The sequence below is a fragment of the Streptomyces sp. NPDC018026 genome, from assembly GCF_044327745.1.
Taxonomy (GTDB): domain Bacteria; phylum Actinomycetota; class Actinomycetes; order Streptomycetales; family Streptomycetaceae; genus Streptomyces; species Streptomyces rubrogriseus.
In genome coordinates this window covers 173015-229819 of record NZ_JBIRFY010000014.1, presented here as the reverse complement: position 1 = coordinate 229819, position 56805 = coordinate 173015, and the positions used below count along the sequence as shown (strand labels likewise).

At 67.5% G+C, this 56805-nt stretch carries 55 protein-coding genes and 2 pseudogenes (2 of these 57 only partly in view); 26 read left to right on the top strand and 31 right to left on the bottom strand.

Translation table 11 applies throughout. The features are described 5' to 3' along the window. A protein-coding gene (locus ACH4D3_RS33425; RefSeq protein ID WP_398330036.1) for an aspartate/glutamate racemase family protein crosses the window boundary here: on the top strand, window positions 1-382 show its 3' portion. Its footprint begins 314 nt before the window's first position; the window shows 382 of its 696 coding nt (coding positions 315-696); its start codon lies off the left edge, out of view; the stop codon is at window positions 380-382. Window positions 383-667: 285 nt separating this feature from the next. Continuing rightward, complete coding sequence (locus ACH4D3_RS33420) at window positions 668-850, top strand: hypothetical protein (RefSeq protein WP_398330033.1); 183 nt, start codon at window positions 668-670, stop codon at window positions 848-850. 659 nt (window positions 851-1509) lie between these two features. On the opposite strand, the gene ACH4D3_RS33415 is transcribed toward ACH4D3_RS33420, so the two are convergent. The 5 genes from ACH4D3_RS33415 to ACH4D3_RS33395 form a co-directional block, all read right to left on the bottom strand. Then, complete coding sequence (locus tag ACH4D3_RS33415) at window positions 1510-2493, bottom strand: MsnO8 family LLM class oxidoreductase (RefSeq protein WP_398330030.1); 984 nt, start codon at window positions 2491-2493, stop codon at window positions 1510-1512. Between the two features lie 579 nt (window positions 2494-3072). Continuing rightward, on the bottom strand, window positions 3073-3459 hold the full coding sequence (locus tag ACH4D3_RS33410; protein ID WP_398330028.1) for a fic family toxin-antitoxin system, toxin component: 387 nt from the start codon (window positions 3457-3459) through the stop codon (window positions 3073-3075). Then, a complete protein-coding gene (locus ACH4D3_RS33405; RefSeq protein WP_398330025.1) occupies window positions 3456-3752 on the bottom strand; it encodes a DUF1778 domain-containing protein in 297 nt (98 codons plus the stop codon). The genes ACH4D3_RS33410 and ACH4D3_RS33405 overlap by 4 nt, the downstream gene beginning before the upstream one ends. Window positions 3753-4270: 518 nt before the next feature. Beyond that, window positions 4271-4915 carry a TetR/AcrR family transcriptional regulator gene (locus tag ACH4D3_RS33400; RefSeq protein ID WP_398330022.1) on the bottom strand — a complete coding sequence of 215 codons (645 nt, stop codon included), beginning with the start codon at window positions 4913-4915 and terminating at the stop codon, window positions 4271-4273. Further along, window positions 4915-5319, bottom strand: coding sequence for a PaaI family thioesterase (locus tag ACH4D3_RS33395; protein ID WP_398330020.1), 405 nt, complete (start codon window positions 5317-5319; stop codon window positions 4915-4917). Before ACH4D3_RS33395 ends, ACH4D3_RS33400 begins: the two co-directional genes overlap by 1 nt. Before the next feature lie 476 nt (window positions 5320-5795). Between ACH4D3_RS33395 and ACH4D3_RS33390 the strand changes: the two genes are divergently transcribed. After that, window positions 5796-6158, top strand: coding sequence for a hypothetical protein (locus tag ACH4D3_RS33390; RefSeq protein ID WP_398330017.1), 363 nt, complete (start codon window positions 5796-5798; stop codon window positions 6156-6158). 7 nt (window positions 6159-6165) lie between these two features. Here ACH4D3_RS33390 and ACH4D3_RS33385 read toward each other — a convergent pair whose 3' ends face one another. The 6 genes from ACH4D3_RS33385 to ACH4D3_RS33360 all read right to left on the bottom strand — a co-directional run bounded on the left by ACH4D3_RS33385 (window position 6166) and on the right by ACH4D3_RS33360 (window position 13377). Beyond that, window positions 6166-6492 carry a hypothetical protein gene (locus tag ACH4D3_RS33385; protein ID WP_398330014.1) on the bottom strand — a complete coding sequence of 109 codons (327 nt, stop codon included), beginning with the start codon at window positions 6490-6492 and terminating at the stop codon, window positions 6166-6168. Between the two features lie 1148 nt (window positions 6493-7640). Then, window positions 7641-7931, bottom strand: a complete 291-nt coding sequence (locus tag ACH4D3_RS33380) for a hypothetical protein (protein ID WP_398330012.1) — start codon at window positions 7929-7931, stop codon at window positions 7641-7643. 1107 nt (window positions 7932-9038) lie between these two features. Beyond that, on the bottom strand, window positions 9039-9386 hold the full coding sequence (locus ACH4D3_RS33375) for a DUF427 domain-containing protein (RefSeq protein ID WP_398330009.1): 348 nt from the start codon (window positions 9384-9386) through the stop codon (window positions 9039-9041). 92 nt (window positions 9387-9478) lie between these two features. Then, window positions 9479-10672, bottom strand: a complete 1194-nt coding sequence (locus ACH4D3_RS33370; RefSeq protein WP_398330006.1) for an acyl-CoA dehydrogenase family protein — start codon at window positions 10670-10672, stop codon at window positions 9479-9481. A gap of 262 nt (window positions 10673-10934) precedes the next feature. Further along, a complete protein-coding gene (locus ACH4D3_RS33365) occupies window positions 10935-11306 on the bottom strand; it encodes a beta/gamma crystallin domain-containing protein (protein ID WP_398330003.1) in 372 nt (123 codons plus the stop codon). 442 nt (window positions 11307-11748) lie between these two features. Beyond that, window positions 11749-13377 carry a GMC family oxidoreductase gene (locus ACH4D3_RS33360; RefSeq protein ID WP_398330090.1) on the bottom strand — a complete coding sequence of 543 codons (1629 nt, stop codon included), beginning with the start codon at window positions 13375-13377 and terminating at the stop codon, window positions 11749-11751. A gap of 238 nt (window positions 13378-13615) precedes the next feature. On the opposite strand from ACH4D3_RS33360, the gene ACH4D3_RS33355 reads away from it, so the two are divergent. Further along, window positions 13616-14023 carry a nuclear transport factor 2 family protein gene (locus ACH4D3_RS33355; protein WP_398330001.1) on the top strand — a complete coding sequence of 136 codons (408 nt, stop codon included), beginning with the start codon at window positions 13616-13618 and terminating at the stop codon, window positions 14021-14023. Window positions 14024-14106: 83 nt separating this feature from the next. After that, window positions 14107-14775 (top strand): NAD(P)H-dependent oxidoreductase, encoded by a 669-nt coding sequence (locus ACH4D3_RS33350; RefSeq protein WP_398329998.1) that lies wholly within the window; start codon window positions 14107-14109, stop codon window positions 14773-14775. 25 nt (window positions 14776-14800) lie between these two features. Here ACH4D3_RS33350 and ACH4D3_RS33345 read toward each other — a convergent pair whose 3' ends face one another. Beyond that, window positions 14801-15709: a LysR family transcriptional regulator gene (locus ACH4D3_RS33345; RefSeq protein WP_398329995.1), complete on the bottom strand. Its 909-nt coding sequence runs from the start codon at window positions 15707-15709 to the stop codon at window positions 14801-14803. A 120-nt stretch (window positions 15710-15829) separates the two neighbouring features. On the opposite strand from ACH4D3_RS33345, the gene ACH4D3_RS33340 reads away from it, so the two are divergent. The 3 genes from ACH4D3_RS33340 (at window position 15830) to ACH4D3_RS33330 (ending at window position 19324) form a co-directional block, all read left to right on the top strand. Then, window positions 15830-16708: an NAD-dependent epimerase/dehydratase family protein gene (locus ACH4D3_RS33340; protein WP_398330087.1), complete on the top strand. Its 879-nt coding sequence runs from the start codon at window positions 15830-15832 to the stop codon at window positions 16706-16708. 184 nt (window positions 16709-16892) lie between these two features. After that, window positions 16893-17846 (top strand): DMT family transporter, encoded by a 954-nt coding sequence (locus tag ACH4D3_RS33335; protein WP_398329992.1) that lies wholly within the window; start codon window positions 16893-16895, stop codon window positions 17844-17846. Between the two features lie 107 nt (window positions 17847-17953). Continuing rightward, complete coding sequence (locus ACH4D3_RS33330; protein ID WP_398329989.1) at window positions 17954-19324, top strand: amidohydrolase family protein; 1371 nt, start codon at window positions 17954-17956, stop codon at window positions 19322-19324. Window positions 19325-19494: 170 nt separating this feature from the next. Here ACH4D3_RS33330 and ACH4D3_RS33325 read toward each other — a convergent pair whose 3' ends face one another. From ACH4D3_RS33325 to ACH4D3_RS33280, 10 genes and pseudogenes are all read right to left on the bottom strand, one after another. Then, a complete protein-coding gene (locus ACH4D3_RS33325; protein WP_398329987.1) occupies window positions 19495-20475 on the bottom strand; it encodes a Gfo/Idh/MocA family oxidoreductase in 981 nt (326 codons plus the stop codon). Beyond that, window positions 20472-21722, bottom strand: coding sequence for an ABC transporter substrate-binding protein (locus tag ACH4D3_RS33320; protein WP_398329985.1), 1251 nt, complete (start codon window positions 21720-21722; stop codon window positions 20472-20474). Before ACH4D3_RS33320 ends, ACH4D3_RS33325 begins: the two co-directional genes overlap by 4 nt. 90 nt (window positions 21723-21812) lie before the next feature. Beyond that, window positions 21813-23447, bottom strand: a complete 1635-nt coding sequence (locus ACH4D3_RS33315; RefSeq protein WP_398329982.1) for an ABC transporter permease — start codon at window positions 23445-23447, stop codon at window positions 21813-21815. A gap of 1 nt (window position 23448) precedes the next feature. After that, window positions 23449-24216 (bottom strand): ABC transporter ATP-binding protein, encoded by a 768-nt coding sequence (locus ACH4D3_RS33310; protein WP_398329979.1) that lies wholly within the window; start codon window positions 24214-24216, stop codon window positions 23449-23451. Between the two features lie 90 nt (window positions 24217-24306). Then, entirely contained in the window at window positions 24307-24924 is a 618-nt protein-coding gene (locus ACH4D3_RS33305; RefSeq protein ID WP_381609055.1) for a helix-turn-helix domain-containing protein, read from the bottom strand. After that, window positions 24921-25988, bottom strand: a complete 1068-nt coding sequence (locus ACH4D3_RS33300) for an ABC transporter substrate-binding protein (RefSeq protein ID WP_398329976.1) — start codon at window positions 25986-25988, stop codon at window positions 24921-24923. Before ACH4D3_RS33300 ends, ACH4D3_RS33305 begins: the two co-directional genes overlap by 4 nt. A 12-nt stretch (window positions 25989-26000) precedes the next feature. Beyond that, window positions 26001-27074: an adenosine deaminase gene (gene add, locus ACH4D3_RS33295; protein ID WP_398329973.1), complete on the bottom strand. Its 1074-nt coding sequence runs from the start codon at window positions 27072-27074 to the stop codon at window positions 26001-26003. 718 nt (window positions 27075-27792) lie between these two features. Then, window positions 27793-28310 (bottom strand): annotated as a pseudogene (locus ACH4D3_RS33290) (helix-turn-helix domain-containing protein); the annotation flags it as partial. Between the two features lie 177 nt (window positions 28311-28487). Then, complete coding sequence (locus ACH4D3_RS33285; RefSeq protein WP_398329970.1) at window positions 28488-29648, bottom strand: epoxide hydrolase family protein; 1161 nt, start codon at window positions 29646-29648, stop codon at window positions 28488-28490. 92 nt (window positions 29649-29740) lie between these two features. Further along, window positions 29741-30466 carry an SDR family NAD(P)-dependent oxidoreductase gene (locus ACH4D3_RS33280; RefSeq protein ID WP_398329967.1) on the bottom strand — a complete coding sequence of 242 codons (726 nt, stop codon included), beginning with the start codon at window positions 30464-30466 and terminating at the stop codon, window positions 29741-29743. 174 nt (window positions 30467-30640) lie between these two features. Between ACH4D3_RS33280 and ACH4D3_RS33275 the strand changes: the two genes are divergently transcribed. Both ACH4D3_RS33275 and ACH4D3_RS33270 read left to right on the top strand, forming a co-directional pair. Further along, window positions 30641-31546, top strand: a complete 906-nt coding sequence (locus ACH4D3_RS33275; RefSeq protein WP_398329964.1) for an SAM-dependent methyltransferase — start codon at window positions 30641-30643, stop codon at window positions 31544-31546. A gap of 106 nt (window positions 31547-31652) precedes the next feature. After that, complete coding sequence (locus tag ACH4D3_RS33270; RefSeq protein WP_398329961.1) at window positions 31653-32216, top strand: TIGR03086 family metal-binding protein; 564 nt, start codon at window positions 31653-31655, stop codon at window positions 32214-32216. A 93-nt stretch (window positions 32217-32309) separates the two neighbouring features. On the opposite strand, the gene ACH4D3_RS33265 is transcribed toward ACH4D3_RS33270, so the two are convergent. Then, entirely contained in the window at window positions 32310-33044 is a 735-nt protein-coding gene (locus ACH4D3_RS33265) for an alpha/beta hydrolase (RefSeq protein WP_398329958.1), read from the bottom strand. Window positions 33045-33358: 314 nt separating this feature from the next. Between ACH4D3_RS33265 and ACH4D3_RS33260 the strand changes: the two genes are divergently transcribed. From ACH4D3_RS33260 to ACH4D3_RS33235, 6 genes are all read left to right on the top strand, one after another. Next, window positions 33359-34807, top strand: coding sequence for an amidase (locus ACH4D3_RS33260; RefSeq protein WP_398329955.1), 1449 nt, complete (start codon window positions 33359-33361; stop codon window positions 34805-34807). 186 nt (window positions 34808-34993) lie between these two features. Then, complete coding sequence (locus tag ACH4D3_RS33255) at window positions 34994-35914, top strand: alpha/beta hydrolase (RefSeq protein ID WP_398329952.1); 921 nt, start codon at window positions 34994-34996, stop codon at window positions 35912-35914. 188 nt (window positions 35915-36102) lie between these two features. Then, a complete protein-coding gene (locus ACH4D3_RS33250; RefSeq protein ID WP_398330084.1) occupies window positions 36103-36531 on the top strand; it encodes a cupin domain-containing protein in 429 nt (142 codons plus the stop codon). A 176-nt stretch (window positions 36532-36707) separates the two neighbouring features. Next, window positions 36708-37448: an SDR family NAD(P)-dependent oxidoreductase gene (locus ACH4D3_RS33245; RefSeq protein WP_381609095.1), complete on the top strand. Its 741-nt coding sequence runs from the start codon at window positions 36708-36710 to the stop codon at window positions 37446-37448. Continuing rightward, window positions 37400-38488: an RNA polymerase sigma factor gene (locus tag ACH4D3_RS33240; protein ID WP_398329948.1), complete on the top strand. Its 1089-nt coding sequence runs from the start codon at window positions 37400-37402 to the stop codon at window positions 38486-38488. The genes ACH4D3_RS33245 and ACH4D3_RS33240 overlap by 49 nt, the downstream gene beginning before the upstream one ends. A 119-nt stretch (window positions 38489-38607) precedes the next feature. Next, entirely contained in the window at window positions 38608-39408 is an 801-nt protein-coding gene (locus ACH4D3_RS33235) for an alpha/beta fold hydrolase (protein WP_398330081.1), read from the top strand. Window positions 39409-39579: 171 nt separating this feature from the next. Here the strand turns inward: ACH4D3_RS33235 and secY are convergent, their stop codons facing one another. The 4 genes from secY to mhpD form a co-directional block, all read right to left on the bottom strand. Further along, window positions 39580-40893, bottom strand: a complete 1314-nt coding sequence (gene secY, locus ACH4D3_RS33230) for a preprotein translocase subunit SecY (protein WP_398329945.1) — start codon at window positions 40891-40893, stop codon at window positions 39580-39582. A 219-nt stretch (window positions 40894-41112) separates the two neighbouring features. Next, entirely contained in the window at window positions 41113-42090 is a 978-nt protein-coding gene (gene dmpG, locus ACH4D3_RS33225; protein WP_398330078.1) for a 4-hydroxy-2-oxovalerate aldolase, read from the bottom strand. Window positions 42091-42131: 41 nt separating this feature from the next. Beyond that, the gene (locus ACH4D3_RS33220; RefSeq protein WP_398329942.1) at window positions 42132-43079 is read right to left on the bottom strand and encodes an acetaldehyde dehydrogenase (acetylating); all 948 of its coding nucleotides are present in this window, start codon (window positions 43077-43079) and stop codon (window positions 42132-42134) included. Further along, complete coding sequence (gene mhpD, locus ACH4D3_RS33215; protein ID WP_398329939.1) at window positions 43076-43876, bottom strand: 2-keto-4-pentenoate hydratase; 801 nt, start codon at window positions 43874-43876, stop codon at window positions 43076-43078. Before mhpD ends, ACH4D3_RS33220 begins: the two co-directional genes overlap by 4 nt. Window positions 43877-44067: 191 nt before the next feature. On the opposite strand from mhpD, the gene ACH4D3_RS33210 reads away from it, so the two are divergent. Beyond that, window positions 44068-44784 carry an IclR family transcriptional regulator gene (locus ACH4D3_RS33210; protein WP_134655997.1) on the top strand — a complete coding sequence of 239 codons (717 nt, stop codon included), beginning with the start codon at window positions 44068-44070 and terminating at the stop codon, window positions 44782-44784. Window positions 44785-45214: 430 nt separating this feature from the next. Here the strand turns inward: ACH4D3_RS33210 and ACH4D3_RS33205 are convergent, their stop codons facing one another. Continuing rightward, on the bottom strand, window positions 45215-45934 hold the full coding sequence (locus ACH4D3_RS33205) for an alpha/beta fold hydrolase (RefSeq protein ID WP_398329936.1): 720 nt from the start codon (window positions 45932-45934) through the stop codon (window positions 45215-45217). Between the two features lie 178 nt (window positions 45935-46112). Here ACH4D3_RS33205 and ACH4D3_RS33200 point away from each other — a divergent pair, with 178 nt between their 5' ends. Both ACH4D3_RS33200 and ACH4D3_RS33195 read left to right on the top strand, forming a co-directional pair. Beyond that, complete coding sequence (locus ACH4D3_RS33200; RefSeq protein ID WP_398329933.1) at window positions 46113-46730, top strand: TetR/AcrR family transcriptional regulator; 618 nt, start codon at window positions 46113-46115, stop codon at window positions 46728-46730. Between the two features lie 124 nt (window positions 46731-46854). After that, window positions 46855-47403, top strand: a complete 549-nt coding sequence (locus ACH4D3_RS33195) for a hypothetical protein (RefSeq protein ID WP_398329930.1) — start codon at window positions 46855-46857, stop codon at window positions 47401-47403. A gap of 93 nt (window positions 47404-47496) precedes the next feature. Here ACH4D3_RS33195 and ACH4D3_RS33190 read toward each other — a convergent pair whose 3' ends face one another. Continuing rightward, entirely contained in the window at window positions 47497-48405 is a 909-nt protein-coding gene (locus ACH4D3_RS33190; protein ID WP_398329927.1) for a helix-turn-helix domain-containing protein, read from the bottom strand. Window positions 48406-48497: 92 nt separating this feature from the next. Between ACH4D3_RS33190 and ACH4D3_RS33185 the strand changes: the two genes are divergently transcribed. The 5 genes from ACH4D3_RS33185 to ACH4D3_RS33165 all read left to right on the top strand — a co-directional run bounded on the left by ACH4D3_RS33185 (window position 48498) and on the right by ACH4D3_RS33165 (window position 54079). Continuing rightward, complete coding sequence (locus tag ACH4D3_RS33185) at window positions 48498-50087, top strand: aldehyde dehydrogenase family protein (protein WP_398329924.1); 1590 nt, start codon at window positions 48498-48500, stop codon at window positions 50085-50087. Window positions 50088-50260: 173 nt separating this feature from the next. Further along, complete coding sequence (locus ACH4D3_RS33180; protein ID WP_398329921.1) at window positions 50261-50641, top strand: winged helix-turn-helix transcriptional regulator; 381 nt, start codon at window positions 50261-50263, stop codon at window positions 50639-50641. A 193-nt stretch (window positions 50642-50834) separates the two neighbouring features. Beyond that, window positions 50835-51686 (top strand): oxidoreductase, encoded by an 852-nt coding sequence (locus ACH4D3_RS33175; RefSeq protein ID WP_398329920.1) that lies wholly within the window; start codon window positions 50835-50837, stop codon window positions 51684-51686. Continuing rightward, window positions 51686-52300, top strand: a complete 615-nt coding sequence (locus ACH4D3_RS33170) for a TetR/AcrR family transcriptional regulator (RefSeq protein ID WP_398329918.1) — start codon at window positions 51686-51688, stop codon at window positions 52298-52300. Before ACH4D3_RS33175 ends, ACH4D3_RS33170 begins: the two co-directional genes overlap by 1 nt. 195 nt (window positions 52301-52495) lie before the next feature. Further along, window positions 52496-54079, top strand: coding sequence for an AMP-binding protein (locus ACH4D3_RS33165; protein ID WP_398329916.1), 1584 nt, complete (start codon window positions 52496-52498; stop codon window positions 54077-54079). Here the strand turns inward: ACH4D3_RS33165 and ACH4D3_RS33160 are convergent. Together ACH4D3_RS33160 and ACH4D3_RS33155 are read right to left on the bottom strand one after the other, a co-directional pair. Then, window positions 54074-55066, bottom strand: a complete 993-nt coding sequence (locus ACH4D3_RS33160; RefSeq protein WP_398329913.1) for a hypothetical protein — start codon at window positions 55064-55066, stop codon at window positions 54074-54076. The genes ACH4D3_RS33165 and ACH4D3_RS33160 overlap by 6 nt on opposite strands. After that, on the bottom strand, window positions 55063-55692 hold the full coding sequence (locus ACH4D3_RS33155; RefSeq protein ID WP_398329910.1) for a hemerythrin domain-containing protein: 630 nt from the start codon (window positions 55690-55692) through the stop codon (window positions 55063-55065). The genes ACH4D3_RS33160 and ACH4D3_RS33155 overlap by 4 nt, the downstream gene beginning before the upstream one ends. Before the next feature lie 85 nt (window positions 55693-55777). On the opposite strand from ACH4D3_RS33155, the gene ACH4D3_RS33150 reads away from it, so the two are divergent. Then, window positions 55778-56407: a TetR/AcrR family transcriptional regulator gene (locus ACH4D3_RS33150; protein WP_398329907.1), complete on the top strand. Its 630-nt coding sequence runs from the start codon at window positions 55778-55780 to the stop codon at window positions 56405-56407. Between the two features lie 135 nt (window positions 56408-56542). Further along, window positions 56543-56805 (top strand): annotated as a pseudogene (locus ACH4D3_RS33145) (NF041680 family putative transposase) (it continues 1161 nt past the right edge of the window).

Here is a 56805-nt window from a genome sequence, read left to right as displayed (position 1 = left end):
CGACGCCACCGCCAAGGCCGTGCGCGCGTCGGGTCTGCGCCGGGTTGGTCTGCTGGGCACAGCATTTACGATGGAGCAGGACTTCTACCGGGGCCGACTCGAAGTGGCCGGTCTCGACGTCCGTGTCCCAAATGCCGAAGGACGCGGCCTTGTACACCGAGTGATCTACGAGGAGCTCTGCGTCGGGATCGTGCGGGACGACTCGCGCGTCGCGTATCAGAAGGTCATCGACGAACTGGTCGCTGAGGGCGCGGAAGGCGTCATTCTCGGCTGTACCGAGATTGAGCTCCTGATCCGCCCCGAGGACAGCCCCGTCCCGATCTTCCCCACGGCACGGTTGCACGCCGAGGCCGCCGTGGCCCAGGCCCTGCGGGGAGTTTGACCCACCTGCCGCGTGCGCGCCGATGCCGGCCGCTGATTGCCCGAGGCCGACCTCGGCCTCGCGAGGAGCGACTGGGGCTCATTGCTGAGAAGTGCCCAGCGAGCGTAATTCCGCTCTCGCGGCGGAAATCTGTCGGAGTCGCAGGAACGAGCCTTATCGAGCGGTTGGCGGCCACGGAGTTCACCGAGTCGCGATTCACCGCCGGATGCCGGTCGTACCCATCTGCATCGAGCGGTCGGCGCGATCGTCCGAACTTCGGGACACCGACGCGGAGTTCATCCGGGTGTGGCGGCGGCTCGTCATCGCGCAGTGAACGGCGTCAACAACCACCCTGCCGCACGCGTCGCGACACTCGCCGTCACCGCCATTGAGGGTGCCTTTGCCGTCAGCCGCGCCGAGCAGACCCGTGACACCCTCCTCGCCGTTCGCGACGAACCGCGGCTGCTCCTCGCTCAAGCTCTCCAGTGACACTTCGCTGTATTCGGTCGCGAGGACGGCAAGTCGTCGCTGGTGGTGGGTACGCCGACCTGCGGCCTGGTGATTTCTGCGTTAGTCATGCCAGTGCCGCGGCCTGCGGGGAGATGTGTCCGGTGGGTTCAGCCGGGTGCTGAGGAGGTGGCGTATCCAGGGAAGGGCCAGGTCGATGGGGTCGGGTGTCGGCGTGCGGGCGCGCCGGTGGCCAGGGCGGCCAGGACCACAAGGGTGAGCATGGCGAGTGTGGTGTGCCGGTGCCAGGCGGTCCAGTGCTGGACTCGGTAGTGGTCGAGTGCGACCTGGCGTTCCGCAGTCTGGAAGCACCGCCTTCCCGGTGACGTGGTTCGCCAGGGACTCGTGCGCGAGCGCCGCGTCGGCGGAGCGCAGCAGTGCGTCCCTCGGTTCGGTGAGGAACAGCGCGAACCGCAGCACCAGGTTGGACCACAGGCGGAAGACCGGCAGAGCCGGGTCGTCGGGCCGTATCGTGCAGGTCACGATGGTTGGTCCCGGGCCGGCAACGGCCAGATCCAGTGCGAGGTTGTCGGTCAGCGCGACCTCGGTGATCCGCTCGACAGACCCGGCTCTGCCGAGGATCCGCGCCGGTGGCCCGCAGGCAGTGATGCCGTCGATGCGGCGCCGATCATCCGCGCTCTTTACTCGGCGGCCCTCGTGGCCAGTTCGTAGCAACGGATCCGTGCGTCGGCGTCGTACACGGAGGCGTAGAGCATCAGCTCGTCGGCGCCGGTCTGCTCCACGATCTCAATGAATCGGCGTCGCACCGTCTCCACCGAACCGCGCGCTTGAGCCGCGCCGGTGACTTCCACCCTGTCGCGCATCTCCGTCGGGATTTCGTGCAGGGCCGCTTCGTCCGGGGAGAGCAGCGCCGAGGAGGTTGGCCTGGCTCGCGCGAGATCAGTCGGGCGGGCCAGGCGCGCGGCCTCCTCGTCCGTGTCCGCAACGATCGTTTCGACTGCGGCCATCACGTAGGGGCGGTCCGCCCACCGCGACGGCGTGAACCGCTCCCGGTAGCGCTCTGTCGTAGCGACGCTCTGGTCCGGTCGGATGTGGTGCGCCAGCGCGATCGGTAGACCCAGCCGGCCCGCCAGCTCCGCGCTGGCCAGGCTGGACGCCAGCAGCCAGGGGCGGGTGCCTCCCGCGTCCGGTTGCCAGCCGGCTATCAGCTGCACGCCGCCTTCACCGGAGAGGTACCGCACGATCGCGGCCACGTCGTCGTCGTATTCGGCGTCCGAGGTCGGTTCGCCACCCCGACGCAGCGCTCGTACGATCGACTGGTCGAACGTACCTGGTCCGCGGCCGATACCCATGTCGATGCGGTCCGGATGCAGCGTCGCCAGGGTGGCGAACTGCTCCGCGATCGCCAGTGGTGAGTGATTGGGCGCCAGGACGCCGCCGGCACCGAGCCGGATGCGGCTGGTCAGAGTCGCGAAGTGTGCCATCAGCACCGCTGGTACCACGCTCGCGGACATTTCCGTTCCGTGATGCTCGGCGAACCAGACTCGCTGGTAGCCGAGTTCGTCCAGACGAAGCACGGTGCGGCTGGTCGCGTCGAGCGCCTCGGCGGCGGTGCCGCTCGAATCCGCGAGGACAAGATCCAGCGCGGACAGGGGAATAGTCATGATCGAAGTCTAGGGCGCGCCGCGACGGAGGCGCGCAGTCAGTGGGCAGGGCCGACCGTGTACCTGGTGGTGGAGGGGCTTGGCTCTCCCAGCAGAGTGCGATGCCAAAGGGACGTCGGCTCCCTGCATTGTGGTCAGCTCGGCCGGTTCAGCGACGTGATGCTGGTGCTCCGGCCGGGGCGAGGAGGTCCCTTCGGCATCGTCGACTCGCCGAGCGCTGAGCTGGGAGCATGCCGACGGTGTTGCCACAAGTATGGAGACAGCCGCCGCACTCGAACGGTTGAGGGGTGGCACCCACCGCATGAGTGTTCTGGCCCGGGGGGCGGCCAGTGGCGCGACTGCTGTCGGCTCCTCAAGGCCCCACAATCGTGAGTTCCTTGCCGGGCTGGGACAGAGCGGTAAGCACCACGTGATCGTCGACTGCCATGGTCTCCCGCATGTCGTCTCGAGACCAGTGGTGAGGCATGACGGCACCCGGCTCATCCTGCTGGCCCGGTCACCGGTAGCCCGGACAGGGCCCGCAGGATTTCGACGGAGCTGCGCTCCTGGCGCGCAGCTCCTCCGCACTCGGCTGCCGGGTCAGCTGGCGGTCCAGTCGCGGAGTTGGCGTGCGATTCGGGCGACGCCGAGGGTTTCTGCTGCCGCGTCGCGTACCAGCGCGACGGCGGCCTTGGGCGGGTAGTCCAGACTGTGTGAGTTGAGAGCCAGGTAGGCCTCGCTCGCGTGCCAGGCGAAGGCCTCGTTCGAGTGTTCCAAGCTGGGCAGTCTCGCCAGGGTGTGCAGCAGTGCGGCGGCCTTGAGGTGCAGCGACCCGTAGATGTCCCGCTCCAGCGCCCGAGCGTTGACCCGGGCGACGGCCGCGTACAGGGGTCCGTAGTCGTCGACCTGGGGATCGGCGTCGAGCAATTCCGCGGCGTGCAGCAGGAACGTGACATCGAGAGGGTGGAGGGATTCCTGCTCGCTCACGCTGCGTGGCTCCGCTCCTGCTGCTCAAGCTCTCGCAACGTCTCCTGCTCGGTCGCCCGCTGTTCCGCGCTGATGTCGATGCTGCTGGGTTCGGCCGCAAAAGCGGCTCCGCTGCGGTCTTTGGAGGCTTTGAAGGCTTCCAGGAACCGTTGCTCCACTGCGGTGGCCCGGTCATAAGCGGCCGAGAGGATGTACTCCTGCATGCTGACGCCCTCTTGAGCGGCGGCGGTCGCGATGGCCGTCCGCTGAGCAGGGTCGGGGAAACGCAGATTCATCGCTTTGGGATCGGCCATGGTGTCAATGGTACCAGTAGTACCGCCACTCGTCGCGCGGAGTGGTGTCGGGCCGAACGAGTAGGGTCCGAGACGGCTGCACCACATGGCGCGTTTGGAAGCCGTATCTCTATCGTTCACGAGGACGGTTCTGATCGAGTACTGTCCTTGGCTGGGTGATCTCGGCCGGGTAGGGATGCATGAGTACGCCGGGCCCCTTGACAGCTCGGGTTTGCGACCTCTCGCGCCGATGTCACCGATCGCCAGCCATCGAGGCGTTCATCTACGCTCTCACAGGCATACTCAGGAGCCGCCACCTCGCCCGCCCGGCTTCCTGTCCGCTCGGACCGCACTCGCCAACTCGACGACCGGCCGATGGACCGGCATAGGCACCGGCTCCGGTGCCTCCCACACGGCCGTATCATCTGGGGGCGGCCAGGATCCTCGGCCACGGCGGGGCAACGGCGCGGCTGAGGTGTTTCAGCTCGCTGCTCCCGGTGCGGGCCTCAGTTCGGACGACCCTACGAAGCAAGGCCGGTTCACCGCTTCTTGTCCGCGCAGAGGGAGAAGACCCCCCTGGTTGCGAGTGCCGCAACGTCCTGCGCGTATCCCCCCCGGTCGCGCGGCCATGCGGAGGTCGGCTGCAACAGCAGCAGCGACACGGCGCCATGCAGGCAGGCGCAGACGGCGCGAGTCAGGGCCGTCACAGCGGCGTCCTCCGCACCGTCGCCCGCGCACCGTCGCACCGCGTGCCGCATGCTGCGGAAGCAGGCGTTCGCCACCTGCGCCGTGGCCTCCGTCGCAGGTCCGGAGGCGACAAGGCGGTAGCGGAGCGGGTGGTCAAGGCCGAATCTGATGTACGCGGCACAGCGGTTGTTCAGATCGGTGAAAGGATCCGCCGCGGCCGGGCCGGTGTCTGCCATGTACTCATCGAGCCGATCCCAGACCCTGAGGGAAACGGTGCGCAGCAGGGCCGGGCGATCGGCGAAGTGGAGATATACGGCAGGGTTGCTGACACCCACCCGTTGAGCCACGGCACGGATGGTGACAGCGTCTTCTCCCGACGCGTCGAGCAGGGCCTCCGCTGCTTCCAGGATTTCCCCGTACAGCCTCCCTCCCTCTCCGCGTCGAGCCCGGATACGGCGCCGGGGGCGAGGGGGATCGCTATCGCCCGGTCCGGTCATCAGCGCCTCTTGAGAGCGACGAGTTGAGTGACGCGAGTGCACAGATGCTCTTGATCGTCGCGGATGTCTATCTCTACCGCCACAGTCGACCTCCCGACATGCAGGGGGCGTGACGTCGCAAAGGCAGCGGCTCCCTGCAGGGGACGGAAAAAGTAGGTGCCGGACTCCATGGTCGCCGGCACTGGGGCCGGTCCCTGTCCGCCGTTGAGCGCCGCGCAGACGGCGCCGGCCACGTCGGCCAGTCCCATCAGGGCTCCTCCGTGCATTGCTCCACCACCAGTCGACAAGGCGGTAGCGCAGTCGAGGCGCGCCTCGACCAGGTCGGCTTCGAGGCGTCCGAAGCGGACGCCCAAGGTCTCGGCGTACGGAGCCAGGGTATAGATGTCGGCTGCGGTGATCGGCATGGGGCCTCCTTGACTTGACTGCGTTAAGTTAACGCTATCAAGTCATATGCTGTCACCATCTTGGGCCTTGCAAGGACTGAGATGTCGAGCACGTGGCGTGCTTCTCAGGCTCAGGCGCCCCGCTGGTCGACGGCCATACGGTCGATCGGCAGCACGGTGCCGTTCAAAGATCACGTACGCCTTGTCACGGACGGGTCGTCATGGCCTGTTCCGGCGTGGGCACGAGGCGGCCATGAGGTCGACGACCTCGCGTATGTACCGGTTGACCGCCGCGATCCCAATCAATCGACGGACGGGTGGACAAGTACGCGAAGCTTTAAAAGTTGCCTGCTTCGAGAAGGCTCACCCCGCCGAGTGCACTCCATGGCTCCACAGGTGCGGAGTGCCAGGAGGACCGCGCGCGGGGAGGGGCCGACGCGTGACGGGGCCAAGGAAGAGGGTGGCAGGTGAAGTGGCCGCGTCCGTAGAGTGGCGGGATGGGACTCTTCAAGCGGAGCAAGGCTGCGTCCGGCCTGCTGCTGGTGTCCGGCAGGGGCATCCAGCAAGTAGAGACCGCCTCGTACGGGATGGATCTCGTGCAGGAGGTCGCTCGTCTTCTCGGTTCGGAGCACATACGCTCCACCAAGCTCGGTGAGGAGCTCACCCTCTGGTACGCCGAGGACGGCCCGGGTCGGGCACGCTCCGGCCCGCCCAACCCCGTGGCCAGCCGGCTCCTGGCCGATCACGGCGCGGCGCCCGTAACCGGTCCCGCGGTCGTCGCCGGTCCGCTGCTGTACGGCAGCCCGTACCCGCTGGGTGCCGAGGAGATCACGCAGGTCTCGGGGCGCCTGCAGGGATAGCCGCGGCTCAGCCGGCCATGACCGCGACGATGCGGGGCAGGAGTACGGCGTTGGCGCTGCCGAGGGACACCCTCACCGGCTGGTGCCTGCCCCGCTCGTGGATCCACACCAGGCCGTCCGCGACCTTGACGTCCGTGAGCGAACCCCAATCGGCCTCCATGACCCCGCGCAGCGTGAGCCCGCCGCGGTGCACGCGCATCTCGCCGATGGTGAACGACCCGCCGCGCCGGATCAGGTCGAGACGCTGCGCGAGCAGCCGGGGCTCGAGGACGCGCTGCGCGAACTCGACCAGGGCCAGCCACGCTTCGGAGGCCTCGGCCAGAAGAAGCACCACGGGATGAACGGGACTGCGCGGCTGGCGCCGACGTCACAACCGCGATCACGTCAAGATCTGCAGCCTCGTCGAACGTGCCATGGCCACCCTCACCTGCTGGCGCCTCCTGCGGAAGCTCGTTGCAGCACCACCCGGATTACGGCCGTCGTCCGAGCAGTCATCGCCCTCGAACTCGCAACCTGACAAGATGGAAACGGCTCAGTGGCTGGACGGCGCGCAGTGAGAGTGATTCAGGCCGCGGCGAGCCTGGGTGGCAGGGGCCGGATCCCGCATTGAACTACACACCTTGTTCATACGTTTGTGGGTGTAAGGAAGACTCTTCGACTGCGAATCAAGGAGTACCTAGATGCCTTCACCCACCTCCGGTGGTAGCGGCGACGCATACGGCGCCCCCCGTTCAAGCCCGTCTCGGAGCTTCCCAGGACCGAGCCACGCCTACGAGCGGTACACACAAAACGTTCCTGTACCCAGCGCGGAGTCGTCGCAACCGCCGACCTATACGCCGCCCCCTTCCTACCGGTCTTCGAGTCAATACGCCCGCGATCGGGATCAGGCCGCTGTTTCGCAGCAGCCCCAGCGCAGTCAGACCGAACGCGGCGTTGAGCCGCCCCGGTACCCGTACCCGGATAGTCACCAGAGCCTGGGCACTGCCCCTAGGCCCGATCGGCCGACCATTCAGACGACGCACGGTTGGCTTGGTAGGGGATATACCGCCAGCCCCCAGGCTATGAGTCCTGTCGGTCAAGACCCCAACGTACTTGCCGACTACGTCAGCCAGACCCTGCCCCCTCGTTCTTCCCACCGTTCGTCATCAAGTTCCTATTACTCTGCTCAAAGCTCTCAAGGCGGCAGCTACCACTCGGCAGCCACCCACCACAGCTCCAGTTCTCAGAAGAGTAACGGCAGGCGGAGGTAGGCTACTTTGGGTCGATCGCGTCAACAACCCGGCCCGTAGAAGTTAAAGCATCTTGAAACGGGATGCTCCCGGCAGAGTCGAGTGAGGCACCCCGACTACCGGCAGACGCGAAGCCCCTGGTGGGACGGTTCTCACCGCAAGATCGTCCTCTGAACACCAGAGGCTTCGCGTCAGGGTGATTGCAAAGTTCGTTGATCGTGCGTTGGCACAGGTCAATTGAGTCCGAGGATGGTCAGTGGCCGCTCGTAGGGGCGGAGGGCTGTCGTGCGGAGTCGACGCGGGCTCGGGCAAGGAAGTGCTGCAGTCGATACGGACCGGAGTGCCCCAGGGCCTCGGCGAGTGTCCAGCAGATGCGGGTGTCCAGCTCCATCAGCATCGCCTCGCACATCTCCCGTGCCAGCAGGCGGGGTTCACGCCGAGCGACGCAGCCCGCCACCGCAGTCATCGCCGCCCCTACGACGTCTGTCCACTCACGCTCGGCTGTCGTGGCCTCCGCGGCCACCTGGTCCTTGAACGTCGTCACAAACGTTCATGATCACGGTGGGCCGCTCCTCTGCCCGCCCGATCCTGGTGGACCGGGTCGACGTCTTCGTGTACATACTCAGTGGCTACGACGGCACGGAGATGCCCATCTTCACATGTGAGTCGCATGCGCAACGAGATGCGAACTAATACACGGTAAGCAGTGAGATGTCGAGCTTCGATCACCGATCACGGCTCGCGTAGTGGGGAGCTCGTCTCGTGCGGCACTCGTCTGCGTGCCGGCAACAGAAGTGCGCTGTGGGCGCGGGTGCGAAGCACCGGATAGTGTTCGTCGACCACTTCTGGCCATGCTCGTGCACCGCCAGCACACCACCACTCACGACGGCTCTCCTGCCGCCTCGGTTTCTACCGCTCCACCATCACCCGGGCTGTCGGAGGGATGCAGCCCTCGCTCGCCGAGCGAGGGTGCTCCGTAAGCCATGATGTGCGGCTGCGGATCTTGGCCGAGGGCATCGACTACCTGGGTGTCGACGGGAAGCCCGCGGTCACTGCGGGCACAGAGAATGCTCCGCAGCCCCGACTGGTACGAGGGGATGTTCGTGCGCCAGAGCAAGGCACACTCCTCACAACGAATCCGGGTCGTGCGCGGCATGGCCCCCTCGAAGAGGCGAGTCCTTGGCTCGCCACTTCGGTAGCCGCGAGCACTTGAGCGACACCATTCTGGCAGTGGTCAGATTGCTGTCCCATCAGGGACCGTGAACCGGAACCCGCCGCCGCAGACATGACTTCGGGAAGCACTGCAACTCGCGTGCACGAGCTCGACAGTAGTCCTCCAGTCAGGCATCGTTGCGGAGTTGTACTCGGAGGCAGAGGCAGCTGCGGACCCCGTCTCGACCGGCGGAGAGCTGCCGGACGGCGGCCGGTTCGGTCAAACGGGATCGTGTACTGCCCCGTCGGCGTGAGCGCGGTCCCCGCCCCACCTGCCACGGGAAGCGCTTGGCAAGACACAGTCCGTGCGGCACGCGCCTCGTCGGGGCGGCGTTACTCTCGTGATGCGGCGCCTGCCCCAGGCCCACGGCGCCGCCCCGCTCTCCAAGGCTCCCGAGACCGAGTACCTCATCAATGCCGCGGCACGCGATGCCCCGATTCAGGACACTTCTACCTCGTAGAAGGAAAGGTGCCCCTTGATCTCGGTCACCTCCGGCTTGGGGTCGAGGTACGCCCAGGCCAGGTCCGGCGCGTCCGGCAGCGACCAGTACGAAGCGTCTCCCTTGAAGGGACAGCGCGTGTGCGTGTCGGACGCGGTCAGCAGATCGAGGCGCACGTCCTGGGCCGGAATGTAGTACGTGTCGGGGCAGCCCTTCTCGTGTACTACCAGTGCCGTGTCGCTCTCCGCCAGCACCTGCCCGTTCCTCACCGCGCGAACATGCCGATCGCTCGGCTCCACGGTGATACGGCGCCCCGTGCGCGTGGGGAGTTGCTCGGTCACAGTCATCCTCCTTGATAGTCGACTACTCTGAGACAGCAAGGTGAGAGGCCGAGTTCTTCCCGCCGGTGCGAAATTTCACGGTGGCCTTCCCGGCGACATCACGCGGCGAGGCTCGGCCGTCGTACGCTCAGCCCACCCGCACCGGCCGCCCCGGTCACCAGCAGGCCGTAGTTCTCAGTGGTGATGTAGGTCGACAACTGGGCATGCCGGGCACCGACGTTGAGGTCCCGCCAGAAGCGTTGCAGCGGGTTGTCGAGGGCGAACGCACTGGAGCCGTGCAGATCGAGCAGCAGGTCGACGGCGCGCACGAACTGCTGCACGATGGAGACCACCTCCATCCGCAGGCTCGATCGCTGCACGACGGTGACGTCGTCGCCGGGCAGCAGCGCGTCGATGCGGCCCGCCAGGCTGATCAGCCGGTCGTAACCACTGGTCACCATGTGCTCGGCCTCGGCGAACACGTGTCGGGCCGATGCTGATTCGGCGAGACTGTCGTACCGCGTCATGGGCGGCTTGCGCGTTTTCACAACGGCTTTCACCACATCCAGCGCACCGAGCGCCGCTCCGGCCAGAGTCGCCGTGACCGAGACTGTCTGGGAGACGATCTCCAGTGGCCTGCCCTGGCTGAGATCGGGCGCGCCGTCGGAGCCGAGGGGGAACTCGAAGTGGCGCTCCGCAGGAACGAAAACGCCGTCGGCGACAACAGTATGACTGCCCGTGCCCTGCAACCCGGCCACTCGCCAGGTCCGCTCAACGGTCATCTCGGACATCGGCGCCAGCGCACCCCCCACATGAGGCACACCGTCGTCTCCCACGAACACCACCGCCAGGAACGCCCAGTGGGCATCCTCGGCTCCCGAAGCGTAGGCCCATCGCCCGGTGACCTCGACTCCGCCGGGCACCGCGACAGCCTGGCCGGGTGTCGAGCCGCCACACCACCGCACATCGGGATGGGAGTAGACCTCGGCGAGGACCTTCTCGGGGAACCCCCCGGAGAAGTGGGCCTTCGTTCCCGTCGAGATCGACACCAACCACGCCGAGGAAGGACACGCGCGACCCAATTCCGACAGCGCCCGCACCTGGGTCACCAGATCCACGTCCGTCCCGCCGAACCCGACCGGAGTGCCCAGCGCGAAGAGGCCGGCCTCGCGCATCGCCTCAAGGCTCTCCGGGGCAATGCGCCCGCGCTCCTCGGTAGCCTCCGCGTGCGCGGCCAGCACCGGCACCGCCACACGCACGCGCTCCATCAGCGCTTCGGTCGTCTCCGACGCGGTGTGGGTTGGCTCTGTCACGGGATGTCCCCTCTGCTGGATGGCTGCAGGTGGTGGTCAAGGAGGTCCTGCTCGGCGGGCGGCCTGACTGCCGCCCGCGGGTCACGCGACGCGGACGACAGCCTCACCCTCACGGGAGCCGGCGTCGCGCGGCGGTGCTGATGCCCCGGCCGCGCGCCTCGGGCCGCAGTTGCGCGCCGACGTTCCAGCACGGGGTGCGCCCCGCGCTGGTCCGGCGTCGGGCGACGATCCCGAGAGTGTCGCCGCTGAACTCGCCGGCGCCTCAGAGAATCCGAATAGATTCGATGTGCGGAGGCCGGTTGGGGTAATTCACGATGCTCCAGCGATTGATCTTGACGGTAGAGCCGTTGGCGTCATGCATCTGAATGTCGTTGTTCCCGGTGGAGACAACATCCACCCAGGCTCCCTCTCCGAGGCTCACGGTTCCCGCGTTGGCGAAGCAGTACCTGAAGTCCTCTTTGCCACCGACAATTATCGGAAGGTCGTAGTGGCCCTTTACATACAAAAATTCATTACTTGTGCAATCCGTCTGATTGATGGCTTGCGCGTCATTCGCCGGAGTTGCAATGCTGAAGCCCGCGGCCAGCAGCGCTACGGCGAACACGCTCCGGGTTGTTTTCCTGATGGCGGTCACGATGCGATGTCTCCTTGGGGGCTGGGGGCACCCTGCGTAAGTCAGGGGCGCTTCCGAACGATGAGGCAACTGCCCGGTCGAGCGTGACAGCCGACTCTTCCGCGTTTCCATCCCGACGCAGAACGTTCTGTCTCGATGAGAACTATGCGTGAACCGAACTCCGACGTCAACACTGGGCGTTCCGCGTCGCCATGAGTCGGGCGACCCCAAGAACCCAGGGAGTGCGGGCTGTTGAGCAGCGGGATGTAGAGTGCCGGAGCAGCACATGGCCTCGACGAGGTGGGCTTGCCGACTGTGCCGTCCTGGAGCCTGGTACGTCCCGGAGTGAGCTTGGTCCATCTCCGGCGATCTCCGTCGGCCCACCATCCGCTACGACGTCGGGAAAGCCCCCGAGACCCTCAAACCCATCGGCAACCGCGCTCGGTGTCGACGTGACTGCCGCTCAGTCGGCGAGCCGGTCGGACATGAGTTCCGCGACCATGACCGTCGTCAGGTTCGTGTTCGCCCGAGGCACTGCGGGAAAGACAGACGCGTCCACCACCCGCAACCCCTCGGTTCCCAGGACGCGGCACGACGAGTCGACGACTGTGTCCGTGGCGTCGGGCGCCCCCATCCGGCATGTGCTCGTCGCGTGCTGAACATCGGCGACGGTGGTCAGCAGGTACTCATCAAGAGCGCGGTCGCCCGGCAGCGCGTCGAGCAGAGGCTGGTTCGCCTCCCGAAGCGAACGGGACAGCAGCCGTGACACGCTTGCGTGGTCACTCAACTCCGCAACGGTGCGCACCCCTTCGCGCAGTACCGAGAGGTCACGCTCGTCGGAGAGCATCCGCTCGTCGATGCGGGGGTGGACGGTGGGGTCCGTCGAGACCAGAGTGAGGGATCCGCGTGAGTGTGCCTTGTTCAGGACGACGCCGAACGCCCCGGCCCGTGTCCCGAAGTCGCCGGCGGCCATGGCCCAGACATCCTGATTGAGTGCCATGACAAGCAGGTCGTTCGTATGTGTACCGCTCGCACTCGACCAGCGTACGCAGACGTTGGTGTGCCGCTCGTGCTGGGATGCGATGGCATGGTCGGTCTGCAAGGGCAGGGAGAGCCGCGCGATCGCATGGTCCTGCAAGCCGAGTCCGACCGGGAGATCCTGTCGGACGGGGATCCCCAGGGCCCGTAGTCGCGGGGCCGGCCCTATGCCCGAGCGCATCAGTACGGCGGGAGAGTGCACCGCTCCCGCGCTGAGTACCACCTCGTCGGCGTACTCGACCACGGACCGACCGCCGATGATCACACGTACCCCAATGGCGCGTTGCCCTTCGAAGACGACCGTGTCAACGAGAGCGTCGCCTCGGACGGCGAGGTTCTTGAGGGCACGCACCGGCTCGAGATAGCCGTCGTTGACACTCACCCGGCGGCCGTCGCGTGAATTGACGGGGTACGGGGACACACCTGATGCGCCCGGAGCGTTGACGTCGGCCTGCCACGGGAAACCGGCGGCGACAGCCGATTCGGCCAGTGCGCGGTCCACAGCGCCCCAGGCGTCCCGAGGGGTCCGGTGAATGGGGGTGGGGCCACCGCGACCGTGATAAGCGAGGTCACCGAAAGTCTCGTCGTCCTCCAGCCTGACGAAGTACGGCAGGACGTCGTGCCACGCCCAGCCTTCGCAGCCGAGCCGCGTCCATTCCTCGAAGTCCTCGACCGGCGGCCGGATCGCGATCTGGCCGTTGACGACGGAGCTGCCCCCCACTCCCCGGCCGCGGGCGTACAGGAGGTGCGGCCGGCCGATGGTCCGTGACGAGGTGAGGTCCCACCAGAGCAGGTCCGCGGAGGCGGCGGGGTCCATGAGCCCGACCATGGGGTTCGGAGACCGCCAGCTCCCCGGCAGCTCCGCGGAACGGGAGTCCCGACCGGCCTCCAGCAGCAGCACACGTTTGCCACCGGCGGCAGTGCGGGCGGCCAGCACTGAACCCGCGGAGCCGGCACCCACGACGATGACATCCCAGTTTGTCTTCCGCATCCGACCCTGCCCCGAACCCATGTCGCCGCGCCCCGGGCGGCTCGCCGAAATGAAGGGCAGCATCACCGTAGCGCTGTGAGTCCGAACGCTGACAGCGCCCTCTCCAGAAGGAGTACGACATGGCTCTGGTCTCTGAGGTGGCGGCCCCTCCGGCCGCACGGAAGGTAGAACGTTCTGTATTGACAACGTGGTCGGCAGAAGCTGACGATGGTGCGAGACGGGAGTGCTTCTCGCGACGGTCCGCATTGAGCCGCATCGTGTGCCTCTCCGTCGCCAGACGACTACCGAACGGAGAGACGTCATGTCCGACGCCGTCCTGCCCGACTGGTTCGCCCATGCCCTTGAGGGCTTCACGGCCGGAGACATGGAGAGGTTCGTCAAGATCTACCACCCGGACGCGGTGCACGAGTTCCCCATCGGTCCCGCCCCCGCGCCGGAACGGCTGGAAGGCAGGGAGGCGATCGGTGAATACCTGAAGTCGGTCCCCGAGCGCGGCAAGTTCGACGCCATCGACGTCCTCTCCGTACGCGACATGGGGAGTGATCCTCAAGCCGAGGGCGAACTTGTGATCGAGGCGCAGGGCCGGGGCGCATTTCACGATGGGACGCCTTTCGAGACGCGCTATGTCTGGTTCGTCAAGCATCAAGACCGACAGGTCAGGAAGTTCCGCGAGTACGTGACGTTGCGCCTGTCCGAACTGCCGGATTGATCGACGGTTGGCGTGCCGCCAGCCCAGAACCCTCGCCACACCGCTCCCCGGTGCATGGCAATACGGACCGGAGCCCCTTCCCCGTGCACCTGCTGACCGTCTTCTCCCACCCGCTCACCGACAAATACCCGTCGGCCGTCATGGACGCCTTCCATCAGCCGTTTCGGCAGGCCGGACACTCCATCGACGTGCTCGACCTGCATCGAGAGGGGTTCGATCCGCGCTTCACAGAGGCGGACCACGCGCACTTCTGGGGCGGTCCGGTCCCGGATGACGTCTTGGAGATGCACCGCCGTGTCGAGGTGGCAGACCGGCTCGCGTTGAACTATCCCGTCTACTGGTGGGGCATGCCCGCGATGATGAAGGGCTGGATCGACCGGGTCTTCACCGAGGGCTGGGCCTACCAATACGGCAGTGGTGTCGACGACCGGGGCAAACAGCTCCTGTACGCTCTGCTGCCCAGCGTCCCCACGACACTCATCGGCATCGGCGGGTCGAAGAAGCACACCTACGACAGGTACGGCTACCGCGAGGCCATGCGCACGCAGATTGACGTCGGTGTCTTCGCCTACTGCGGGATCGACGACGTCGAGAGCCACCTCGTCTACGACGTCGAGGGTGACCACAACGCACCCCACCGCCAGGTCGGCCTCCGTCAGGTCCAGGTTGTCGCCGAGTCCTTCCTCTCTCCGGACAGGATCCCGGTCAGGGCGAAGGAAGAACATCTGCGGGCACGCCACGAAAGCGTGTGAGTTCATCAGCGCCGGGGACCTTGGTTCAGAAGACCCGGTCGCCTCGGACGTGGTGCGGGATCAGGTCGAGGAAGGCATGCAGTGCCCGCGTCGGCGGGCGCGTCGCGGAGGCGACCACGCTGAGCGTCCAGGCCAGCCGGACGTCTGCGAGGGGGATGGTGCGAATGGCGTCACCGGCTGTCGCGGCGAAGTCCGGGGGGAGCAGTGCCACGCCCAGGCCATGCGCCACGTAGTCCGCGATGGTCGTGATGTCCGAGACTTCGATGAGGACGCGTCGGGACAACTCCGCCCTCGTGAACGCGTCGTCAGCGATCTGGCGTTGACCGAATCCGACGGGCATGTCGATGAACGATTCGTCGGCAACGTCACTGAGCCGCACGCTCTTCCGGCGGGACAGTGGGTGATCGGCGGGGACGAGCAGTTGGGCCTCGTACCGCTTGATGGCCCTGGACCGTAGGTGCTCGTCCTTGATGTCGGCCCCTACGAAGGCCACGTCGACATGGCTCTCCTTGATCCGCCCGATCAACCCTGAGGTCCCGCGCTGGGAGGTCTCGGTCCGCAGCCGCACCCCGGGGTGGCGCCGGTGGAATTCACCGGCCAGGGCGGGTACGTCGATCACGGTCAGGCCACTGAGGACACCGACGGTGAGGCTGCCGCGCAGGCCCATGGAGAACGGCTCCACCGCGGCCCGGGCGCGATCGAGCGCCTCGATCGCCGTCCGCGCCTCAGGGAGGAACGCACCGCCTGTCTCCGTCAGCTCGACCGACCGGGTGGAGCGGTGGAGCAACTCGGTCCGCAGGTCCTGTTCCAGCGCCTTGATGCCGGCGGAGAGCGTGGACTGAGTGATGTGCAGCCGCTGAGCCGCTCGCGTGAAGTTCAGCTCTTCGGCCAGGGTGATGAAGTATTCCAGCCGCTTCTGGTCCATGCCGCCCATTTATCGAGAGTGTCGATCGAATATGCAAAAACATTCGTTGGACACGATAGTCGAGCGGAGCGACTGTTGTCGTGCGGGCTGTTGCCCGACCAGGAAAACGACAGCAGGAGAAGGACGACTATGCGCGTAGTGCTCACCGGCGGCACCGGCTACATCGGATCCGCGGTGCTCGATCGGCTCGTCTCCAGGAATCACCAGGTCACCGCCGTGGTTCGCTCCGACGCGAAGGCCGAGCAGGTACGGGCCAAGGGAGCCGACCCCGCGATTGCCGATCTGGCGGACGGCGAGGCACTGGAGAAGCTCGCGGACAGCAGCGAAGGGGTGATCCACCTGGCGTCGCCGGGCGACGAGACCAGCGCGGCCGTCGACGAGGTGGCCGTCACCAGCTTCCTGAGCGCGCTGCGGAACACGGGTCGGCCGTTCGTGTACACCACAGGCGTCTGGCTGCACGGCAGCGGTGCGGCGATCACCGAGGCGACGGACATGAACCCCCCACGACTGGCCGCCTGGCGAGTGCCGCTGGCCACGCGGGTACGCGCAGCGCAGGGTGTGCGGACCTCGGTCGTCGCGCCCGCTGTGGTGTACGGTCACGGTGGCGGTCTGCTCAACCTTGTCGCCGCCGGCCCCCGAACCGCCGGAGCCACCCCCGCACTCACCATGATCGGCCACGGTGACCAGCACTGGACCACCGTGCACGTGGACGACCTGGCCGAGCTCTATGTGCTCGCGCTGGAAAAGGCCCCTGCCGCTTCGTACTTCGTCGGCGCGAGCGGCGAGAACCCGACCGTTCGGGAGCTGACCGAAGCGGTGAGCCGTTCCGTCGGCATGGCCGGGCGTGTCGAGCCTGAACCCGTCGTGCAGACGCTCGACCGGCTCGGCCTGCTCGGCGAAGCCCTTCTTCTTGATCAGCGGGCTTCGGGCGACACGGCGCGGCAGGTCCTTGGCTGGTCCCCGACCGGTCCGTCGGTCCTCGACGACATCGCGCGTACGACCTTCTGAGCGCGCCCTTGCCGCGGCCCGCCGCAGGCAACCCTCGCCCGGTCATCAGCGGCCGGGCCGAGCGGGGCCTGCCCGGCCGCTGCCTTTCTCCAAGGACCTCGACATGAGCACTTCCACCGCACCAGCCGGGGCAGGCCCCCCTGCCGGGTCGGACCCGCACCGGGCGGACCGGTCCCGCCCATCCGTGCCAGGCAACGGAGCACTGGCCGTTCTGGCCGCCGTCGCGGCCGGCCTGGTGGTACCGGTACAGGCCCGTTTGAACGGCGAGTTGAGTCATCGCCTCCACGACGGCATCGCCGCGGCGGCGATCAGCTTCTCGGGTGGACTCCTCCTCCTGTCCGTCGTCGCGCTCTTTTCCCGCAGTATGCGTGGCGCGCTGCGCCGTCTGGCCGGCGCGGCGCGGGACGGCCGATTCCCCCGCCGGTATCTATTGGCCGGCGTGCTCGGCGGTGCGTTCGCCCTTGCCCAGTCCACCGTCACGCTGGTCACCGGAATCGCCGTGTTCACCGTGTCGGCCATCGCCGGTCAGACCCTCGGCGGTCTGGTCGTGGACAGCAGGGGAATCGGCGGCGGTCCGCGGCGGCGCCCGGGAGCGGCCCGGCTCACGGGCGCCGCCGTCGTCCTGGCGGCCGCGGTCGTGTCGGCCCTCCCTCGTCTCACCGGATCCCTCACACCGGCCACGATCATCCTGCCGGCTGTCGTGACCGTTGCCGCCGGCTTCCTCCTGGGTGTGCAACAGGCCCTGAACGGAGCGACGACCGCCACGTCGGGCTCGCCGCTCGCGGCGACCTGGCTCAGCTTTCTGGTCGGCGCGGTGGTCCTCGTCACGGCCTGGGGCGTGAAGACCCTCGTGAAGGGGACCGCGGGCCACGCGCTGCCCACGAGTCTGTGGGTCTACCTCGGGGGGCTGTGCGGTGTGGTGTTCATCGGTGCTTCGGCCTTTCTGGTGCGCCGGATCGGTGTGCTGCTGCTCACCATGGCGTCCATCGCGGGACAACTCGTCGGTTCCGTCACCCTGGACCTGCTCGCCCCCTCGGACGGCCAGTCTCCGTCCGTCCTCACCGGCATCGGCGCGCTGCTGACGTTCGGCGCCGTCTGGATCGCCTCCAGGCGTCCACGTGGCACCGGCGCGCAATGATCCACAACCCCATCCGGACCGAACGCGGATTTGCTCCCACTGTCCCTCTCCCGAAGAACGAGCGACATGCGACCGCCCTCGGCACGACGCAGAAAAAGGAATCACAGGTGTCCCAGAACCAGAGCCGCCCCCAGGAACGCATCCTGATCAAGGGGGCCTACCTGATGACACAGGATGACAAGCTCGGCAATCTCGTGGGCGATGTCCTGGTCGCCGACGGCAGGATCCTCAGCATCGGGCGCGACCTGTCCGACGACCGGGCCAGGGTCATCGACGGCACAGGGAGCGCAGTGCTGCCCGGATTCATCGACACCCACCGCCACAACTGGCAGGGAGCGCTGCGCAACCTCGGGCCTGCCTGGACCTATCAGGAGTACCGCAGCCAAGTGCAGATCGGCCTCGGCCAGTACTTCCGTCCCGCAGACGTATACGTCGGCAACCTGGCGGCGGATCTGATGTCCCTCGACTCGGGGGTGACGACGGTGCGCGACGAGTCGCACATCAGCAACAGCCCAGAACACTCGGACGCGGCGATCGCGGCGCACCAGGAGTCGGGTATCCGCGCCGTGTTCGACCACGGATGGCCATCGACGGAGGCCGAGCAGTGGCAGTTCGGCAGCGACCGGACCCACCCCGACGACATCAGGCGCATCCGCAACGAGGTGCTCTTCGACGACTCGGCACGGGTAACCCTCAACGCGATGCTCCGTGGCCCCGAACTGTCCACCCCTCTCGTGTCCGAGCAGGACATCCGGCTCGCCCGTGAACTGGGCCTGCGCATCAGCATGCACGTCGGCCTCGGCGAGTGGGGGGCGCAGCAGCAGGCGGTACGGCAGTTGGAGGAGGCCGGACTGCTCGCCTCGGACATGACGTTCATCCACTGCTGCACGTCGACCGACGAAGAACTGCGCATGCTGGCCGCACGCGGTGCCACCGCGTCCGTGGCAGGCGCTCTGGAGGTCTTCATGCCGGGCCTCGGCCAGCCGGCCACCAACCGGCTGCTCGCCGCGGGTATCCGTCCGAGCCTCAGCGTCGACACAGAGACGATCGTGAGCGGAGACATGTTCGGCGTCATGCGGGCAACGCTCGCCTACCAGCAGCTGATCCTCGCCGGTGCGGCCGGCCCCATGGACCGGACGCCCGGCCTGCCGACCTTCGATGCCGCCGACCTCTTGTCCTTCGCGACCATCGAGGGCGCACGGGCCGCGGGCATCGACGACCGCACCGGCAGCCTGACCCCCGGCAAGGAAGCCGATCTGATCATGATCCGCCTCGATCACACCAACCTGCTGCCCGCCACGGATGCCGCCGCCAGCATCGTCGCGGGCGGCCACGCCGGCAATGTCGCTCTGGTCGTCGTGGCAGGGGATGTCCTGAAGGAGGACGGTGTGCTCAAGGGAGGTGACGCCGTATTCGAGGAGGCCGCGGCTTCCCGTGACCGGCTCTTCCATGCCGCGGGTCTGCCGCTTCCCGTGTGAGGCGCGCGCCGACTGAAGCGGACCGCCCAGACCCTCGGCTCCGGTACGGCACATTGCGTGGCTGAGGCCGAGGGCCCGTGCGCTGGATGGGGTGGGAACGCGATGCCGCCGCGGGTGACTGCCGACAGCGCGACGTCCCTCATCGATCCGCGCGGGCAGCGAGTACACGATCACTCAGTACGCAGCGCCGACCATGATGATTCGAGACGTTGCCAGACGAGCTCTGTGGTCTCGAGAGTCCGCGCGGCGCTCTCGAGATCGGACCGGTTGCCGACGCGGTCTGCCACGACGTCCCTGAAGTGTTGCAGGGCGGGGACGAAGCCCATCACGGTCCAGCTGGAGTTCGCCGGCGTCGGCAGGGTGTAGTTGGGACGCCAGACCTCCGCCGGACCGTCGGCGGGACGATATGTGCAGGTGTCGACGTTGTCGACCTGCACGGAGTCTCCCTGCCCGTAGACCTCGACGAACTCACCCCGATGCGTGAAGGAGGCGGTCGTGCAGAAGTCGAACGAGCATGTCGCGCCTCCCTCGGCCCGGGCGACGAGACTCACACCGAGGCCGGCGGCCGGTACGACGTTGAGGACTGCGGAGATGTCGCCGATTTCCCCCACCAGGTACCGGGCCAGGTCGATCATGTGCACCGGGTTGTCGATCAAGTAGTGGCGAAGATCGGCGAGATACTCGTCGACGCGCCCCATCGCGAACGTGAAATGTGCCAGGGAGGGAGCGCCGAAACCCACGGACTCGATCGCCGCCCGAGCAGCCCGGTAGGCCGGGGCGAACCGCTTCATGTACCCGACGACGACCTCGGTGCGTGCCTTGGCGGCCAGGAGGGCGAGTTCGCGGAGCTCGGACGCGGTCCGGCCGCCCGGTTTCTCGCAGAAGACCGGGATCCGGGCCTCGATGCACTGGGCGAGGATGGGCCGGTAGGCGGCCGACGGCACGGCGACCACCACCCCGTCGAGCCCGCCGGCCGCGAGCATGTCCCGGACCGACGTGTGGTGCGCCGGGGCGCCCCAGCGTCCGGCGGTGAGGGCCGCACGCTCCGGTGTCCGGGCACAGACCGCGACGAGATCGAGACCGGCCTCGAGGATCGACGGGTACAGGGCGTTGTTCGCGTGCCGCCCCGCACCCACCACACCGACCCTCACGACGCGCTCGTCCGATCCCCGCCCAGGAACTGATCGATGCGGCTCGCGGTCTCGCCGAAGATCCGCTCAAGGGCGTCCGGCTGCTCGTACGCCTTCACGACGGCCGCCGACCACATGCTCGCGACATCCAGGTACTCGGGCATGGGAGTCGGAAGTACCCGCGCGGTCGTCCGGAGGATCTCAAGGCTGTTGTCGCCGAAGCCGTTCCACTTGGCGGCCGCCGCGCGGTAGGCGTCGTCGTCCCAGGTGCTCTGCCGCGTCGGATTCATGTTGCCCTCCTGCGCCGCCCGGGCGAGGAAGGCCGGGGAGCTGGCCCACTCGATGAACCTCCATGCGCCGGCCTTGTCCTGCGAGGCGCTGTTCATCACGAGCGACCAGGTCCACATGTTCGCCTCTCGCCCGCCACCAGGTCCCAGCGGAGGCCTGGTGTACGCGACGCGCCCCCGTACGGCCGACTCCGGTCCTTCGAAGAAGGCTACGTAGTGGTCGGAATCAACGATCATGCCGTACTGGCCCGCCGCGAAGTCGCGGGCGACATCGAGCCAGTGCCCGTCGGGGAACCGTGCCGGACCCGACACGCGCGCCGCCGCAAGGAAGTCACGGGTCGCCGCGAGCAGCGCCGGACTGGCCAGCGCGCTGCGGCCCACCTCGTCGAAGTCGGTCGCGCCGTAGGACCAGACCTGGGTGGCATATCCGGTGTACATCGTGTGCCAGGTGCCGGTGCCGCGCTGGGCGAAGCCCCGGACGCCCGGCACGCTGTCCGCTATCCGCGCCGCCGCGGCGAAGTACTCCTCCCACGTCGACGGAGGCTCGCTGAGACCTGCCTTCTCCAGGACGTCCGGCAGGTAGGCGAGGTTGTACGTCTCCCAGTTGACCGGGATCTCCAGCAGGGGACCGGTGCCGAGGGTGTCCCCGCGCCGTCCCGTCCAGCGGTTGGCGTCCAGCAGGGACGGCAGGAAGTCGTCCGGCCGGTAGTCGTCGCCGCACGTGTCGAGGTACGCGTCGAGTGGTTCGACGATGCCCTCACCGGCGAGCTTCCACATCGAGACGGGTCCCGACACGAACACGTCCGGCGCGGACTCGCCGCGAAGCCGGCTGCGCAGCGCGTCGAGGCTGTTCGTCACGTAGTCCGTCTCGGGGATGATCTCGAGCGCCACGGTCTCGCCCGTCAGTTCCTCGTACTCGTCGACATGCCTCGTGAGGCTCGCGACGTACGCGTCGTTGTCGGGGCCGATGAAGCGGACCATATCGGGTCTCCTTTGCGATGCCGCGGCCCGCGTGCTGAGCGGTGGCCGGCCGGGCCGGGGGAGTGGAAGGGGGTTTCGGACACGCGGCCGTCAGACCGAGAACCGTCGGCGCGCACGCTCGTGGAGGACGGCGACGACCTCGTAGAGCACGATCACGGTTGCGGATACGACGACCACGTCTGCCCACAGCCGGGTGTAGTCGAAGGTTGTCGCGGCGGTCGTCGTAGCCCGGGAGATGCCGTTCCCGGTGACGAGCCACTCGGCAACGACCGCGCCGAAAAGAGCGAGCGGGATGCTGATCCGCGCAGCGTTCAGGATGCCCGGAACCGATCCGGGGACCCTGACGAACCGGAGGGTCGCCCAGCGCCCACCGCCGAAGACGCCGACCACGTCGAGAGTGGACCGCGACCGTTCCTCCAGTGCCGTGACGATGACGATCATCGCCGGGAAGAAGACCACCAGAAGCCCGGTGACGATGATGAACGCGGTGCCCCGACCGCAGATGGCGACGAGCAGCGGGATGAAGGCGATCTGGGGAACGCACTGCGATGCGAGGAGCAGCGGAAGGCCCAGTCGCAGCAGCACGGGAAAACTCACGAGGACGCATCCCGCGAGGAATGCCGCGGCCATGCCGACGCCGAAGATCATGCCGGCATCGCGCATGGTGATCAGCCAGTCCGTCGCCAACGCGCTGCGATGGGCCGCGGCGGCCTGAGAGCCGACCAGGTAGTCCAGCACATCGAGCGGGGATTTGAACACCAGGGGGGTCACACCCCCGAACAGAATGATCGCGACCCAGAGCACGATCAGTGCGACGGCAGGCGTGAGGAACTCGGCCACTCGCGCCACCGGGCCGGCGCCGGGCGCCGCCGCGAACGAGGTCTGGGACTCGACCGGCTCCACGTGCAGCCAGCGGCCGATCGCCGTGATCGCCATGTAGAGGAGGCCGCCGATCACGGTGGCGACAATGGCGATGCCCCAGGTCTGCGCGATCTGCAGCTTCTGCTGGCTGACCACGAGCACGACGCCCAGCCCGTTGTCGGCGCCGCTGAACTCACCCACGAGGGCCCCGAGGAACGCTCCCGGACCGGCGATGCGTGCGCCGGCCACGATGTTCGGAAGCGCCGACCGGAGTCCGACCTTGCGGAGGATCTGCAGACGGCCACCGCCCGCGCAGTGCACGATCGCGGCGATGTCGGCCGGGGTGGCACGAAGACCCGCGATCACCCCGATGAGCATGGGGAAGAACGAGAACAGCACCGCCATCGTGATTCTCGTGGGCTGGCCGGGGCCTCCGAGGCTGGCGATCAACGGGAGGAGCGCGGGCAGCGGCAGGCAGTAGATGGCGAGAGCGACGCGGGAGACCGTGCGCTCGAGCAGTCCGGTCAGCGATCCGAGCGCACCGAAGACGAGGCTGATCACAGCGGCGATGGCAAAGCCCTCAAGCGCCGTCACGAGGGTGGGAGCGGCGTTGGAGAGGTAGAACGAGAGGTTTCCGGTCAAGTCCTCGGCCACGCTCAGTGGTGTCGGCACCGAGCCGGCGGGAAGCATCTCGGAGAGGGCGACCAGCCACCACAGTCCGACGGCGACCGCGAATCCCCCGAGGGTCCACACGGCGCCCGGGACTTGGCGCTGGGCGCGCCCGGATCTCTTGGCGGAACGCCGCTTCAACGACGGGCCCGCGGGAAACACCGGTGGCCCCTGACTCATGTCCGTGGAAGTCATCTCACGCACTCCGCCCGGTAGCCGGCCCGGCCGCGTCGACCCGAGCGGTCGCGTCGTCCTCGAACAACAGCTCGCTCAGCTCGTCGACGAGACGCTGGAACTCAGGGCTCCGCATCATTTCCGGCACCCGGGGGCGCGGCAGGTCGATCGCTACGGTGCGAAGGATGCGACCCGGGCGCGGCGTCATCACGACGACCAGGTCCGAGAGGAAGATCGCTTCGGATATTCCATGGGTGACGAGCAGCGTCGTGGCCGGCCTCTGCGTCCAGATCCGCTGGAGTTCGAGGTTCATCCGCTGCCGGGTCATGTCATCGAGTGCGCCGAACGGCTCGTCGAGCAGAAGGACGTCCGGTTCGAAGGCGAGAGCCCTCGCGATCGAGACCCGCTGCCGCATACCGCCGGACAACTGACTGGGCCGTGCATCCTCGAATCCCCGCAGTCCCACCAACTCGACGACGTCCTGGATGGTCGAACGACCGGGGCGCCGGCCGGCCACTTCGAGCGGAAGCCGGATGTTGTCCGTGACAGTGCGCCACGGCAGCAGCGCGGAGTCCTGGAAAGCGACTCCCAGACGACCGCCCTTGCGGGCGACCGAAGGGCTCTCACCATGGACCGACACGCTGCCCTCAGTCGGGTGATCCAGGTCGGCGAGCAGGCGCAGCACGGTCGACTTCCCGCACCCGGATCGACCGATCAGACTCACGAACCGGTTCCGGTCGACCGAGAGACTCACGCCCCCGAGGGCTTCGAAGCGCTGCCGCTTCGCCATGAAGGTCTTGGTGACCTCGTGAAGTTCGATTCCAGCGGGCCCTGTGGTATGTGCTTGGTCTACCTGAGCAGGCATTCGGGCTCCTCGCTCTCAGTGTGGGAAGTTGCTGACGATGAGGACTTCGGCGGGCTGATCGCTTCCGAGGCCCCACCGATGGGGGACGTCACCGTCGTGGTTGAGCGCGTCGCCAGGGCCGAGATCCACAGGTCGGCCTCGCAGGAAGTCGACGCGCAAAAGACCGCGGATCACGTACACGAAGTCCTCCCCGTCGTGCTCGAACCAGTCCTGCGGTGGGTCCGACTGCTCGATGAGATAGCGGTGCGCCTTGAGCGACAGCCCTGAACCCCCGCGCGTCAGGAGCCGCGGCCGCTGGGCGTCGTCGCGATTGCCCGCGCGCATCTCCTGACCGGTTCCGGCCCGGGTGACCAGGATCGACGTGGAGCTGACCGGGAGCAGGCCGTTCGGCGTGGTGCCCAGTAACTCCGCCAGGCGGTAGAGTCGAGGCAGACTGATGGAAGACTGCCCCCGCTCGAGCTGAGTGATGAACGACGCGGACACTCCCAGACGGGCGGCGAGCTCCTTGCCTGCCATACCGAGCTCCTGACGCCGATGGCGCACTGCCGCTCCGACGTCGCGCGCGAAGTCGTCGTCTTCGGATGCCGCTCCGGCGTCGTCGACGGAGGAGTCGGTTCCCTGTTGCTCGGTCACGACAGTGCCTTCAGTTCTGGGTGTTCCCGGTAGACCTCGGCCAGCAGCGACATGTCGAAGAGCTTGTCCACGGTCGTGTGAACGCCGGTGAGCCCGAGTGTCTCGACGGTCTCCCTCTGCAGTTCCTGCGTGACGGTCAGGATGCCGTTCTTCTCGGTGTCGGCGGTCCTGATCAGGGCGATCTCCGCCTTGTTGCAGGCCAGCTGGTTCTCGAGCTGGTACTGCAACGACTTGCCGTACTTGTTCACGGCCAGCTTCGCGCCCGCCTCCGGGTCGGCGATGTTCGCCCGCCAGCCCATGATGTCGGCGCGGAGGGCCGCCTTGAGCAGCGTCCGGTTCTTGGAGATCTGGTTCGTCGAGGCGACGTAGGTCTGAGTGATGGTGGCGTACTTGTGGTCCGCGAACATCATCACGGCCGTCTCGTGTCCGGCCTGTCTGAGGCTGATCGGAGAATTCGTCGAGTAGTCCATGATCCCGTCCACCTGACCGGCGACCAGAGGGGCGGGGTCGTACTGGAACGGCACGATCGTCGTGTCCGAGGACCTGAGGCCGTTGACGGCGAGGAACGCCTCCATCGCGGGCTTGTCCGCGTCGGAAACGGCTATGGTCCGCCCCTTCAGATCCGTCGGTGTCCTGATGGGGTTGCGCTTCAGCGACACGATGCAGGACGGCGTCTTCTGGTAGACCGTGCCGATGACCCGGAACGATGCGCCGTTCTGGTTCGCCGCGACGATCTCCGTCGGCGACGAGACGCCGAACTGTGCGGTTTCACTCGCCAGCTGGGTCAGTACAGAGACGGCCGACGGCCCACCCGGAATGAACTTGACCGACGAGAAGCCGACCTTCTTGTAGTAGCCCTCCGTGTCCGCCATGTACGGACCGGCCTGTGTCACGTCGTACAGCCAGGAGAAGGCGTACTCGAGCTGCCCCAGGTCGCTGCCCGCCCCGGTGCGCGAAGAGGATCCACAACCGGTGAGTGCGAAGCCCACCGTGGTGGACAGGCCGAGCCCCAGCAGTCCACGGCGCGACAGCGCGCCACCGGTTGGATTCAGCTTGTCGGTCATCGTGTCGTGTCCCTACTTGTCGTCTGAGCCGTAGGCGACCGGACGGAGACGCTCGAGTTCGGTCCTGAACTCGGCACGAAGGCGGTCGGTGGTGGCGTCGTCCGCGAAGCAGGCGTCGAGGCCGGCGAGCGCGTACTTCTCGGCGTCCTCGACGGTCCATCCGAGATGCGCGGCGGCATCGATGAAGTCGTCGTGGAGCTCCGGCCCGATGAGTGCCGGGTCGTCGGAGTTGAGACACATGTTCAGCCCTGCCGCGGCCATCGCCGCGACGTCGCGGCGTCGCCCCTCCACCTCCAGTTCGGGGTAGTCGATGAACCAGCACGCCGAGTAGGGGATCTGCGAGGCAACGGTTCGCGACAACAACTCGGGATCGAGCAGTGCCGCGTATCCGTGGTCGATGCGGTCCACCCGGAGAAGGTCCAGGCACTCCACCATCTCGGTGGAGTCGCCGTGCTCTCCCGCGTGTGCCGTCAGCTTGAGGCCTGCCTCGCGGGCCAGGTCGTACGCGGCCACGAACTCGGACGGCCGTCCTGCCAGCTCGTTCGAGTCGAGGCCGATCGCCACCACCTCGTCGTGGGGATGGGCGAGCACGTCGCGGACCAGGGCGAGTGCCGCTTCGCCGCCCAGTTCGCGGTTGATCGCGACGATGACGCGCGACTCGACGCCGGCCTCCTTTTGGGCCTCGCGAGCGCCGGTGAGGATGCCGTCCATCATGTCGGCGTAGCTCAGCTCGGGATGGTTCTGCGGGTTGAAGGCGATCTCCCGGTACCGGAGTCCCCCTTCGGCGCCCGCGAGGAGACTTTCGTAGGTGACGGCCCTGAAGTCATCCCGCGTCTGCATCGATTTCGACACGGCGACGTAGATCGCCAGTCCCTCGTCGAAGTTGCGGAAGAGGTAGCGTCCGCCCCCGTCACGTGCTCCGGCGGGGAGAGTGACGCCGTGGCGCTCGGCCAGGCGGCGCGCGGTCTCCGGAGGTACGCAGCCTTCGAGATGACAGTGCACCTCCGCCTTCGGCAGCGCGCGGAGGTACTCCGCGCTCAGACGGCGTCGAATGGGCGATGCCGCAGAGTTGATCTCTGTGCTCATGTCATTCCCCTGTCGTCGAGGTGGGACGAAATTAAGGGACACTGAACCGGGTGTCAATGGAACGTTTCAAAATGGGCGGGCGCGCAACTACTGACCAGTTGTCTTCGGTGTGCGGGCGCCGGCCGCGGAGGTGGGTTGTCGGCCCTGCTCAGCCGTGGTGTGGGAGGGCCCTGTGGCGTGCGGTCGCATCGCGGATCCCGACCCTCCCGCGTCGGCGCCCGGCAGCTGCCGCAACCGGCTGGGCGGTGGCGCAGAGCGTGCGGAGCCGCTGTCGCGAGGTCTCGGTGACGGGAGTCTGTCCGGTGAGGGAGCGTCGGGCATCCACGTGAACAGGGCGCGGGCCCGTGCTCGGTCGTCGACATGCGGTCCCCGGTGTCCGCTCGTCGGCAGTGGCCTCGGTTCGGGGGCGTAACCAGGCATCAGGCGATGCTGGTGGTGAAGCGGGCAGACCGTGGTCTGCCGGCGTCGATTAAGCACAACTGGACGCCAGAGCAGGGTGGTTGTGCGCAGACGATCAGCCGTACCCCTTCAGTGGCGGGGCGTGAACCGAGAGCCCGGTCGTCCCACTGGCTCGCGTCGCCTTTGAACCGTTTCAGAAATGAGGGGCACGCACTTGAGTAACTGCCGGTGGACATCAGTCATCTGGGCGTGCTCGGTTCGTCCGGCATACTTGTCGTGTCGGATGGATTACGCCCGGCTTGCTCGCTTCTCGGGGTCGGCCGGGCACTCCTGCGCGTTGGACGCCTACGGCAGACAGCACCCGTAGCGCTTGCGACGACGTCGAGCCGGGGACAGCGGTACAGATGACGACTTGCGGCGCGGATCGCGTACTTACGTCGTGGTCGGCTCAGATACTCGCGAACTCCTCACTGCCCGCGAGCAGCTCCTCGACCAGGCCGGTCACCTCGGGGGGGCATCCGGGTAGCGCGCCGCGACGGCGCGCAGGTGCCGGACCGAGGCCCGGGCGAAGTCGTCCGCGTCCAAGCCGCCGTACAGACGTCGGCCATGCCGGTGCGGGCCCAGGAAGGTACGCGGAGTCCCGGTGGGGTGGTGCGGGTGATCGCGCTCGGCATTTGACAGGCGCAGCGCGCGAGTGAGCCGCTCCAGCACCTCGCGGGAGGGGGAGCGGCGCGGGTCTGCTCCAGGTGTGTGCAGTACTCGGTGGAGATGAACGCCAGCTGCGCCGCCTCCTCGCGGTGCAGTTCCTGGTGTGCGCCGCCGTGTCCCGGTGGTCAGTCCCTCGGCGGGCCGGCGGCATGCACGCGTGACCGCGGCGTGCGCAGAGTTCTCGACGCGGTCGGCACCATGGGGGTCGGTGGAGTACACAGACCACTGAACGACCGGGTGTACCGGTCGCTCAGTGGTCGTCAGGTGTCGTCCTGCCTGGATCCCGGGCCAGTGGGGGGCGGCTCCTCAGAACCCGGTGCCGAGAAACTTCCGCAGCTCCTGAACGTAGAGTTCAGGGTCTTCGAAGGGGACGAAGTGGCCGCCGCGGGTCGGCTCGCTGTAGTAGACGAGGTTGGTCATCCGTTCGAGCCACGGCCTCGGAGCGTTCTTGAAGTCACGTGGGAACATCGTGAAGCCGGAGGGGACTTCGACCCGCCGGGGCAGCTGGTCCGCGGGAATCCTCACCATCGCCGGGTAGGAACGGATCGACGAACCGATCGTGCCGGTCACCCAGTACTCGGTGAGCAGCTCGAGAATCTCGTCCCGTGTGTAGACGGACTCCAGGTCACCCTTGCAGTCGCTCCACGCCTGGAGCTTCTCCACGATCCAGGCGGCCAGGCCGGCCGGCGAGTCGGTGAGGCCCACGGCAGCGGTCTGCGGTTTGGTGACCTGGATCGCCGAGTACGCGCCTTCCCGCGCCTGCCAGTTCTGGCTGTCCCGGATCCAGTCACGCTCCTCCTGGGTGAGCGTCGCGGGGTCCCCGGCCGGAAGATCGCCGTCCATGCGGTGTACGGCGATGACCCGCTCGGGGAAATCGAGCGCGAGATAGCGCACTACATGGGCGCCGAAGTCACCACCGGCGACGGCGAACCGCTCGTACCCGAGGGACGTCATGAGCTCGGCCCACATACCGGCCACGGCGCGCACATCGGGTGCCGCGCCGGTGAGCCGGTCGGAGAAACCGAAGCCGGGCATGTCGGGGACGACGACATCGAAGACCTGCGCCTCTTCGCCCGGCTGCGCCCCTGGCCGGGTCAGCAGCGGAAGGGTCTTGCGGTAGCGCCACGACGAGTCCGGCCAACCGTGTGCGAGGAGCAGTGGCATCGGCGCGGTACCGTCCGGCCGGGCCTCGGCGCGGGCGTGGAGGAAGTGGATCCCCATGCCGTCGATCTCGACGCGGTGGCTCGGCAGCTCGGCGAGCCTGGCCCGGTGGGCCTCGAAGTCGTAGCCGTCCGCCCAGTACTCGACGAGTTCGCGCAGGTAGTCGACATCGGCACCGAGAGACCAGCCGGCGCCCTCGTAGGTATCGGGCCAGCGAGTCGCACGGGCCCGAGTGCGCAGGTCTTCGATCGCCGCCGGATCCAGCTGCGGAACGAAGCCGGTCACGGATGTCGTACGTGTGTTCATGCGATGTGCCTCTGAATGCTGATGATCAATCGAGAGTCGTCTGTCACGGCCAGATGCCCGGCCCGCGAGCCGTCAGGCCCGTACTGGCTTGCTCAGGAGTCGACGAACTTGTCCGCCAGGCCCTTTTCCAGATAGTCGTCCGGCAGGTCCTGGATCAGCAGCTCGGCCTCGGTGCGCTCGGCGTGCATCCGCCAGTAGGCGTCTGCCATCGTCTCCGGCTGGGAATCGACGCCGCCTTGGCCGATGAACGCGGCGATCGCCACATGCCCGGCGTAGACGCCGGTGCCGGAGAGCGCGGCATGCAGATTGAGGATCCAGTTGCGCATTCCACCGGTGGCGATCTGAACGTTCGCCACGTGGGGAGCGATGATCGGACCAGAACCCGCGCCACTGCTGACCAGAATCGTCCCGGTGCCACGCTTCAGCATGGCAGGCAGAACATGCTCCACGGCTGCGACGCCGCCGAGCAGGTAGAGGTCCAGTTGCGCCAGAACCGAGTCGACGGTGACACTCGTGGCCTCTACGAGCGGCGCCTTGCGCAGGTCGGCCGGGCCCGGGGCGGGGGAGTACTCAAGGACGTCGATCGGGCCCAGCAGCTCCTCGGCTGCGGTCAGCGCCGCGTGCAGAGCGGGGCGGTCGGTCACGTCGGCGGGGAAAATCTCGACCCGGACACCTGTGTCGGCCAGGTCTTCGGCCATCGCCTGCAGCGTCGTACGGTTGCGAGCGATCAGTGCTACGTCGAATCCCTCACCGGCGAACCTCCGGCCGATTGCCTGCCCGAGCTGAGGGCCTGCGCCGACAATCGCGATTGTACTCAACTCGCCACTCCGTTACGGTAGTTCAAGGTCACACCGGCAGTCTAGAAAGAGACCGGCCGCACAGGCTCGGATCAGCGCGACAACCTGATCGGACATTTGCGACACCGGGGAGGGTCTCTTTCTGGCGAGCGGGTTCGCCGCATCAATGTAATGATCGTTCGTTAGAGTCCTGGTGTGGCTGAACTCAAGATTCCGGCATCCATCGCGAGCAGCGCCGTGGCGACCGCGTCGATGCGTGCCCATGAAGGCACACGGGCCGATGCGCTCTTCGACGACCCGCTGGCCCGACTGCTGGTCTCCGCTCGACAGGAAGTGCCCGCCGAACAGCGCGGCCACTTTGCTGACGGCGTGCACGAGACCTCGTCACTGACCCAGGTCATGGGCGAGTACGTAACTGTCCGTACGCACTTTTTCGACACCTACCTCAAGGCGACGGTCCAAGCCGGCGCCCGTCAGATCGTCCTGCTGGGGTCTGGTCTCGACGCTCGCGCCTACCGGATGCAGTGGCCGGCCGGTACGCGGATCTTCGAGATCGACACTCCCGATGTCCACGCCTTCAAGGACGAGTTGGTCGCCAGAAGCGGTCTGTCGGCGACGGCGGAGCGGGTTCCGATCGACTCGGACGCCACAGGCAATTGGCGCGAGCTGATCGCCGCCGCGGGATTCGACGACTCCCAGCCCACAGCGTGGCTCCTGGAGGGGCTGCTGTTCTATCTCGACCGCACCACGAGCGACACGATCGCCGCCGACATCGCCGCGAGCCCGGCACCGGCTGCCTGGCTGGCGGGAGACTACCTGACGGCGACGCCGGAGCAACGGGCGCAGCTGGCCGCCCATCATCGGGAGAACGGGGAGGAGACCCCGGACTCGGGCGAGGGCAGCATCGTCGACGGGCTCGTCCCCCACACCGCTCCCGGTCCGGGGGTTGCCCCCTCCCGGTGGCTGTCGTCAGCGCAATGGGATGTCTCGGAGTCGGAATTCGCGGAGCATGGCGGACTCATCGACCGTCATGTACCTGCCCACTGGGACCCCGCCCGCGGCGGTGACTCCATGTGGATGTTCCACGCGCGAAGGATCTGACCAGCCCCGCGGCGAGCAGACTCTCACGTGCCTGCTCGCCTGCCGCGCCCCGTCCGGTCGGGCTCCGTATGGGGAGGTGACAGGCCACGGGCGTTAATCTGACGCCATGTCGAATTCGGCCCTGCAGTTGATCCCCGATGCCATCGACCGCTTCGGTATGCGCGTGCACGCGGTCGGCCGCGACCAGTGGAACGATGCGACGCCGTGCACCGAGTGGACAGTGCGGGATCTCGTCAATCACCTGGTCGGCGAGCACTTGTGGGTGCCGCACCTGCTCGCCGGAGAGACCATGGCGCAGGTTGGCGACCGCTACGACGGTGACGTGGTCGGCGCGGACCCCGTACGCGCGTGGGACGAGGCATCGAAGCGATCCCTGGCGGCCTGGAAGGGCGCCGATCTTTCCGGGACCGCCCAGTTCTCCTTCGGGGAAGCCCCGTTGACCATGTATGCGGACCAGATTCTCGTTGACCTGACGGTCCACGAGTGGGACCTGGCCCGCGGGTGCGGCCGGTCCGAGGCACTCGACCCGGCCGCGGTCGCCCACGGCCTGGCCTACGCGCGCGCCAACGCCGAGAGAATGGCAGACCTGGGAATCATCGCCGCGCCGGTGGCCGCCGGCGGCACCGATCCCGCCGTTCAGCTTCTTTCCCTGCTGGGGCGCACTGTCTGACGGGCCCGAGACCACGGGCAGGGGCTCTTGGCAGCGGCACGCCGGTGGAAGGTCGTCGAAGATCAGCCCAGACATCTGAACAGCGGCCCCGGCTCAGGAGCCGAGCAGCAGCGCACAGACTTCCACCGGCTTGGTGATCATGGCGTCGTGGCCGGTGTCCAGCGTGTGGATGCGAGACGGCTCGCCGTTGGGCTGAAGTTTTGGGACGGGGCGGCGGGTGACGTCCTCGGGCTCATCGCCGGTGCAGAGAACATGGGTCCTTGGGATGAGTGCCTGTTCAGGGTTGTCCATCTCTACCGGCTGCTGGAAGCAGAGGGCCGACGCGTCCGACAGCGTGGCCTTGAGCCAGGCGATGTCGCCGGGATCGGTGACTCCGAACAAACCCAGAGGCGCCGGCAACTCCGGCAGCGGCGGGATGCGCCAGGGCTGAGCGCTGTCCGCCACGCCGTTGATCATGCTCTGTGTGCGCGGCATGACATCGATGGCGGTCTCACCATGCGTCGGCACCATCGCATCGAGGTACACCAGACGGGCAATGCGCGCGGGAATCCGGTTCGCGACGCCGGAGATGACCATACCGGCGTAGCTGTGTCCGACGAGGACGATGTCGTCCAGGTCGTGCTCCAGAACGAGCCCAGTGACGTCGTCGACGTGGGTGGTGAGGCCCACCTCGGGGGTCAGCAGATGTGCCTTGTCCCCGTGGCCGGTGAGAGACGGCGTGAAGACACGGTAACCCCGGGACGTGAGCAGTGAGGCGACGCGGTTCCACGACTGCCCGTCGTGCCAGGCACCGTGCACGAGGACATAGGTGGTCGGGCTGTTGGTCATGGTGGGTCCTAGGTATGTGTACTGACGGATGAAGGCACGCACGGCCGGCAAGAGGCGCCGCGGCTTACATCGGCACCCTTGAAGGTCTGCCCTGCATCCCTCGACGTTAGGGAAGCCGATGGGTACCCAGAGGTACCGCCCGGTGCGTTCCTCGTCGGCCTCGCTCTCGGTCACGTTCCTCACCGGCGTTGACACACGCCCCGTGGGCAGGAGATTCACCGATGATCCACCGTTCCGATACTTGCCAGTCCCTCATGATACCGTTGGGTATCATCCGGTACTGATGAGTATCTTTCTCTCTGATGGGAGCAGAAGTGAGAGTCGACGAGTATGTGAACTTCGACGCGGTCGAGCTCGGGGCCATGGTGGCGAAGGGGGAAGTGACCCCCGCCGAGCTGCAAGCAGTCGCGAGCCAGGCGGCACAGATGGTCAATCCGCAGATCAACGCGATCGTGGAGACATGGCCGGCCGACGACGAGCCCGAGCGTGACGCGCCGCTGGCCGGTGTCCCTTTTCTGATCAAGGACATCGGCGTCGCCATGGCTGGGCGGCGCATGGAGCTGGGCAGTCGCCTCGCGGCCGGTAACGTCTCTCACGCCGATTCTGCCCTGATGAGGCGTTTTCGTCGCGCCGGTCTGGTCACGATGGGGCGCACCGCGACATCGGAGATGGCCTACAGCATCACGACGGAGCCGGTGCTGTACGGCCCGACCCGCAACCCGTGGAACCCCGAGCGCAGTGCGGGCGGATCCAGCGGCGGCTCCGCCGCCGCTGTCGCGGCCGGCGTAGTTCCCCTCGCGCACGGCACGGACGCCGCCGGATCCCTCCGCGTCCCCGCCGCCTACAACGGGCTCTTCGGGATGAAGCCCACCCGGGGCCGCGTGTCCATGGCACCGGACTTCGACGAACTCTTCAACGGGCTGGCCGCACACGGCAGCGTCAGCCGCACGGTGCGCGACAGCGCGGCACTGTTCGACCAGATCCTCGGCCCCGAACCGGGTGACCCCTACTTCGCCCAGCAGCCCTCCCGGCCGTACGCCGAAGAGATCACCCGCGATCCCGGCGTGCTGCGGATCGGTGTACTCACCCAGGGGTGGGGCGGACGCCACACCACCGCACCGGTGTCCGACGCGCTCTCTCGCACTGTGCGACTGCTTGAATCCCTCGGTCACCGGGTGGAGGAGACCCCGGTCGACCTCGGGATCGACTGGGAGGAGTACGTGCTGGCCAACGGCCGTATTTTCACGGTGAATCTCGCGACGTCGATCGACCAGCTCGCCGGCGCCTTCAACCGGCCCATCGACGCTTCGACCCTCGAACCCGTGACCCTCGCCGGTTACCACTACGGGCAGCGTGTCAGCGGCGCCGAATTCGCGACCGCTCTCACCGTCCGCAACCGGGTCGCCCGCAGCCTGGGCCAGTACTTCGACGGCCACGACATCCTGCTCAGCCCGACCCTGCCCGAGCTTCCCGTGCCTCTGGGGACCTTTGCCGAGGACGCAGAGACACTGGACGGCCTCGGCTGGATTCGCAGGGTCTTCGACCGCTCACCGTTCACCATGCCCTCCAACACGGCGGGTACGCCCGCGATGTCGGTGCCGTTGGAGACCGACGCCGGGACGGGGCTTCCCATCGGTATGCAGTTCACCACCGGATACGGCCTCGAAGACCGCCTCTACCGCCTGGCCGGCCAGCTCGAACGGGCGAACCCGTGGGCAGGTCGCACCCCTGTCGTGTGGGCAGGCAGTCACCCGGGCCGCTGAGCGGAGTTGCCGCCGCCGACCGGGCGCGGGCGGGCTCGACTCCCCGGGTCGACCCCGCGAAGAGAGCAGCATCAGCCATCGCTGCGATCGCCGGTGGAAGCCCGTGCCCGGGATGCCCGATCAGGGTTCAATGCCTTCACCACCTCGATCCCTCCTGCTGGAGTTTCTGCGTAAGGAGCCTCGCTCATGTCCGCACCGTCCCCACCCAACACACGCCGTGACGTCGAGTTCGACGCGGATGGCACCACATTGCGCGGCTGGTTCTATCCGCCGGCCCACGGCGGCCCGGCTGCCGTCGTCGTCATGGCTCATGGGTTCTCATTGGTCAAGGAGGCATACCTGGATCGCTACGCCGAGCGGTTCGCCGCCGCCGGGCTTGCCGTACTGGTCTACGACCACCGCAACTTCGGGGCGAGCCAGGGCAGTCCGCGTCAGGAGATCGATCCATGGCGTCAGATCGAGGACTACCGGCATGCCATCACCTACTCCTGCACACTGCCGGAGGTCGACCCCGACCGCGTCGGGGTGTGGGGGACCAGCTACAGCGGTGGGCACGCCGTCGTCGTTGCGGCCAGTGACCTCAGGGTCAAGGCCGTGGTCTCCCAGACACCCGCGATCAACGGCGTGCAGACCGGATGGCGGCGTACCCCCATGGCGCAGTTGAGGGAAGCCGGCGAGCAGTTCGCGGCAGAGCGGATCGCCCGCATGCGGACGGGTGAAGTCGCGATGCGCCCGGTGATCGGGGATGTGGCCGACCGCCCGGTCTACCCCGCCGACGACGCGTTCGCCTACTTCACCAGGGTCGGGGAGATCGCCCCGTCGTGGCGCAACGAAGTCACCGTCCGTACCGGCGAGTGGAGCCGTGTCTACAACGCCGGCGACTACATCGAGATGGTGAGCCCCCGGCCGCTGCTGATGATCGTTGCCGATGAAGACACAGTGTCGGGCACCGACTTGCAGTTGTCGGCCTACAACCGAGCCTTGGAACCCAAGCGCCTGAAGATCATCCCTGGTGGCCACTTCGCCCCCTACGTCGACGAGTTCGAGGCCACCTCCTCGGCTGCCGTCGAGTTCTTCACGTCTCATCTGCGCGCTGGCGGACGCTGAGTGCGAGAGGCGCCCTCGATCCGATATCTGCGGCAGAACGTTCGGTATTGACGTAGCGGCTCACCTAGTGCACTCTGGTGCACACCGTCGGGCGAGATCGACCGTTCTATCTTGTAACCGTTCTCTCTTGCAACGGTCCTGCGGGCCTGGCCGGACCCCTGAAAGGTGTGACCGCATTGCGCAATAATCTGCTACGGACAGGAGGGACGCTGAGCGCGGCCCTCGGTCTCTCCCTCGGCGTCGGCGTCCCCGCGTTCGCCACCCCCGGCGGTCCGGGCGTATCGGGCACCATCATTTCCCAGACCACAGTGGGCGGAACCGACTACATCCTCCGCCAGATCACCGTTCCCCCTGGTCAGGGCACAGGCTGGCATTACCACGACGGAACCCTCTACGGCTTCGTTGAGCACGGTACCCTCAGCCACTTCGACTCCGGCTGCGAGTCCGACGGGGTGTACAAGGCCGGCAGCAGCCTCACGGAGCCGGCCGGTGCGAACCACGTGCACATCGGCCGCAACCTCGGCAAGACCGATGTCGTCCTCGATGTGCTCTATGTCCTTCCGCATGGCGCTCCGCTGTCGCGCGATGCTCCCAATCCAGGGTGCGACTTCGAGTAGAGCCCGGAGCGGGCCCAGCTGTGCGACGTGCGGCTGGGCCCGTGCCATTGCTGGCGGCCTGCGTATGCCCGAGCCGCAACCCGGTTCGTGGCGCCGGTTCACCGCACGGACACCATCCATCCCGGGCGGATACTCCCCTCCATGCTGGAATCCGCCTGATTTACGAAAGGAATCCCATGACGGACCGGAAAATTGCCCTGGTCACTGGTGCTGGACGCGGATTGGGTAGGGGTATCGCGCAGCACTTGACGCAGTCGGGTGTCGCCGTTCTGGGCACCTATCTCACCAGCAAGCGCGCAGCCTCCGAGGCCGCCGGTCCGGACCTGGTCTTCCGTCAGCTCGACGTCACCCGGATCGACACGTTCGCGGAGTTCGCCACCACCGTCAGGAACACCCTGCAGGAGAGCTTCGGCGCAGAGACCTTCGACTACCTCGTCAACAACGCCGGCATCGGCACCTACGCCCCGTATGCGACGACCACGCCGGAGCAGTTCGACGAACTGGTTCAGATCAACCTCAAGGCACCGTTCTTCCTCACCCAGGCGCTGCTGCCGCTGATCAATGAGGGGGGCCGTGTGCTGAACGTGTCGACTGCCCTGACCCGCGGTGTTGTACCGGGCATGTCCGCCTATGCTGCCACCAAGGGCGCGATCGAGGTCCTGACCCGCTATCAGGCCGTCGAGTTGGCCGAGCGTTCCATTCGCGTCAACACGCTGATGGGCGGGGCGGTTCTGACCGACTTCGGGGGAGGCATCATGCACTCGCCGGAGGTACAGCAGCTGTCGGCCCACACGATTGCCCAGGGCCGCATCGCCATGCCCGACGACATCACCGCCGCTGTCCCCGCGGTCCTTTCCGACTCCTTCCAGTGGGCGACCGGCGCGGTCATCGACCTGTCCGGCGGACAGAGCCTCTGAGCAAGCGCGTAGACGAGCCGAGCGGGCCTCGTCGCTGGGGTGTCCGTCGCAGACGCGGGTCGCCGGCGGCGAACTGCGTTCAGGGGTGGCCCGATTACGATGCGATGATGGACGACAGTACGTTGGTCGGCTGCGCCCGGCGTGGTGATGTTGAGGCGCTCGGGATGCTGGTCCGGCGCCATGAAGCCGGTATGCGTGCGGTGGCGCTGAGCATCCTGGGGCACGGTCCGGATGCCGAGGACGCCGTACAGGACGCAATCGTGACCGCGATCGTGTCGATCGGCGAGGTACGCGATCCCGCAGCGGTCGGCGGCTGGCTGCGGTCGGTCGTCCGGAACAACTGCCGTATGCGGGTGCGTGCGAAGCGGCCCGTCCCGGTCGCGGACCCCGAATGGTTTCTGCCGGCCGATGAAGCCTTCGGCGCGGACGAGTTGCTCGAGCGGACGGTTTCACGGGACTGGGTGTGGCACGCCATGGCGACCCTCTCCGAGAAGGATCGTCTGATCACGATGCTGCGGCATTTCAGCAGTGTGCGCTCCTACGCGGACATCGCCACCGTGTGCGGCATCCCGGTCGGGACGGTGCGCAGCCGCCTGCACCACGCCCACCGTGCGCTCGCGGCCACGCTGCGTGCCACGGCGGACGCGGCGTACGCGGACGTGTCGGACCGGATCGGTGCGCGACAACGGGAGGCCGCCGATGCCGTGCGGGCCACGGCGCGCGGCGACTTCCGGCATGTGGTGAGCGAACTGTGGTGGCCGGACGCCCAGCTCGTCGTGCCGGCGTCGTCGGTGAGCGGTGGGGTGGACCTGGCCGTGCGGGCGATGGACGGCGACCTGGAGTCAGGAGTCCGGCCCGGGCTGGTCGACGTGGTCGCGGGAGACGACGTGCTCATCTGGGAACTCGAACTCGTCAACCCTGCCTCGGACCCCGACCACTGCCCACCGAACGCGGTGTGGCTGCAGTCGCTGGACAGCGGACGGGTTCGCACGGTCACTCTCTTCCATCCGGTCCCTGAACAGAGAAAAGTCGGAACCTGATCGAACTCGGGTGGGTGCTCGTGCATCTGGTCAGGGCAGCATCATCCTGATCGGAGAACAAGTTGAAGTCCGCAAACCCCCTGAGCACCCATGAGATCACCGTCGGCGGCATCCGGCAGGTGTACCACGTCGCAGGCCAAGGGCCTGTCTGCGTGGCGCACTCGGGCGGCCCCGGCACCGCGTGGTCGTATCTGCGGATGCCGCTGCTCGAGCAGCACCGCACGATGGTCTACCTGGAGCCGGTCGGCACGGGTGACTCAGGCCGTCTGGAGTCCTACGACCTCGCCACCTACGTCGCCTTTCTCGCCGCCGTCGTCGACGACCTCGACTCACCACGGGTCCAGCTGCTCGGCCATTCGCACGGTGGATTCGTGGTGCAGCGCTACGCCCTTGAGTACCCCGGCCGAGTGGCAGGTCTGATCCTGTACGACACGACGGCGGTGGCCGACCCGGGATTCTGGGAGTCGGCCATGGCAGGCGTCACTGCCTACGGTTCCGTCGACCCGGAGATCCCCTCCGCGTTCGAACGGCTGATGGCCGCGGCTGACGACGCGGCGATGACGGCCGCACTGCGCGACGCCCTTCCGGCGTACTTCGCCGACTTTCCCGGCCGGAGGTCGGAATACGCCGACCTGGTCACGGGCCTTCGCGCTTGGCTGGTTCCGCAGGTGCCGGAGCTCTTCGACCTGCGTGACCGACTGGGTGAGATCACCGCACCCACGGTTATCATCGCCGGCACCCACGACTTCATCGCCGGGCCGCGGTGGGCGGGGATACTGCATGCTTCCATTCCGCACGCGCATCTCGTCGAGCTTGAGCACAGCGGACACTTCGGACACATCGAGCAGCCTGCCGAGTTCACGGCTGCCGCGACGTCCGTCGCTCCGGATCTGGACGCGGACGTAGTCGCCGGTACCTGAGCCGCCGGTACCTAGCCGCCGGGCCGCGGCCCTGCGCGGGCCCGGCGGCTCGGGACTCCGGTCGTGCCTGGACGGCGGTCGCGGCGCCCGGATCAGAACGTGACATACGAACCCCTCCTCACCGCCGTCGACCGCGGGTGGGCCGTGCCACACATTCCGCGCCCCGCGTCGTCAGCGCAGGAAGCCCTCATAACTGCGTTGCTGGAGCTGACCCTCGATCTGCCGTACGGTCTCCAAACCCACGCCGACGATGATCAGGATGCTTGTCCCGCCGAACGGGAAGTTCTGACCGGCCCCGATCGCGGCCAGCGCGACGGTGGGGACCAGGGCGATCAGTCCCAGATACAGCGCGCCAGGCCAGGTGATCCGGTTGAGCGTGTAGCGCAGATAGTCGGCGGTGGGCCGTCCGGCCCTGATCCCGGGGACGAAGCCTCCGTACCGCTTCATGTTGTCCGACACCTCGTCGGGGTTGAAGGTGATCGCGACGTAGAAGAAGGCGAAGAACACGATGAGCACGAAGTACGCGGTGATGTAGACCGGGTGGTCGCCCATGGTGAGGTTCCGGACGATCCAGGTCTTCCAGGCCGAGTTGCCGCTCGAGAACTGTGCGATCAGCGACGGCAGGTAGAGAAGTGACGAGGCGAAGATGACCGGGATGACGCCTGCCTGGTTGAGCTTCAGGGGAATGTAGGTCGAGGTCCCGCCGTACGAGCGGCGGCCGATCATGCGCTTGGCGTACTGCACCGGAATGCGGCGCTGGGCCTGCTCCACGAAGACCACGAGGCCCACCAGCGCCAGTGACACGAGGATGACACCGCCGAACTCGATCCAGCCGCCGGCCAGGGTCCCCTGCTTCTTGACCGCCCACAGGGCGGAGGGGACGGTGGAGGCGATCGAGATGAACATGAGGATCGACATGCCGTTTCCGATACCGCGGTCGGTGATCAGCTCGCCGAGCCACATCACCACACAGGTGCCGGCGGTCATGCAGATGACCATGGTCACCGTAGTGAAGGCCGACCGGTCCGGGACGATGTCCGAGGCGACTGCGCAACCGGAGAAGAGCGCGCCACTGCGTGCGGTGGCCACCAATCCGGTGGCCTGGAGGACGGCGAGTGCCACCGTCAGGTACCGGGTGTACTGGGTGATCTTCGCCGTTCCGGCCTGGCCCTCCTTCTTGAGAGCCTCTAGGCGTGGGATGACCACGGTCAGCAGCTGCAGGATGATGCTGGCGGTGATGTAGGGCAGGATGCCGAGCGCGAAGACCGTGATCTGAAGCAGCGCACCCCCGCTGAACAGGTTCACCAGCCCGAACAGCCCCTGGCTGTCGGCCGTCTGGTCGAGGCACTGCTGGACCGTTCGGTAGTCGACGCCTGGAACCGGTATGTGGGTGCCCAGTCGGTACACCACGATGATGCCGAGCGTGAAGAGCAGCTTTTTACGCAGGTCAGGCGTCTTGAACGCGTGAGCGAACGCCATGAACACGATGCCTCCCGTGGCCCTACGTGCGGATGCCGTCGTAAGGACCAAAGATTCTCGACAGGACAACGGCGCATCGGTGACGGCTGCCGCTTCGAGGCAACATCGTTCGTGTTCGAGGCCCGTTTTGTCAAGAAAGAACGTTCTGCCTTCGAGGTTCGGACTGGGTCCCTGCGCCGTCCGCGTGGGCGGCGCAAGGATTCCCCGAGCGAGAACCCGTCCGGCTCACGGCCGAACGGCGGAGGACCGCGCGAGGTCCAGTGCGACGTCCGTGATCATGTCTTCCTGGCCGCCCACCATCTTGCGGCGTCCGACCTCCACGAGGATCGAACGGGTGTCGAGGTCGTAGCGCTCGGCGGCGACCTCCGCGTGCCGCAGGAAGCTGGAATACACGCCCGCGTACCCGAGCGTGAGTGTCTCGCGGTCGACACGCACCTCCCGGTCCTGGAGAGGCCGGACGAGGTCGTCCGCGGCGTCCATCAGGGGGAACAGATCGCAGCCGTGCTGCCAGCCCTGGAGGTCGGCCACGGCGACGAAGGCCTCCAGAGGACAGTTGCCCGCGCCCGCGCCCTGACCGGCGAGGGACGCATCGACACGGACGGCGCCGCTTTCCACGGCCACCACACTGTTGGCGACACCGAGGGCGAGGTTGTGGTGGGCGTGGATGCCCATGTCGGTCGAGGGATCGAGGACGTCCCGGTAGGCCCGGAAGCGGGCGCGGACCCCGTCCATGGTCAGACGCCCGCCGGAGTCCGTGACGTACACACAGGTGGCTCCGTAGGACTCCATCAACTTGGCCTGGCGGGCGAGTTCGGCGGGTTCCGCCATGTGGGACATCATCAGGAAGCCGGCGACGTCCATGCCGAGATCCCGAGCGGCCGCGATGTGCTGGGCGGCGATGTCGGCCTCGGTGCAGTGGGTGGCGATCCGTACCGAGCGGATGCCCAGCCGGTGCGCCTGCCTGAGATCCTCCACCGTGCCGATGCCGGGCAGGAGCAGGGTGGTGGGAACGGCCTGCCGCGCGGCGTCGGCGACGGCTTCGATCCAGTCCCAGTCGGTGTGCGCGCCGACGCCGTAGGTGAGGGAGGAACCGGACAGCCCGTCTCCGTGAGCGACCTCGATCGCTGTGACGCCCGCCGCGTCCAGTACGGAGGCGATGGAACGGGCCTGTTCGACCGAGTAGCGGTGCCGGACGGCGTGCATGCCGTCCCTGAGGGTCACGTCCTGGATGTAGAGATTGCTGGTCACCTGGCCGGCACCTCCTGCTTGCGGTGGGCCGCGACGCGCTCGGCGGTGCGCAGCGCGGCAGAGGTCATGATGTCGAGGTTGCCCGCGTAGGCAGGCAGGTAGTGCGCGGCCCCCTCCACCTCCAGGAAGACGGAGACCTTCCAGGCGGTGCTGTCCCGCTCGCCGGACGGAAGAAGGCGACGCTGAGGATCTTCGGTGGGCACCCGGTCGAACTGCACGTCCTGCTTGAGCCGGTAGCCCGGCACGTACTCCTGGACGGCGCGCTCCATCGCGAAAACGGCCTCACGGACCTTGGCGGTGTCGCAATCGGAGACCAGGCAGTAGACCGTGTCACGCATGATCAGCGGCGGCTCGGCCGGGTTCAGGACGATAATGGCCTTGCCCTGCGCCGCGCCGCCCACCTTCTCGATGGCGGCAGAAGTGGTCTCGGTGAACTCGTCGATGTTGGCGCGGGTTCCGGGGCCCGCGGAGCGGGAGGAGAGCGAGGCGACGATCTCTCCGTAGTGGACCGGGGTGACCGAGCTGACGGCGGCCACGATCGGAATGGTGGCCTGGCCCCCACAGGTGACCATGTTGACGTTGGGCGCACCGAGGTGTTCGTCGCCGTTGACCGGGGGGATCACATACGGGCCGACGGCCGCCGGTGTGAGGTCGACCAGGGTACGGCCGAGTGGACGCAGGACCTCTTCGTGACGCCGGTGGGCTCCGGCGGAGGTCGCGTCGAAGACGATCTCGACATCCTCGAACTCGGGCATCCGGACGAGTCCTTCGACCCCTTCGTGTGTGGTGGCGATCTTGAGGCGTCGCGCGCGGGCCAGGCCGTCCGACTCGGGGTCGATGCCGGCCATCGCGACGATCCTCAGGTTCTCCGACAGCCGCAGCACCTTGATCATGAGGTCGGTGCCGATGTTGCCGGAGCCGATGATGGCGACTGAGGTGGTCACTGGACAGCTCCTTCGGAGGAGAAGCGGACGCGGACGGAACCGAGTCCGGAGATGCGGGCTTCGAACAGGTCGCCGGGAACGGCCGGGACCATCGGCCCCAGGGCCCCGGTGAGGATCACGTCGCCCGCCTTGAGTGAGTCGCCCACCTCGGCCAGCGCACCGGCCAGCCACACCGCGGCGTTGAGGGGCCCGCCCAGGCAGTCGGCGCCGGTGCCCGAGGAGACCTGCTCCTCGCCCCGCGCCAGCGTCATGGCCACCTGCCGAAGATCGACACCGGTCAGGGGGACGGGTGTGCCACCGAGGACGAACAGCCCACAGGAGGCGTTGTCGGCGACGGTGTCGGCGAAGGTGATGTCCCAGTCGGCGATCCGGCTGTCCACGATCTCCAGGGCCGGCAGAACGAAGTCGGTGGCGCGGATGATGTCGGCGACGTTCGGTTCCGTGACGTCCAGGTCGGTACCGAGCACCAGCGCCACTTCCGCCTCGACCTTCGGCTGCAACAGCCGGCCTCCCGGCACAGTGCCGCCGTCCGGCACGACCATGTCCGACAGCAGGGCACCGAAGTCGGGCCGGTCGACGCCCAACTGCGCCTGCACGGCGGGGGACGTCAGCCCGATCTTGCGTCCTACGACACGGCGGCCGTCTGCCAGCTTGCGCTCCACGTTCAGCCGCTGCACCGCGTACGCCGCGTTGACGTCGTGGGCGGGAAGCCGGTCGCGTACCGGGGGGACCGGTTTGCCGCTCCGTTCGGCCTCGGCCAGCAGGTCGGCAGTCTCACGGATCGCGGGGGTGTTCATGGCGGTCAACCTCCGAGAGGAAGGCCGGGCGGTTCTTGACGAGTGAGGCCGGCCGACGGGCGATGAGCCAGGTATAGACGGATGCCCGGCGCAGGCCAAGGAACGTTCCATCACGCGGAACACATGGCTTCGGGGCAGGACCTTCGTGGCAGGCTGGATCCGTGGCAGGGAACGAATCAGCGCAGGGCAGCATGCTCGACAGGGCTGTGAGTCTGCTGGACTGCTTCCGCCCGGCGGGCGGAAGGCGGCGTCTGACGGAACTGGCGGCGGGCACCGGACTGGCCAAGAGCACCGTCCACCGGCTCGCCGCCGACCTGGTGCGTCTCGGACTCCTGGAGCGTGTGGGGCAGGAGTACCAGCTCGGCGGTCTGCTCTTCGATCTCGGAGGCCTGGTGCCGCGCCGCCAGGACCTGCGGGAGGTGGCACTGCCGTTCCTCCAGGACCTGTACGAGGCGACCCGGGAGACGGTGCACTTGGGAGTCCGGCAGGACTGGTCGGTGGTCTACCTGGAACGCATCCACGGTCATGAGAGGCTGCCCCTGCCGTCCAGGGTGGGCGGCACCCTGCCCCTGAGCTGCACCGGGGTGGGCAAAGCGCTGATCGCGTTCTCTCCGCGTGAGCAGACCGAGGAACTGCTGGCGGGCCCGCTGCCCCGCCTCACCCCTCAATCGGTGACCGATCCGGACCGCCTGCGCGTGATGCTGGACCAGGCCCGTCTCGCCGGTCTCGCCTACGAGGAGCAGGAAGCGGTGCCCGGGGTGAACTGCGTGGCGGCTCCGGTGTTCGCCGCCGACGGAACGGTGGCCGCCGCCATCTCGGTGGCCGTCCCCGTGGCTCGCTGGTATCCGGCGCAGCTCGGTACCGCGGTGCGCACCGCGGCGCTGGGCCTCACCAGGGCCCTGCGCTGAGAGTGCCGCGAGAGCGGCGCGGAGCACTTCGCGGCATCCCGCCATGGCAGTCCCGGTCCTCTGGTGACGGCACGCACGCCAAAAGACCCGGGGATGGGCGCTCTGTGGAGCAGCGGTGACCGTCACACGGGCCGAGTCACCGTACCCACTCGGCGTGGTGCCGTATTCGGTTCACTTCCCGTCGCCGGCTGCGCGAGCGGTGGAGCGTGTTGCGGCGGTTGCCGGCAGGTCCCTCGTCGACATCGCTCGGCGGGCTTGCGCGCTTTCGGGTGGAACCGCGCGTTGCTGCCGGTCATGGTTCCGCAAGGGCGCCGGGCAGTGCCGCACCGCGCTGCCCGGTCTGAGCTTCCACCGGCCGACGGACCGGAATAGGCCACGTCGGCCCTGACCCGGCCCGGTGTTGACCGGCGCCGGGCCGTCCCCGCACTGCTCAGAGCAGTTTGAGCAGTGCGGTCGCGATGTCCTCCGGGTGGTTCAGCAGGGCCATGTGCCCACCGGGCACCATGTGAGGCTCGACGCCCAGACGAGCGGCGAACTCGGTTCCCGGCCGGGCCAGTGACGTGTCGTCGGTACCGAGGACGTAGGAGGCGTCGAGGCCGGCCTCGGTGACCGAGGGCACTTCCAGTGCGTCGGTCATGTATCGGCCGGGCTGCGGCAGCGTCAGGCCGAAAACGAGTTCGTGCATTTCCTCCGGCTCGCCCTGCATCAGGCCGTAGCGGACCGCGTCGAGCGTCAGCGGGACGGTCCCGTCCGACGCGGCGGCGATGGACTCGCGTATGAGCGCGCCGTATGCCTCGTTCTCCTCGGCCATCGAGACACCGCGCTCGGGTACGACCGCGTTGTAGTACACGACGTGCCGCACTCGGTCGGCCAGTCGGTGCGCGGCGCCCGTGACCGGGTAGCCGCCCCAACTGTGGCCGACCAGGACGACGTTCGTCAGGTCGCGGTCCACCACCTCGCCGACGACATGGTCGACCGCGTCCCTCAACCGCAGGCCGACCGGAGAGCTGCCGTAGGAAAGTCCGGGGACCGTGACGGTCAGCGCACGATGGCCGTGCTCCCGCAGCACGCGCGCCACCGGATGCCAGCTCCATGCCCCCAGCCACGCTCCCGGTACCAGCACGAACGTCGTCTCAGGTGCGGTGCCCATGTGTCTTCTTCTCTCTGGTCAATAAAAAAACGAGGGATCGTTCTTTTATACAGGAACTCAGTATCCTGGGCCTCATGAGTCGATCTCCTGCCCCCGGGCCCCGTCGCGGGCCGACCGGTCATCGAGACGCGCGGTACGGCGGCCCGCACGGACCCGGGCGGGCGCGAGCATGCCCAAAGTGACGCAGGCCCACCTCGATGCACGTCGACGGCAGATCATCCAAGCGGCCACCGAGGCCTTCACCGAGCGCGGTTTCGCCGGGACCTCGATGGCCGACATCGTCCGCGCCACCGGTTTGTCCACCGGGGCGGTGTACCGGTACTTCCCCAGCAAGGAGCACCTGGTGCTGGCTGTCGTCGCCGGACGCGACGGTCAGCAGGAAGTGGGCGGCTTCCCCTCGGAGAGCGCAGCGGAGCTCCTCGGCCGGCTCATCGGCTATGTGACCCCGCCGGAGGGCGCGGGGCATGCCCGCCTCGTCTCTCTGATCTGGGGAGACGCGGCCGTTACGCCCCACCTGGCCGCCGTGGCCCGCGAACGCCACGATGCGCTTCAACGGCACCTCACCTCCGTGCTGGACGCCCGGCGCGTGCCGGGGAGGGAGTGCGGACCGGAGCCGGAAGACAGCAGCGCTGTCGCGCAGGTCGCTCTCGCGTCCCTCATCGGCTACGCGGCTCTCGTCGCGACAGACACTCCTGTTGACACCGACGGCTTCCTACGCGTCCTCGGGCGCATGGCCACCGGGGGATACGAACCGGCCACCGGTCCGACGCGCACGCAGGAGGCACCTCCCGCGTAGGCCTTGCGTCGGAAGCCGGTCCCGAGACGGTCGGCGGCGGCCCCTACGCTCATGTATACATACTGTGTATAGTCGCTGTGTCGTTGATTCGCAACGCTCTTGACAAGCCGTCCGAGGAGAGGGAATGACCAGGACACCACAGGGCGATGGCGCGAACCGGCCTCCGATTTCAGCGGATGGCCGGGAGAACGATTCGCCGCGCTTTCGCGTCGAGTTGGAGAGTCCCGACAGGGGAGTCAGGCATGTGAGGTTCATCCACGCGGATTCGATGGAAGAGGCCCTGGTCAAGGTTCGTGAAGTGCAACCACCCGGTGAGAGTCCCGGCGGCGACAGCGGGACGCTTCGAGTGGTGGAAGCCTCGGAGGAGAATAGTTTCACGGAGGATCGCCATCAGCGGAACGCTCGACGTCGCTACATCAACACCATTGTCGAATCCGGACTGAGGGCCCTGGGGCAGGACGCTCCCGCTCGCTCCGACGAAGCGTTCTTCGACGTCTTCTGCGATTTCTTCAGCCGGACCATTGTCCGGCCTGGACACTACGCCTTCCCTTCGGAGGGACCAGAGTCCGACCGGCTTCTCAAGGCCGACGACGCCACCACCGTCATGGCGCAACTGCTCCTTACCCATCTCGCGCACCATGACGTAACGTTGACGCGTATACGCCCAGAATGAGAGATTGCCGGACATCGCTTCGCTGATTCGACCTTGCGGCCGGGCTCTGGTCGGCAGGCGGGTGGCGCCTGCCCGGTTCTGGGAGGCGGGGCTCTACGCCCGGTGGTGCCGGATCGGCTTCTCTCCCCCCAGATCGGCACGCTCGGTCGTAGCCCACGTGGCCAGGAGTCGGAGTCGCTCATCATCGGCCGTGCCGGGCTCCGCTGTGTAGGTCATCATGGTGAGCCCCTCATCGGCCAGAAGTTCCATGGCTTCGTAGGAAACCGCGATCTCACCGACGACCGGGTGGCTGAACCGCTTGAGCCCAGTGCGGTAGACGCGTACATCGTGTGAGGCCCAGCGATGGGCGAAGCTCTCGCTTCGCGTGGTCAGCTCGCCGATCAGGTCGGTGAGCTGCTTGTCATAGGGCGTGCGACCGGCTTGAGCACGCAACAACTGGACCGCGGTGTTCTCCGCCTCGTTGAAGTCCGGATAGAAGGCAGGGCTGTTGGGGTCGAGGAAGTTGAATCGCGCGATATTCGGTGGCGCGAGCGGCGTGGAACGAGCCGGACTGTCGAATGCCGGTGAGTACAGAGCACGAGCCAGGAGATTGGTGCCGATGATGTCGAGGCGGCCGTTGCACACGCACGCCGCGGCCGTGATCATCGAGTCGAGGACGCGTTGCACCTCCGGGCGGATCTTGGCAGCCGCCGGCCGACGGTTCCGGACGACTCCCGCGTTGGCGGTGCGGGCCAGGTCGAAGAGATAGGTCCGCTCGGCTTCGTCGAGCCGCAACGCCCCGGCGATGGCGCCCAGGACGCCGTCCGAGACCCCGGTGAGTCGTCCCTTCTCCAATCGGGTGTAGTAATCCGCGGAAATCCCCGCCAGCAACGCCACCTCCTCCCGGCGTAGCCCCTTGACGCGTCGTTTGCCTCCGTAGGCCGGCAGGCCGGCCGCTTGCGGAGTGATTTTGGCGCGTCGAGTGGACAGAAACTCGCGAACCTCGTCGTTTCTGCTGCTCATCACCACACCGTACGACGCGTGAGCGTGCTGGAAGGGGTTCTGCCGGAACCCGGAACAGCCCGCCCTGGCACGCCGCGGAGATCCGTTGTTCCGTGGGCGCCGGGCCGGAGCGGGCAGCGGACACCCAGGTCATCGGCCAGGTGGCAGGCGCGACGCGGCTTCGGCACGCTCACACCTGTCATGTCGGTGTCTCGGCACCGATGTCGGCCAGACCGAAGGAACAGCCCGTCATGACCAACATTCCGCAGCTCACCACCGACCTGTTCCTGGGCGGGCACTGGATGGGCTCAAGTGCCGGAACTCTTACCACGTACAACCCGGCCACAGCCGAGGCCATCACGGACATCGCGGCAGCCGGTGAGGCCGACGTAGATCAGGCGGTGCGTGCGGCGACCACCGCCCTGCACGGTGAGTGGGCCGCCACGGCGCCCAGCATGAGGGGAGTGCTCCTGAACAAGCTCGCGGACCTCGTGGAACGCGACGCCCAGATCCTGGGGACGCTGGAGTCGCTGGACATGGGTGCCCTCCTCAGCGTCACGCAGGGGTTCTTCGTCCCGGACCTGATCGCGACGCTCCGCTACTACGCCGGCTGGGCCGACAAGATCAACGGACATACCCTGCCCAACAACGGATACATAGGGCAGTCCGTCCTGTCGTACACCATCCGTGAGCCGGTCGGAGTCATCGCCGCGATCGTGCCGTGGAACTCTCCGCTCATGGTCCTCGGCTGGAAACTGGCACCCGCACTCGCTTCGGGAAACACCGTCATCGTGAAGCCGGCGGAGGACGCCTCGCTCTCGATTCTCCACTTGGGCAAGCTGATTGAGGAGGCCCAATTCCCCGCCGGTGTCGTCCAGGTGCTGCCGGGGCGGGGTTCGGTGGCCGGCGAGGCGCTGGCGAAGCACCCCGGGGTGCATAAGGTGTCGTTCACCGGCTCCGTCGAGGTCGGGCGGTGGATCCTGCGCAACTCGGCGGGCAATCTCAAGCGCACCACCTTGGAACTGGGTGGTAAGAGCCCTCAGATCATCTTCGGTGACGCCGACATCGAGGCGGCCGTCATGGGCACGGCCGCCGGCCTGTTCCTGAACTCCGGCCAGGTGTGTGCGGCCGGCACGCGCGTCTTCGTGCACCGCTCCGTCCTCGACACCGTTCTCGACGGTCTGCGAGCGGCCGCCAGTGCTCAGGTGCTTGGCTCTCCCTTCGAGGAGACCACCACAATGGGACCGCTTGTGAACTCCGCGCAGAAGGAACGCGTACTCGGCTACGCGGCGAAGGGCAGCGCCGAAGGCGCGACCCTCGTCGCGGGAGGCGGGTCCCCCGAGGGGACGGGGCACTTCGTCGAGCCGACCCTGTTCACCGGTACCAACGACATGGCGATCGCCCGCGAAGAGATCTTCGGTCCGGTCGGGATCGTCGTTCCGTTCGACGACGATGCCGAGGCCGTCGCGCAGGCCAACAACAGCGACTACGGCCTGGCAGCCACGGTGTGGACCGGCGACGTGAGTCGGGCGCACGAGGTCGCAGCCAAGCTGCAGGCGGGCGCGGTAGGCGTCAATGGCTGGGCTCCCGGTGGGCCGCAGATGCCCTGGGGCGGCGTGAAGTCGTCCGGTCTCGGCAGGGAACTCGGCTACGAGGGCATTCTGGCCGACACCGAGGTCAAAACGGTGTCCGTGATCGTGTGACCGCCCGCCGCGCCTGAGCTCCGTGGGTGGTTCTTCCGCGCCGGACCGACGGCAGGGGGAGATTCCCCGGCATCGCCGTCGCTCCGGCAGAGTGCGGGGCTCGGGCTCGTCGACGTTGGTGAGTGCCTGATGGGAACCCGCAGGTACCTCTGGCGCATCTACCATGGGACGCCATGAGCGCTTTCCGTCCCGGTGACCCTTTTCTCGCCGACTGTCCGGCGCGACTGGCGGTCGAGCTGATTGCCGACAAATGGACGGTGGTAGTGCTCTACGGCCTGAGCAAGGGGCCGGCGCGCCATGGCGAACTGGTCGAGATGATCGGCGGGGTCTCCCGCAAGATGCTCACCCAGACGCTCCGGAGGCTCGAAGCGCACGGCCTTGTCCGCCGCCACGCCCATGCCGAGATGCCGCCTCGTGTCGAATACGAGCTGACCCCGCTCGGGGCGACTCTGATCGATCCGATCCAGGTGCTGACGGAGTGGGCCAGGACGAACGGTGACGCGGTGCTCGATGCGCTCGACGCACACTCCGTCCCGGTCGTCCGCGGCACCTGAGTACTCGTCGGCGCAACCGCGTGCTGTCCGGAGTCCCTCTCGCTCGACGCCCGCGGTGAGTCCTGATGCGTAGGACGCAGCGGTCGCGATCACTACCGGAATCAACGCAGTGACGGTAGAAATCGACGCCGTGTAGACTTTTTCTGGGGGGGGGGAGTGGTCCGACTCCTTGCAAGCCCTCTTTGGAGGAACAGTGCAAAAGCACCAGAACTGGCTCATCACTGGCGTCAGCACGGGTCTCGGACGTGCCTTCGCCGAGGCCGCCCTGGCCGCAGGTCATACCGTCGTCGGCACCGTCCGCTCCGAGGAGGACCTGCGGGCCTTCGAGGAACTCAGGCCCGGTAGGGCTCACGGTCGCGTGCTGGACGTGACGGACGACGACGCCGTCCCCGGTACGGTCGCGGAGGTGGAGCAGAGCGTCGGCCCCTTGGACGTCGTCATCGCCAACGCCGGCTACGGCCTGGAGGGCACCTTCGAGGAAACCCCGCTGGCCGAGGTGCGGCGGCAGTTCGAGGTCAATGTGTTCGGGGCAGTGGCCACCCTGCGGGCGGCGCTGCCCCACATGCGGCGCCGCCGCCGCGGACACCTGATGGCCGTCACCTCCATGGGCGGGCTCATGACCGTCCCCGGCCTGTCCGCCTACCACGGCAGTAAGTTCGCCCTGGAGGGCATCCTGGAGACGCTGGGCAAGGAAGTCGCACAGTTCGGAATCCATGTGACGGCGATCGAGCCCGGCTCGTTCCGCACCGACTGGGCCGGACGGTCCATGACACGCGTCGCGCGGACCGTCGACGACTACGACGAGTTGTTCGTCCCCGTCCGCGAGGCGCGGCAGAAGGCCAGCGGGAACCAGTTGGGCAATCCGGCCAAGGCCGGGGAAGCGGTCGTGCACATCACCTCGGTCGAGCGGCCGCCGGCCCACCTCGTGCTGGGCTCGGACGCGCTGCGGCTGATCACCGCCGCCCGCGCGGCCGTGGACGAGGACATCCGCGCATGGGAGGCCCTCTCCCGTACGACCGACTTCGCCGAGGGCGCTCAGCTCTGATGCCCGGCCACCAGCCCGCGCGAAGCCGACGCACCACCGAGCGCAAGGGGGATGTCCGGGAGCGGGCCATCCTCGACACCTGCGAGGCCCTGCTAGCCCAACCGGGCTACGACGCCATGACCGTTGGCGACATCGCCCAGGGCGCCGGCATCACACGCGGCGCCCTGTACTTCTACTTCGGCTCCAAGCAGGAAGTGGTCACGGCGCTCGTGGCCCGGACCGTCGAGCACCTGTGGGAACGGTCCCGGGTCACCGCGCAGACGGACGAGCCCCGCCCGGCCATCACGGCGGCCATGCAGCGCACGGTCGAACTGTGGAATGAGCACGGCCTGGTCATGCGCACGGCGATCGACCTGTCGTTGACCGTGCCGGAGATCGGCGAGCTGTGGAACCACACGGCCGACCTGTTCATCGCGGCCATCACCGTCGTCCTCGAACGCGCCGGCGTCCAGGCCGGCACCGCACCGGACCAAGCCTCATCGATGGCACGCGCCTTGTGCTGGATGATCGAGCGGACCTTCTACCACGCTTCACAGGAATCCCGCGAGAGGCTCCAAGACGCGTCGGCGACATGCGAGCACATCTGGCTGACCAGCGCCGGCCTGGTCACCTGAGGTATCTGCCACGGACGCGGAGGAGACGCGGCGGGCCCTTGCCGACTGTCCGCCGACACAAGGGGGAGAACGTTCAGTATTGACACGGAAAAGGCTCTTGGGCATGCTGGTGAGGAAGAATGGTCGTTCTGTCCCTGGGTGAAAGGTTGCGCGTTGGCTGAATCAGCCTTTTGGGATGCAGTGGGGTCAGAATCAGTGCGTGAGCAGACAGTGGGATCACTCCTGAGCGAGGCGGTAGAGCGGGCGGCATCCGCGACAGCGCTCGTCGAAGGCGTTCCCGACCCGTCGGCCCGGCGACGCTGGACCTACGCAGAACTCTTCGAGGAGTCTGAGCAGGCCGCTCGGGCCCTGCTGGGGAGGTTCCGGCCGGGCGAACGTGTCGCGGTGTGGGCCAACAACATCCCAGAATGGATCATGCTGGAGATTGCCGCCGCACTCGCGGGACTGACCCTGGTCACGGTGAACCCCACGCTGCGTAGGAACGAGTTGCTGCATGTCCTCGGACAGTCGGAGGCGGCCGGGGTCTTCCTGGTGCGCGAATATCGCGGCAACTCGATGGAGAAGACGCTCTCCGGTCTGCGTGCCGATCTTCCGCTGTTGAGGGAAGCGGTACTGCTCGACGAATGGGCGTCATTCCGTGCCTCTGGATCGCCGACCGAGAGACTGCCCACGGTCAGTCCCGGCGATCCGGCGCAGATCCAGTACACGTCGGGTACGACGGGAACGCCGAAGGGCGCGCTGCTTCACCATCGTGGTATTACCAACAATGCACAGCTGTCGTACGTCCGCATCTTCGACATGCGTCCCGGTGAGTCCTTCGTCAGTCCGATGCCCCTGTTCCACACGGCCGGTTGCGTCCTGACCCTGCTGGCCACGTTCGCGTCGCGCGGCACCTATGTCATGCCGCCCTGGTTCGACCCGGCGTTGATGCTGGAGTTGATCGAATCCGAACGAAGCGCGGTCTTCGGTGGGGTGCCCACCATGCTCCATGCCATGCTCGATCACCCTCGGTTCGACCGCACCGACCTGTCCTCCGTGCGCTACGCACTGTCCGGCGGCGCGACCATCCCGCCCTCTCTGGTCCGCCGTACCGAAGCAGCACTCGGTGTGCCGATGGCCAACATCTACGCACAGACCGAGGCGTCACCCGGAATCACCATGACCGCATTGGAGGACACGCCGGAAGACCGGGCGAGCACGATCGGGCGGCCACTGCCCGGCTGCGCGGTGAAGATTGTCGATCCGCGCACCGGCGACCTGTGCGAGCGCGGTGAAACTGGCGAACTGTGCACCCGCGGCTATCACGTCATGACCGGGTACTTCGGCCTGCCCGAGCAGACCGCCGAAGCGATCGATACGGATGGGTGGCTGCATACCGGAGACCTCGCGAGTATGGACGATCGCGGATACCTCCGTATCGACGGCCGAGTCAAGGAAATGATCATCCGTGGTGGCGAGAACATCTATCCGCGCGAGATCGAGCAGGTTTTGGTCGACCATCCAGCGGTAGCCGAAGTCGCCGTGGTGGGAATCCCGGATTCCGTGTGGGGCGAACAGGTCGGTGCGTTCATCCGCCTGGCCGACGGAAAGGTCGCCGGTGAGCGGCAGTTGTTCGCCCATGTGCGTCAGCGTCTCGCACCGCATAAGGCGCCTCGAATATGGCGGTTCGTCACCGAATTCCCCTTGACTGGATCCGGGAAGATCCAGAAGCATCGATTGCGCGAGGAGTTCGTGGCGGAGCGCACGACCGCCCATCCCAGAGGCCGCCCGGCGTCATGATCTTGACGTCGGTGACAGTGTCGCCTCCCCGACGAGTTCGCGCAGGCGCGCGAGGGTGCCGTTACGACGGGCCTGCCGCAGGCCGTACTTGGCCAGGAGTCCATTGGTCGTCGCGATCAGCGTCTTGTTGGCCGGTGCCGTCAGGCCGTGGGACGTGTGCGGCGCGTAGCGGGCCCCCTTCTCCGTGACGGACAGCCAGCCGGTGAGGGTGCGCATGCTCAGACCGACACACTGCTGGTTGAATGCGTGGGCCAGGAATCCGGCCCGTCGGCCGCCCGGGGGCAGAACCCCGGGCGCCGCTTCGAGGCGCAGCCCCGCCGAGTCGTGTCCGGTGACGGCCACCGGGACGACGACGGGGTAGCCGTCGGAGCCCTGGTACGCGAGGACTCGGTGCGGAAGGGGCTCCATCTGGCGCGCCAGGGCGTCGACCGGGACGCGTGGCGTCGTGCCGTTCTTCGGTGGCTCCTGTTCGAGTGGTGGGGACGGCCAGGCCGGGCCCGTCGTCGAGAGAGGTCCCCGGGCCATCAGGTCGGGCCAGACCGCGATGCGGTCGACCTGCACATCTACGAAGACGCGTTCCCGGTGGTATTCGCGCAGGAGCCAGTCCCACAGACGCCCTTTCGGGGTGGCGCCGAGGAAGGGTTCGGCAGCCGCCATGAGTTCGGCCAGCCGCTCCGGTGCCGGGCTCAGGTCCACCGAGGCGGTGCCCTGGGCCAGCACGTAGGCGTTGGTTTCGGCGAAGCCGTGCTCGCGGGTGTGGTAGCCCAGTGAGACCCGTGGGTCGCGCAGGATGCGGTCGAGCTTCTTCGGGAAGCCGAGCGAGGTGGTGAAGCCGACCCGACCCGCCTCGCGGTCCGCGAGCCCGACCGGGGAGACACTGGTGACGACGGCGCCGCCCGCGGGAGTTCCGTAGGCGACCGCGACGGTGAGGTCGCCTCTGATCACGCTCTCCGCCACGTCCGGCCATTCGACCGGGACGGTGGTCATGCGGTGTTCCCACGCAGCACGCGGAGATCGGAGGCCGCCTGCCGGCGCAGCTCGGGCAGGAGAGCTCGAACCGGTTCGGGCATGCCCTTCAGCATCACCTCGACCTCGGCGGGGGAACCGGCCTCGTCCAGGAAGCCGATCATCAGGTGCCCCGCGACGGGCGGGGTGCTGGCGATGACCTTGTGCGCGAAGTCGTCCCACTCAGAGGGGGCGATGTGTTCGCGCAGGACGGGGAAGAGTACCGGTTCCTCATGGAGCAGGTGCGTCTGTACGGCCTCTTGTACCGCGGCGGCCGCTTCACGCAGCGCGACACGGGCAGGGCGGCCGTCCTCGATGGCAACGGCCGCCAGGCGATCGAGCGCGGCGTCCAGACGTACGTGCTCCCCGCTCAGTGCCGCGAGTTCCTGGGCTGCGGCCGGCGCCGCTGCGGCGATCAGCGGCCAGAGCAGCTCGTCCTCGGTCTCGTGGTGGTGACGCAGATTGGCGACGACGAAGTCACGCAGCCGGGCGAGCGCCGCGCCGGGCACTGCGGGGCGCTCGGCCGCCTCGACCAGTAAAGCGATGGCCAGGCGATGCGTCTCATGGGCAAGTCGGGTTTCTACAACGGCCGTGGGGTCCTGGCGCATTTCTCGTTCCATGAAGCAAGACATTTTCATTAGAGGCACCTATTGTCAATATTGATGCCTCGTCCGACGGGCGTATGATGACCTGGTGACCAGCAGGAAGTACCATTCGCCCCGCCGTTCCGATCTGGCTGCTCAGACTCGGGACGTCATCTTGAACAGCGCGTGTGCGCTCTTCTTGGAGCGCGGCTACGCCGGAGTCACCATCGGTGAAATCGCCCAGGCGGCGAACGTGGCCGTCCCCACTGTGTACAGCAGCGCGGGGAGCAAGTCGGCCATCCTGCTCGCCCTGTTGGAGCCGGCTCTTACGGAACCGGCCATCGCCGAACATCTCGCAGCGGTCGCGACCAGCGAAGATCCGTACGAGGTGATCGAGCTGACGGCCAGGGGGACCCGGCTTGCCCACGAACGCCACTGGGACCTGGTGTACGGCCTCTTCTACCGCGACCCCCCTGGAGAGCTGGCGGTCAAGACCGTCCTCGACAGGGGAGCTGACGATTTCGTACAGGCGCTGACCCACGTGGCCGCACGGCTCGGCGCGCTGGGCTCTCTCCCGGACGAGGTGGACGAGGCGGAGGCCCTGGATGTCCTCTGGTTCCACTTTGGCCCGCATGCCTGGACCACGCTCGTGGGGCAGCGCTCGTGGTCGTTCGACCGGGCCCAGACATGGACCACCCGGGCTGCCACCCGTGCGTTGTCGCTGAGGTGTCGCGACTGAGCTTGTTTTTAACGACAGTGCCAGGCAGGCGAGTTGAGTACCCATTGTCCTGCGAGGGCTGGTGCGACAGCAGTGCGGCCTTGGTGTGATCATGTGCGTTATCGAGACACTGTTGATCATGCCAAGGCCGCGAGGGTGAGTCTGCTGCACGACGCTGTCCGCGTCGAGTCCCTGACCGTGTTGTCCCGGTTCCGGACCGACTTCTACGACTGCCTGACCGCCCGCGCGGACGCACTGTTCGAGCTGGCAGACGCCGTGCTCTGCACCGACGGACCGGTGCGGTCGCTTGTGGATCTCGCGTTGGCGCCCGAGCACCGTCGGGGTCACGGCTCTCTCTACGCGGGTCTCAACCGCGGCGGGTGGATGTCGCACGGCTGCGGCGGGTCCTGGCCGGGGTG

Excerpts from the sequence above, each read along its gene's own strand:
- ACH4D3_RS33415 (WP_398330030.1), bottom strand. The coding sequence starts at position 2,493 with ATGACTATTCCCCTGTCCGCGCTGGATCTTGTCCTCGCGGATTCGAGC.
- ACH4D3_RS33405 (WP_398330025.1), bottom strand. The coding sequence starts at position 3,752 with ATGGCCGATCCCAAAGCGATGAATCTGCGTTTCCCCGACCCTGCTCAG.
- ACH4D3_RS33400 (WP_398330022.1), bottom strand. The coding sequence starts at position 4,915 with ATGACCGGACCGGGCGATAGCGATCCCCCTCGCCCCCGGCGCCGTATC.
- ACH4D3_RS33395 (WP_398330020.1), bottom strand. The coding sequence starts at position 5,319 with ATGCCGATCACCGCAGCCGACATCTATACCCTGGCTCCGTACGCCGAG.
- ACH4D3_RS33390 (WP_398330017.1), top strand. The coding sequence starts at position 5,796 with ATGGGACTCTTCAAGCGGAGCAAGGCTGCGTCCGGCCTGCTGCTGGTG.
- ACH4D3_RS33375 (WP_398330009.1), bottom strand. The coding sequence starts at position 9,386 with ATGACTGTGACCGAGCAACTCCCCACGCGCACGGGGCGCCGTATCACC.
- ACH4D3_RS33360 (WP_398330090.1), bottom strand. The coding sequence starts at position 13,377 with ATGCTGCCCTTCATTTCGGCGAGCCGCCCGGGGCGCGGCGACATGGGT.
- ACH4D3_RS33355 (WP_398330001.1), top strand. The coding sequence starts at position 13,616 with ATGTCCGACGCCGTCCTGCCCGACTGGTTCGCCCATGCCCTTGAGGGC.
- ACH4D3_RS33345 (WP_398329995.1), bottom strand. The coding sequence starts at position 15,709 with ATGGGCGGCATGGACCAGAAGCGGCTGGAATACTTCATCACCCTGGCC.
- ACH4D3_RS33340 (WP_398330087.1), top strand. The coding sequence starts at position 15,830 with ATGCGCGTAGTGCTCACCGGCGGCACCGGCTACATCGGATCCGCGGTG.
- ACH4D3_RS33320 (WP_398329985.1), bottom strand. The coding sequence starts at position 21,722 with ATGGTCCGCTTCATCGGCCCCGACAACGACGCGTACGTCGCGAGCCTC.
- ACH4D3_RS33315 (WP_398329982.1), bottom strand. The coding sequence starts at position 23,447 with ATGACTTCCACGGACATGAGTCAGGGGCCACCGGTGTTTCCCGCGGGC.
- ACH4D3_RS33310 (WP_398329979.1), bottom strand. The coding sequence starts at position 24,216 with ATGGCGAAGCGGCAGCGCTTCGAAGCCCTCGGGGGCGTGAGTCTCTCG.
- ACH4D3_RS33300 (WP_398329976.1), bottom strand. The coding sequence starts at position 25,988 with ATGACCGACAAGCTGAATCCAACCGGTGGCGCGCTGTCGCGCCGTGGA.
- add (WP_398329973.1), bottom strand. The coding sequence starts at position 27,074 with ATGAGCACAGAGATCAACTCTGCGGCATCGCCCATTCGACGCCGTCTG.
- ACH4D3_RS33285 (WP_398329970.1), bottom strand. The coding sequence starts at position 29,648 with ATGAACACACGTACGACATCCGTGACCGGCTTCGTTCCGCAGCTGGAT.
- ACH4D3_RS33270 (WP_398329961.1), top strand. The coding sequence starts at position 31,653 with ATGTCGAATTCGGCCCTGCAGTTGATCCCCGATGCCATCGACCGCTTC.
- ACH4D3_RS33265 (WP_398329958.1), bottom strand. The coding sequence starts at position 33,044 with ATGACCAACAGCCCGACCACCTATGTCCTCGTGCACGGTGCCTGGCAC.
- ACH4D3_RS33255 (WP_398329952.1), top strand. The coding sequence starts at position 34,994 with ATGTCCGCACCGTCCCCACCCAACACACGCCGTGACGTCGAGTTCGAC.
- ACH4D3_RS33245 (WP_381609095.1), top strand. The coding sequence starts at position 36,708 with ATGACGGACCGGAAAATTGCCCTGGTCACTGGTGCTGGACGCGGATTG.
- dmpG (WP_398330078.1), bottom strand. The coding sequence starts at position 42,090 with ATGCACGCCGTCCGGCACCGCTACTCGGTCGAACAGGCCCGTTCCATC.
- mhpD (WP_398329939.1), bottom strand. The coding sequence starts at position 43,876 with ATGAACACCCCCGCGATCCGTGAGACTGCCGACCTGCTGGCCGAGGCC.
- ACH4D3_RS33210 (WP_134655997.1), top strand. The coding sequence starts at position 44,068 with ATGCTCGACAGGGCTGTGAGTCTGCTGGACTGCTTCCGCCCGGCGGGC.
- ACH4D3_RS33205 (WP_398329936.1), bottom strand. The coding sequence starts at position 45,934 with ATGGGCACCGCACCTGAGACGACGTTCGTGCTGGTACCGGGAGCGTGG.
- ACH4D3_RS33195 (WP_398329930.1), top strand. The coding sequence starts at position 46,855 with ATGACCAGGACACCACAGGGCGATGGCGCGAACCGGCCTCCGATTTCA.
- ACH4D3_RS33190 (WP_398329927.1), bottom strand. The coding sequence starts at position 48,405 with ATGAGCAGCAGAAACGACGAGGTTCGCGAGTTTCTGTCCACTCGACGC.
- ACH4D3_RS33180 (WP_398329921.1), top strand. The coding sequence starts at position 50,261 with ATGAGCGCTTTCCGTCCCGGTGACCCTTTTCTCGCCGACTGTCCGGCG.
- ACH4D3_RS33170 (WP_398329918.1), top strand. The coding sequence starts at position 51,686 with ATGCCCGGCCACCAGCCCGCGCGAAGCCGACGCACCACCGAGCGCAAG.
- ACH4D3_RS33160 (WP_398329913.1), bottom strand. The coding sequence starts at position 55,066 with ATGACCACCGTCCCGGTCGAATGGCCGGACGTGGCGGAGAGCGTGATC.
- ACH4D3_RS33155 (WP_398329910.1), bottom strand. The coding sequence starts at position 55,692 with ATGCGCCAGGACCCCACGGCCGTTGTAGAAACCCGACTTGCCCATGAG.